Below are 56,143 nucleotides of genomic sequence, written 5' to 3' on the forward strand. Positions count from 1 at the left end.
GGTCGACAAACTCAAGAACGAAGCCGGCGTCCTTTAAGACCCGTCGCAGGAGGATAAAACATGACAACACTTCTTGTGGCCGAACATGCCGGTGGTGAACTGAACGATGCCACGGCGAAGGCCCTGACGGCCGCTGTCGCTCTGGGAGCAGACGTCCACGTCCTGGTCGCCGGCAAAGGCGTTCAGAGCGTTGCCGACGCTGCATCCAAGCTTTCCGGCGTTGCCAAGGTCCTGGTGGCCGAAAGCGACGCGCTGGAGCACCAGCTGGCCGAACCGACAGCGGATCTGATCGTCGGCCTTGCAGGCGACTATGACGCCATCGTTGCTCCGTCGACCGCCAACGGCAAGAACACCTTGCCGCGCGTTGCGGCGCTTTTGGATGTGATGCAGATCTCCGACGTGACCGCCGTCATCGATGCCGAAACCTTCGAGCGTCCGATCTACGCGGGCAATGCGATCCAGACCGTTAAGTCCGGCGATCCCAAGAAGGTGATCACCGTGCGGACGTCCACGTTCGCGGCAGCGGAAGCAGGCGGTTCCGCCCCTGTCGAGACCGTTGCAGGCGCCGATGGGTCGGGTCTGTCGGAATTCGTGGGCGAGGAACTGTCCAAGTCCGACCGTCCGGAACTGACATCTGCGAAGATCATCATTTCCGGTGGCCGTGCACTCGGGTCTTCCGAGAAGTTCCAGGAAGTCATCATGCCGGTGGCAGATGCGCTTGGTGCAGCGGTTGGTGCATCGCGCGCCGCCGTCGACGCGGGTTATGCCCCGAACGACTGGCAGGTTGGCCAGACCGGCAAGGTGGTTGCACCGGATCTTTACATTGCCTGCGGCATCTCTGGCGCTATCCAGCACCTCGCCGGCATGAAGGATTCCAAGGTGATCGTCGCGATCAACAAGGATGAGGAAGCCCCGATCTTCCAGGTCGCGGATTATGGCCTCGTCGCCGATCTGTTCGATGTCCTGCCGGAATTGAAGGCTGCCGTCGAGTAATACCTGCGGCAAATTGATCACGGACCCCGGAGTGAATGACAGTTTTCGCTCCGGGGTTCTTGCTGTTCGGCGCAAGACTTGCCAAAAATAGCCGCAACCCGTCCAAACGGGATGTTTTATAAAGATCGGATTTTCAGGATGGCAGTCGAAATCAAGAAAGTCGGCGTAATCGGCGCTGGTCAGATGGGCAGCGGAATAGCCCATGTTTGTGCACTAGCGGGCTTCGACGTGGGATTGAGCGATCTCTCCATGGAGCGCATCGAATCCGGCCTGGCTTCGATCAATGGCAATCTGGCACGCCAGGTATCCAAGTCGTTGATCACCGAGGAAGAGCGCGATGCAGCGCTGGAGCGTATCAAACCGGCTGAAGATCTCGATCTTTTGCGCGATGTCGATCTGGTGATCGAATCCGCCGTCGAGAACGAGCAGGTCAAACGCAAGATCTTTTCGCAGCTCTGCCCGATCCTGAAGCCGGAAGCGATCCTGGCGACCAACACCTCGTCGATCTCGATCACGCGCCTTGCCGCTTCGACCGACCGTCCGGAGCGTTTCATCGGCATTCATTTCATGAACCCGGTTCCGATCATGGAGTTGGTCGAACTGGTGCGTGGCATTGCCACGGAAGACGAGACCTTCGAAGCGTCGAAAGCCTTCTGCGTGCGTCTCGGCAAGCAGATTGCCGTGGCTGAGGATTTCCCGGCCTTCATGGTCAACCGTATTCTGCTGCCGATGATCAACGAAGCGATCTATACGCTTTATGAAGGCGTTGGTTCGGTTGATTCCATCGACAAGGCCATGCGTCTTGGCGCCAACCATCCGATGGGCCCGCTGCAGCTTGCGGATTTCATCGGCCTCGACACCTGCCTGTCGATCATGCAGGTGCTTTACGAAGGCCTGGCCGACACCAAGTACCGTCCGTGCCCGCTGCTTGTGAAATATGTTGAAGCAGGGTGGCTTGGCCGCAAGGCTCAGCGCGGCTTCTATGACTACCGCGGCGAACATCCGGTCCCGACCCGGTAAACGGTTGCCCGGACACCGCAGAAGCACCAGAGCCAGATGAACCTAGCCCGCTATTGCCTGACCAGCGCCGCCCCGGATCCGGGCAAGACGGCGCTGGAACTGGTTGGGCCGGGTGGCACTCTTCTGGAAACATGGAGTTATCGCACGCTGACGCGCACCGTTCTTTCGGTGGCCACGGGTCTGCGTGCGACGAATCTTGTGCCCGGCGACCGCATTCTCCTCAGGATCGGCCATTCCAGCGATTTTCCTCTGGCCTTCTTCGGGGCGATTGCGGGTGGTTTCGTGCCGATCCCGACGTCTTCCCAGCTGACCGCGTCTGAAGCAGAGGCGATCCTTGCCGACAGTGGTGCCCGGATGGTGCTTCACGACGGGCATACCGTGTTGCCAGCGGCTGGCAGTGCCACGTTTATGGGGCCTGAGGCGTTAGCCGGACTGAAACAGGCAAAGCCTGGAGATTTCGCGGAAACCCGGGCAGACGACCCGGCGTTTCTTGTCTATACCTCCGGCACAAGCGGCACGCCGAAGGGCGTGCTGCATGCGCAGCGCGCTGCGAGTGCGCGCAGGCCCATGTATGCCGGCTGGTATGGCATCGGCGCGTCCGATCGGCTGCTGCACGCCGGCGCGTTCAACTGGACCTATACGCTCGGCGCCGGATTGATGGACCCCTGGGCAAACGGTGCCACCAGCGTGGTTTATGACGGACCTCGGGAGCCTGATCTCTGGCCGGACCGGATCGCCGAGACACACGCAACGCTTTTTGCTGCCGTGCCCAGCCTCTATCGGCGCATTCTGAAGTATGGCGCGGTTTCCCCGGCTTCCTTTCCCGAACTGCGCCACGGACTGACAGCCGGTGAAGCCCTTCCGGCAAGCCTCTACCACGCGTGGAGGGAGCGCACCGGGCGGGAACTCTATGAAGCGCTCGGCATGAGCGAGATCTCGACCTATCTCTCCAGCAGTCCAAGCGTTCCGGTCAAACCCGGCTCACCGGGAAAGCCCCAGGCGGGGCGGAAGGTTGCCATTCTCAGCGAGGTGGAAGACACCCCGGAGCCGATGTCCGGGCCCGAGACGGGGCTACTGGCGGTTCACAGGGACGAACCGGGCCTGATGCTGGGGTATTGGAACCGTGCCGCCGAAACAGCGGCCGCGTTCAGAGGAGACTGGTTCCTGACCGGCGACCGGGCGCGGAGGGACGAAGACGGCTATTTCTGGTATGAAGGCCGCGCCGACGATCTGATGAACGCCTTCGGCTACAGGGTCGCACCGGAAGAAGTGGAGCGGGTGCTTGCCGCCGATCCGCAGGTGCAGGAAGTGGCCGTGACGGCGGTGCCTGCGCGCGAGGGCGTCAGTTTGATAACCGCCTTTGTGGTGCCAGCCCTGCCCGGTCAACTGGATATCGACCGCCTGGCCGCATTCGCGGCGGAAAACCTGGCGGAATACAAGCGTCCCAAGGTTTACAAGGTGCTGGAGCAATTGCCCCGCACACCGTCCGGCAAGGTTCGGCGCAGTGTTCTGCGCAAGGGAGACTGAGGCATTGTTAATACCTGCTTAAGGGTAGGGGGTTAGGTTGGCCACAACCTCAGGAGTTAATGATGGACAGTGTTGGAATAGCCACCACTTTCGTGGCCCAGCAACAGGCACAGACAGCCCAGGCGCTTCAATCGAAGATGATGAAGATGGCCGCGCAGCAGGATGCCAATCTGGTGGCGCTGCTGCAGCAGGGTGCCGACAATCTTCAGGCTCAGCAGGCCGCACCCCCTCCCGGTCTTGGCGGCCAGGTGGACGTCAGCGCCTGATCTTTTCCTTTCCGATTTTCTTAACGGCCCGTGCGGAATTGCTCCACGCGGGCCGTTTTCGTTTGTCTGCGGAGACTCTTTTTTCGAACAGAGCCGGAAAATCGTCTTTCCAAAGTTGCTACGGAAAGTCTCGATCCTTCATATAGTTATTTTGAATTGCGTAAAGTTTTAAGTAAATTGTTCTGATTAAATCAGCAAAAGAGTTAGCAACTGTGCGAGTTCTTTTGGAAATTTACCTTTGAATTCAGCTATTTCATGCATGGTAGACTTTGAAATCGTATCCAAGGATTGGAGCGACCATGCCAGATGCAATAGGATATGGATCATCTCCGGCGTTTCAGCCGAACACGTCCAATGCGCGTGCGAACCAGGTTGCAGAGCAAGCCGAAGCGTTCAAGACGAAGCGCTCCGAAGCGGCTGCCGAGATTGCACAGCGCCAGGCGAGCTTCAGCACCAGCCGGGCAGAGTTCTTGAGCCAGCAGGCTGAACAACTCGAAGATCGCGCCGAAACGCGCCAGCTGGAAAACGGCGTCGGCGTAAAGGTCAACATCCTGGCCTGACGCGACGCGTGACCTGAATGGGTCATCTGGAAGCACAAGACGAACGAACAAAAAGCTGAAGCACCCGAATGTCAGGATGACGGGCGAACTTCGGCTACGGACAAGCCCCATCACCACGGCGAAGGAGTAACCCATCATGCCGAGTGCTATCGACAGTTCCTCTTCCTCGGCCGCCTACAGCGCTGCAAATGTGCGCAGCGAACTTGCTGCCAATGCAGTAAAAGACCAGAACCAGCAGGAGCGGCAGGTTGCCGAACGGTTGGAGCAGGCTCAGGCGACGCAGGAAGAAGACCGGCGCGAGTCTCGCCGTATTCCGGGTCTGGGCAACGCGGTCGATATCAGCGTCTGATCGCGTCTAGCGGTTCCCCGACTTTCCCCAACCCCCCTCAATTGTGGCGGCAGCCGGACGTCAGGCGTCCGGGGCCGCCCTCGCGTTATTGATAAGCGCCTTGGCCTCACCTGAGGCCCATTCGGCCGGGCCGTACATCGTGCCGATCTCGCAGCCCTTCGGACTTACCAGAATGGTTGTTGGCAATCCGGTTGCCCGGGCAACCTTGCGCAGATCCTTCAGAAGATCGTTCGAGCTGTCCTGATAGAAGTTCAGATTTTTGACGCCCACCTCTTCGAGAAATGCCTTCGGCTTTTCCGGTCCGCCCCGGTCGAGATTGACCGCAACCACCTCGAACGTTTCGTCACCCATTTCCGCCTGAAGCGCGTCCAGCGCCGGCATTTCCTTCCGGCACGGCGCGCACCAGGTTGCCCAGAGGTTGAGGAGAACGGTCTTGTCGCCAAAATCCGAAAGCGCCATCTGCTGGCCCTCCGGGCCCTTGAAGGTGAGGTGTTGAAGGTCCAGCGGCTGGCTTGCCGGCAGGAAGGCGGCGACCTCACCCGTGGCAAAAGGCTTGGCCGCGGCTGCCAAATCGAGTGCCGCCGAACAGCTTTGCGCACCGGCGATGTTGCCATTCGGTCCAGCGATCACGTATAGAGCCGCTACGGCGGCCACTGCGCCCGCAAGCCCGGCGGCAACAATGCCGCGTCTGTTGGTTTTTGCTGGTTCGGTTGGCTTTGTCATTCGTTCACACCCCGCAAGGGGGCGCCTTCTAAGGGACAGGACATGAGCAATCGCATGTGGGGAGGCCGGTTCGCTGAGGGACCGGACGCCATCATGGAGGAGATCAACGCCTCCATCGACTTCGACCGTAAGCTATATAAGCAGGACATCGACGGCTCGAAAGCCCATGTGCGCATGCTGGCGGAAAAAGACATCGTGACGCGGGACGATGCCGACAAGATCGTTCAAGGTCTAGACACAATCCTGTCAGAGATCGAAAGCGGCGAGTTCAAGTTTTCCCGCGCGCTTGAAGACATTCACATGAACATCGAAGCGCGCCTTGCCGAGCTCATTGGTCCGGCGGCCGGGCGCCTGCACACCGCACGCTCGCGCAACGACCAGGTGGCGACGGATTTTCGTCTGTGGGTGCGCGACACGCTCGACACGCTGGATGATCAGCTCGGTGAGCTGATGCAGGCGCTTGCGGAAAAGGCGGAAACCCATGCCGCCGACGTCATGCCCGGTTTCACGCACTTGCAGTCCGCCCAGCCGGTGACCTTTGGCCACCACATGCTGGCCTATGTCGAAATGTTCGGCCGTGATCGCAGCCGCGTGCGCGACGCCCGCAAGCGTATGAACGAATGCCCGCTTGGGGCAGCCGCGCTGGCCGGCACGTCCTTCCCGATCGACCGGCACATGACTGCCAAGGCGCTGGGTTTCGACCGGCCTGCGGCAAACTCGCTCGATGCCGTGTCCGACCGCGATTTCGTCATCGAGGCGCTGGCAACAGCCTCGCTTACGGCCATGCATCTGTCGCGCCTTGCCGAAGAAATCGTCATCTGGTGCTCGGCACAGTTCGGCTTCGTCAAACTGTCCGACAAGTTCTCGACGGGCTCCTCGATCATGCCGCAGAAGAAAAACCCGGATGCGGCAGAGCTGGTGCGTGCCAAGTCGGGCCGTATCTACGGTTCGCTGCAGGCGCTTCTGGTGATGATGAAGGGTCTGCCGCTGGCCTATTCCAAGGACATGCAGGAAGACAAGGAACAGGCTTTCGATGGTCTGGCCAGCGTTTCCCTGGCTCTTGCAGCCATGACCGGCATGATCGGCGATCTGGAACCCGTCACCAAGGCCCTGAAAAAAGCCGCAGGCTCGGGCTATTCGACCGCGACGGATCTGGCCGACTGGCTGGTGCGCGTTCTCGGCCTGCCGTTCCGCGATGCCCATCACGTAACCGGCCGCATCGTGGCAATTGCCGTGGAGAAGGGCGTCGAGCTGCACAAGGTCTCTCTGGAAGAGATGCAGGCGGTGGAGCCGAAGATCACCAACGAGATCTTCCAGGTGCTGTCTGTCGATAAATCCGTGCGCAGCCGCACCAGCTATGGCGGCACATCGCCGGTGAACGTGCGCAAGCAGGCGCGCCGCTGGCTGAAGGACCTGGCCAAGGCCTGATGGCCGGCTGAAGGCCCCTCTCCCGACAGAGCACGGCGCGAACTGGTCTTGCCGAATGCGCCGTGTCATGCGAGGAGAAAGATCAGCGTGTGACTTTGTAAAAACTCCCGTGTCCGCCAGGGCGCGGGGGAGTCGATCCAAAAAGGCATAATGGTGATGACAATGCGGTTCAAAACCCTGGCTCTGGTCGGTCTTTGCCTGAGCGTGACCCTGGCAGGGTGCGGCCGCAAGGGCGGGCTGAGCGATCCGCGGACCCCTGTTCAGCAGGCGGATACCGTTGCTGATCCAGCCGTTGCAGCTCCGGTTCAGCCCGAGGCACCGGAAAGCGACAAGTCCTTTTTCCTGGATTTTCTGATCCAATAAACCACAGGCGCAGCGGGACAACCGGCTGCGCTCTGGAGCCAAGCCGGATGTGCCGAGCACCCGGGGGCTCCGTTGTTTCAATGCCGATCAGCTATCGCACGGTCAGGTTACGCCACCGGCCATCGAACCTGATCCAGCCGCATGAGGGCCCTCCCTTGCATCACTTCGATTACAAGAATGGCGAATTGTTTGCCGAAGACGTGGCGATCGAAACGATCGCGCGTGAAGTCGGTACACCGTTCTATTGCTATTCCACGGCGACGCTGACCCGTCACTACCAGGTGTTTGCCTCCGCTTTCAGCGATATCTCGTCGCTGGTCTGCTATGCGATGAAGGCAAATTCCAACCAGGCTGTCCTGAAGACGCTTGCGCAGCTGGGGGCCGGTATGGACGTGGTCTCGGAAGGCGAATTGCGCCGTGCGCGGGCCGCTGGCGTGCCGGCGTCGAAGATCGTCTTTTCCGGTGTCGGCAAGACTGAGGCCGAACAAGCCTATGCGCTGCAGGAAGACATCCTGTGCTTCAACGTCGAGTCCGAACCCGAATTGCGCCAGCTTTCCAGGGTGGCCAGCGAAATGGGCAAGACCGCGCGGGTGTCCATGCGCATCAACCCGGATGTCGATGCCAAGACCCACGCCAAGATTGCGACCGGCAAGGCAGAGAACAAGTTCGGCATTCCCTGGCAGCGCGCCCGGGAGGTTTATGCGGAGGCCGCGGCTCTGCCCGGCATCAAGGTGACCGGTATCGACATGCACATCGGCTCGCAGATCACGGAGCTGGAGCCTTTCGACAATGCGTTCGCGCGCCTGGGTGAGCTGATCACGGATCTGCGCTCGCAGGGCCATACGATTGATCATGTCGATCTCGGCGGTGGTCTGGGCATTCCCTATATCACCGACAACAATCCGCCGCCGCATCCCGATGCCTACGCCGAGGTGGTGAAGAAGCATGTACGCGAGCTGGATTGCACGGTCATGTTCGAGCCGGGCCGCATGATCGCAGGCAATGCCGGTATCCTGGTCACAGAAGTCATTTACGTAAAGGATGGTGCCGACAAGAAATTCGTTATTGTCGATGCTGCCATGAACGATCTGATCCGGCCGACGCTCTACGAAGCCTATCACGAGGTGCGCCCGGTGCGTGAACCGACGGAAGAAACAGACCGAATCAAGGCCGATATTGTCGGTCCGGTGTGTGAAACCGGTGATTTTCTGGCCCAGAACCGGGATATGCCCAGTGTAGAGGCTGGGGAAATGCTGGCGGTCTATTCGGCTGGCGCTTATGGCGCGGTTCAGTCCTGCACCTACAACACGCGCCTGCTGGTGCCCGAAGTGCTCGTAAATGCAGACCAATTCGCCGTTATCCGGCCGCGGACAAGCTATGAAGACCTGCTCGGCCTGGACCGGATTCCGGACTGGCTCAAGGGTTCGTGAACAGATCGGCTGACAATTAGTTGAACCGACAGGTTGCCGGACAGCCCGCTATGCCTCACCTTACTATAAGGCGTGCAGGTCCAGCGGGCTGCGTTTCCGGCGAAACGGGCAGTTCGGGGGGCAAAACCGGAGGTGCCATTGAGCGCGAGCGACAGCGACCCCGATCAAGACCGTCAGATTTCTCCCGAAGCCAATCGCTGGCGGGCTATGACGCAGGCCCGGCTGGACAAGCTGGTGGGCCAGAGCCGCCGTGCCCTGTTCATCGAACGCCTTTGGCGTGCCCTGCTTCCGGTGCTCGTGGTGCTCGGCCTGTTCGTCGGGGTATCGTGGCTTGGCCTGTGGCTGGTGTTGCCCGCCTGGGCAGGACCGCTTGGACTTCTCGTCTTTGCTGCCGGAGTCATCTGGGCCGCGCGTGACCTCTTTCACCTGACCTGGCCGACCCGCGAGGACGCGCTTGCCCGCGTCGAGAAATCCTCCGGCCGTACCCACCGTCCGCTAACCTCGCTGGAAGACGAGTTGTCGGTCGGCGCGCGCGACCGTGAAAGCCAGGCCATTTGGGCGCTGCACCAGCGGCGCACGGCAGAAGCCGTTGCCGCCATCCGCTCCAAGGCGCCGAACCCGCAAGCCTTCCGCCGCGATCCATGGGCGCTTCGCGTTCTGGCCGCCAGCGTGCTTGTAATCGGGTTTTCGACAGCCAGTGGCGATCATTTCGGCCGGCTGGTCTCGGCTTTTCAGAACCCGTTCAAGACCGTGGAACCGCCCAGCCGTCTCGATGCCTGGGTCACACCGCCGCTCTACACCAGCGAACCACCGATTTATCTGACGGGCGAAAGTGCCCAGTTGCGTGACCCCGGCGCGCCGATCTCGGTGCCGGAAGGCTCCGTACTCGTGGTCCGTACCCAGGGCGCGCGCGATCTCAAGATGACCTATGCCCGGGCGGAAGACGCCGAGCCGCAGGTGATCGAACCAGAGCTTGGCGCAGAGACGGAAGACCCGGACCTGAAGGCGCTTCTGCCGGTTGAACGCCGGCTTGAACTGGAAACCACGGGTATCGTCGAGTTGCACACCGGGGAAGAGCGTCTCCTGAGCTACGTCTTTGCGGTGAAGCCGGATGATGCGCCGAGTATCCGGTTGACGGACGATCCTGAAGAACAGCTCAGCGGCGCGCTCAAGTTTTCCTATCTGGTCAATGACGACTATGGCGTCGTGTCCGCCGAGGCGCGCATCGCACCGCTGCCCGATCCGGATCACAACAACCGGGTGCCCCGGCCGCTTGTGGATGCTCCCCAGTTCCCATTGTCGCTGCCGGCACGCGCCGGAACGGCCAAGACGGCTGAAACCATCCGGGATCTGACGTCACACCCCTGGGCAGGGTCAGAGGTCAACCTGACGCTGCTTGCGCGTGATCAGGCCGGCCAGGAAGGACTGTCGCCGGCCTATCGCATCACTCTGCCCCAGCGCCGCTTTGGCAAGCCCCTGGCGCGTGCTGTCGTTGAACAGCGCCGGAACCTGGCGCTTGACGCCGAAAGCCAGAGCCAGGTCATCATCGCGTTCGACTCCCTGATGCTGGCGCCGGAGATGTTCGACTTCAAGCCGCGCAACTACCTGGGCATGCGCTTTGCCTATGGGGCGCTTGTGAATGCCCGGACCGATGAAGATCTGAAGGCCCTGTTACCCCTTCTGTGGGATTTGGCCCTGTCGATTGAAGATGGTGACCTGTCTGCGGCTGAACGCAAGCTGCGCGACGCCCAGGAAGCCCTGCGCAAGGCGCTGGAGGAAGGGGCGAGCGATGAGGAAATCGCCAAGCTGACTCAACAGCTGCGCGAAGCGTTGAACGAATTTATGCAGGCGCTTGCCGAGCAGATGCGCCAGAACCCGCAGGCCATGCAGCCCTTCGACGGCAACCAGCAGACCTTGAGCGAGCAGGATCTGACCGACATGCTGGACCGCATCGAGGAACTGGCGCGCACCGGTTCACGCGATGCGGCCCGTGAGCTGCTGTCTCAAATGCAGCAGATGCTGGAAAACCTGCAGGCCGGACGTCCACAGATGATGCCCAACAGCATGTCCAGCGAAATGATGGAAATGCTCAACGAGCTGGGTGAGATGATCCAGCGGCAACAGCAGTTGATGGACGAGACCCACAAGTTCAATCAGGACCAGCAGCAACAGCGCCGGGGCCAGCAACAGCAGCGCGGAGAGCAGCAGCAAGGCCAGGGCCAGCAGATGACCCAGGAACAGCTTGAGCAGATGCTGCAGCAGTTGCAGGAGGGCCAGGGTGAGCTGGCACAGCAGCTTCAGGAGCTCATGGACCAGCTGAGCCAGAATGGCGTGGGCCAGAACCAGGCGCTCGGCGAGGCTGGCGAGTCCATGGGTGAGGCGCAGGAGTCTCTGGGCGAAGGTCAGGGCCAGCAGGCGCTTGGCGAGCAAGGAGATGCTCTTGATGCCCTGCGGCGTGGCGCACAGGGCCTGACCGAGCAGATGATGGGCCAGGGTGAAGGTGCCGGGTCGCCCAACGGCCCCTCGCCGATGGACGAAGACCCGCTTGGCCGTCCGCGGCGTACCGAAGGTCCGGATTTCAACAACCGGGTGCGCATCCCCGACGAGATCGACGTGCAGCGGGCCCGCCGGATCCTCGAAGAGCTCCGCCGCCGCTTCTCCGACCCGTCCCGGCCACAGCTCGAGCTGGATTATCTGGAACGACTGCTGAAGCGGTACTAGATCCTCCCAGACAAAGCTTCATGACCCCGCTTCGGCGGGGTCAGTTGTTTTGATGATGGCGTTTGAACATCTGGCCCATCCTTCGAGACGCGCACACGTGCGCTCCTCAGGATGAGATTGTCTTTGTGGTGAAGGCGATTGTTCATCAGACCGAGTGCCCAGCCACATTCAACTCTCACAGTATCCAAGGATTACCCTCATCCTGAGGAAGCGCGGAGCGTTGTCTCGAAGGATGGGCCTCTTGCTCGGTCTTCCTGCGGCCTTGGCAAAAAAGTGGGGTTACCTGCGCGGCGCAGGGCAAACAAAAACCCCGCCGAAGCGGGGTCTTGGTTTTCGGGACTTGCAGCCAGGAGCCTTACGCGTAGCGGCGGGTCTCGCTGGGCAGATTGCCGGAAATGGCGTTGCGCACGGCCTTGCGGATGTCGGCCAGCGAAAACGGCTTGGTGACGACGTCATGGACCAGGGCTTCAAGGCCGTTGGCCCGTTCGCGCTGGTCGGCAAAGCCGGTCATAAGGAGGATCGGCAGCCGCGGGTAGTCGCGGGCCGTCTGCAAGGCAAGAGCGATGCCGTCCATGACCGGCATCTTGATGTCGGACAGCAGCAGATCGAAGCTGCCCTTTTCGCGGCTCAGAACTTCGACGGCTTCGCCGCCATCCTCTGCCGCTTCAACGGAATGACCGTCAAGCTCCAGAGCACGCTTTACGAAGCTGCGTACCGCTTCATCGTCTTCAGTAAGAAGAATGCGAGCCATGCTCACTCTCCCGTGTTGCCGTCTGACGCTCCGTCCTCCGGGGCGACAACGTATCCAATATAGGGCAACTGCCGCCAAGCGTGGCCCATATCCATACCATATCCGACGACAAACTTATCAGGACAGGCAAAGCCAACGTAATCGGCAGATATGGCAGCTTTGCGGCGCTCGGGTTTATCCAGCAAAGCTGCGATCTTTACCGAGCGTGCGCCTCTGTTCAGCAGCCGCTCCCGCGCGAAGGCGAGTGTGCGGCCAGATTCCAGGATATCATCCACTAAAATTATATCGCGCTCGTTAACGTCACTTTCAACATCGCGCAAAATACGGATGTTTTCCGAGCCTTCGGTACCGGCCCCGTAGGAGGACAGATGCATGAACTCCATTTCCGGCTGAAGCGCGGCCCGATGCATCGCCCGCACGAGATCGGCCGCAAAAATGAAGCTGCCTTTCAGCACGGCGACGACCAGCAGATTCTGCGGTTTGCCTTCGGCGATTTCCTCTGCGAGTGCGCCAACACGCTGGGCGATGGCGTCTTCATCAAACAGAGTAAGAATATGTGATGTCATGGTCACTCTAGAACTACCTGGCGTTGGCCCCGTTCAACAAACCGCACCTGGATATCCGACGCGGCTTTGGGAGGGTCGGCTAATATCGTCCTGAACCGGGTTTCGTCCAGTGCATTTAGCGTTTTTGTTCTGGGTTCCACTGTCCAGGCATAAACTTCCTGCATGTCGGCGCCGCGGATCGACAGGCGCACGGCGGGAACGGAGTTCAGCTCATCGAGCAGGTTGCGGATCGAACCCTCGACCACGAGGACCTTCTTGCCATCCTCGACTTCGGTGAAGATGCGCAGGTTGCGGAATTCCAGTCCGCGCAGGTTGACCTCAAAGCCGACCATCCGGAACAGGCTGGCCAGGTCGGGTGACTGCTTCACCAGCGTGTCGCGCATGAGAACGAACATGACACAGACCGCTATGGCGACGCCGAACAGCGCTATGCCGCCGATGCGCCGGTAGTTGCGCCGGACCAGCCAGTTCAGGATCACCCCGATCTGGTCTCTGCGGAACTTGTTCGGGTTGACGATGATTTTCGGCCGCTTGGCCTGGGATTCAATGTCGGCGTTGTTCTCCGATCCGCCGGCCCGCGCATCCTCATCAAGGTCTGCGGCAAATTTCGCCTCGTCGCTGGCAGTGCGGACAGGGTCCGGTTCGGGAACGGCGGTTGCGGGTTCGTCGTCCTCTTCGTCAGGCTCTGCGTCGAAGGTTTCTTCTTCGGCGTCCGCAGCCCACTCGGCTTCATCCTGTTCGGGATCTTCCGCGACCGAGGGAGTTTCAGTATCGCTGTCGGTCTTGGCGTCGAACGCGACGTCGCCTTCTTCGTCATCGTCAGGCGAAACGAACCAGCGGTTGCCACACTTGGCGCATTTGACACTGCGCCCTTCCGGGCCAAGGGCCTCTACCTTAATCTCGTAGGAGGTACTGCAGTCCGGACATTTGATCTTCATGCGCGAAGACCTTTCGCCATGGCACGCTCTATCGGTTCACTTTTGAACCCGGGGGTCGAAATCCGGCACGAAATGTTGGACAAGGGCCAAGCAAATCTGTTGACGGACTTTCAGGTCCTTAATGGACCTTTATATGATTAATGCACCGTTAACGGCCAGGCTATAGCGTTCGGGCCATCAACAGGAGTAATTTTGTGATCCGCTTCGAAAATGTCGGATTGAGATACGGAATGGGACCGGAAATCCTGCGCGATCTGACATTTCAGATCGAGCCGCAGTCGTTTCAGTTTCTGACCGGGCCTTCCGGGGCGGGCAAGACCAGCCTGATCCGGCTCTTGTTCATGTCCCTGCGTCCGACCCGTGGCCTGATCAAGGTGTTCAACCGCGACCTGAGTGTGATCGACAAGCAGGAATTGCCCAAACTCCGGCGCAAGATCGGTGTGGTGTTTCAGGATTTCCGGCTGCTGGACCATCTGACGACATATGAAAATGTGGCCCTGCCGCTGCGCGTGGTGGGCAAAGATGAATCCGAATACCGTTCCGACGTGATCGATCTGTTGCGATGGGTCGGGCTTGGCGACCGCATGCATGTTCTACCGCCGGTGCTTTCGGGTGGTGAAAAACAGCGTGCCGCGATTGCGCGCGCGCTGATCACGCGGCCGGAGATGCTGCTTGCCGACGAGCCGACCGGTAACGTGGACCCACCGCTTGCACGTCGTCTGTTGCGCCTTTTCATTGAATTGAACAAACTCGGCACTTCTGTCGTCATCGCGACCCACGATATCGCGCTGCTGGAACAGGTGGACGCCCGGCGCATGGTGCTTGCGGACGGGCGCCTCTCAATTTTCGATTAGGCGGCATAATGGTTCAGTCCGACGACACCAGCAAAAAACAGGCGAGCGATTCCAGCGTCCGCACGCCCAAGCGGATGTTACGGCCGAAGCGTGGCCGCAAACCGGCCCGCAAGGCTGCGCCCAAGCCGAAGAACGAGGCCCCCCAGGGTGACCATGCCAAATTGCGTCCTGCCGCGGCGATCGTGCCGCCGCAGGCCGTTGCGGGGCGGGCACTTACGCTTGTGGTTGCCATCATGAGCTTTCTGGCCTGTCTGACGGTTGGTGCGGTTTCGGTGGTGTGGGACGCTGCCGATGCCTGGCAGAACGATCTGGTGCGCGAGATCACCATCCAGATCCGCCCGGCCGAAGGCGTCGACATGCTGCGGGAAATCGACAAGGCGGTTGCGCTCGCGCAGGAGTTTCCGGGCATCGATTCCGTTCGGGCCCTGTCCGATGCCGAAACCAAGGCCTTGCTGGAACCCTGGCTCGGCGAAGGCCTCCAGCTTGACGGTCTGCCGGTGCCGCGTCTCATCCAGATTACCGTCGGAGATCCGGAACTCCTGAACCTGTCGCAATTGCGCGAAATGGTCTCCCGGAGCGTGACCGGTGCGAGTGTCGACGATCACTCGGTCTGGACGTCAAGGCTGTCAGCCATGGCCGGGGCCGTGGTGCTTGGAGGCTTTGCCATCATGGTGCTCGTGCTCAGCTCGATGGTCTTGAGCGTCGTGTTCGCGACCCAGGCGGCGATGGCCGGAAACAAGGATGTCGTCTCCGTTCTGCATTTCGTCGGTGCCGAGGATGGCTTCATCGCGCGGGAATTCCAGCGGCACTTCCTGATGCTGGGGCTGAAGGGCGGTGTTTCCGGCGGCGTTGCGGCGATCTTGAGTTTTCTCATCGTCGACATGCTCACCCGGCAGGGCTCCGGCCAGGCGGGCTCCGATCAGATGTCGGCGCTCTTCGGCGGTGTCTCCGTCAGCCTGCCCGGCTACCTCGGGGTGTTCGGCGTCGTGTTCCTCGTGGCGATCCTGACAGCCCTCACTTCGGGCCTCGCGGTCAAGGCCCATCTGGCGAAAGTGGATTGATTTTCTCGCACAATGCCGTGAAATTGGCCGAATCACTTATCATAGTCGCGATATGACTCATGCTGACACAGTGTTAGACCCTGTTTTGGACGACAGAAGCTCCGTCGCTGACGAACGACGTGTGTCCGTATCGCAGGACCGGCGCACAGCACGCGGGAGCGCCGCAAAGGGCGACAAGCGCAAGAAGCGCTTTGGCCTCAGGGTTCTGTTCGTCGCGGTCGTCACGGCTCTTGTGGCCGGAACCGCCGGGCAGTTTGCCATGTTCGCCCAGAAGGTCGCCAACGCCAGGGTGCCGGTCGCTGCCAATGCGGATGCCATCGTGGTGCTGACGGGGGGGCATGCCCGCGTCAACGAGGCGGTGCGCCTTCTGGAAGAAGGACGCGCCAACCGATTGCTGATTTCCGGCGTTCATCCCGGCACCACGCGCGAACAGCTTGCTGCTGTTACCGCGTCCAATATGCCGCTGGAAAAGAACAGCGTTGATCTTGACCGCGTCGCGCTGAATACAGCGGGCAATGCGGTGGAAACCGCCAATTGGGTCAGGAAAAACGGGTTCTCCTCCTTGCTGGTCGTCACCAGTGCCTACCATCTTCCACGGGCCAAGGTGGAGCTGGCCGGAGCCCTGCCGGACGTGGCCCTGATAGAGTACCCGGTCTTCTCCAAGGACCTGAAGCTGGATCACTGGTACAGGGAGCCTGCAACGATGCGGCTTCTCATGCGCGAATATGTGAAGTATATCCTCGCCCGACTCCGGATTACCGTGCAGGGTGTGCGCTGACAGCTGTCGGATCACGGCCGAGCGGTGGCTTCACCCACGACCAGTCTCTATGGTGCCATGGTTTTTCTGCGCTCTACCCTTTTCCAGATCCTGTTTTATTCCGTCACCCTGGTGCTGATGATCCTGTTCGCACCGGTCATGCTGCTGCCGCGCCGCTGGGGCTGGTGGGTGGTGCCGACCTGGTCGCGGGTGCTGCAGTTGCTGATGCGCGTGTTTGCGGGCATCAAGGTGGAAGTCCGGGGACGGGAAAACCTGCCCGAGGGCGGTTTCATCGCCGCCATGAAGCATCAGTCTGCGTGGGAAACTGTGGCGATGATACCGCTTTTCAGAAGTCCCACCTTCATTCTGAAGCGCGAGCTGCGCTGGATACCGATTTTTGGCTGGTACACGGCCAAGTTCAAGCAGATCCCGATCAACCGTGGCAAACGGTCCGAAGCTCTGGTTGCGATGATGCAGGCGGCCAAGCAAGCGATTGCCGAAAAGCGCCAGATCCTGATCTTTCCGGAAGGCACACGCCGGGCCGCCGGGGCCGAGCCGAAGTACAAGTTCGGGATCGCTCATCTCTACCGTGACCTGAAGTGCCCGGTGGTGCCGATTGCCCACAATGCCGGCCTCTACTGGCCCCGTGCCTCCTGGAAGGTCTATCCGGGCACGGTAATCGTCGAGATCCTGCCGCCGATTGAACCCGGCCTGACACCGAATGCCTTTTACGAAAGAATGGTCACCGATATCGAAGCGGCCAGTGACCGGTTGATCGAGGAAGCCCGCGGGGCCCGCAAGCCCTCGCCGGTGCTTGAAGACGTCAACGCGCGCCGCAAGGCACAACCGGCCTGACAAAAAAAGGCCGCCCCGGCGAACCGGGACGGCCTTTCTGTTTGAAGCTGGTTCAATCGCGAAGATCGCCTGAAGCTGCTCAGGCTGCCTTGCCGGCTTCTGCCGATTGCAGGCGCATCAGGACCAGATGCAGCACACCACCCAGAACGGCACCGATGATCCAGCCGTAGCCGGACAGTTCTGACAGGGCCGGAACCCACACAGTTGCCACCGAGAACAGTGCGGCGATTGCGAAGGCGAAGATCGCCTTCATGTTCCAGCCGTTGTTGTAGTGGTAGCGGGCGTTCGGATCGGAGGAAAACAGCGCCTCGACATCGATGTTCTGCTTGCGCACGAGATAGTAGTCGGCGACCAGAATGCCGTACAGCGGCGCCAGGAACGCGCCAAGCGTGTCGACAAACGCGGCAATGCCGATGTTCGAGATGACCGACACCCAGAGCGCACCGATGAAGAAGGCGATGACGGCGGTGATGATGCCGCCGGTCCTGGCCGAGATCTTCTCCGGGTTGAGGTTGGCAATGTCGTAGGCCGGCGGAATGAAGTTTGCCACCAGGTTGATACCCACCGTTGCCGCGAAGAAGGTAACGGCGGCGACCAGCGTCAGGACAACGTTGTCGACACGATCAACGATGTCGGCCGGGTTCACCAGTTTCTCTCCGAACAGCACGACGGTGCCGGCGGTTACGAACAGGGCGATGAACGAGAAGAAGGCCATGGAGACCGGCAGTCCCCAGAAGTTGCCGCGCTTCATGGCGCGCTCATCCGACACGAAGCGGGAAAAGTCACCGAAGTTGATCACGACAGCGGCAAAATAGGCGATCATCGTGCCGATAACCGCGACAAAGGCCGCGACTGGCCCGCGCGGATCGGTCGCTTCGCTGCCTTCGAAGATGGTGCCAAGCGCCGAGAAGATGCCGTTGCCGGCTTTCCACCAGATCACAAGGCACAGCGCGATCATGACGATGTAAACGAAGGGGCCGGCCCAGTTCAGGAACTTGCCGACCCAGTCGATGCCCTTCATGAACAGGGCAACCTGGAAGACGCAGACAATGAGATAGGAAATCCAGCCGACAGTTGTCATGCCGAGGAATTCCGCTCCGCCTTCACTGCCGATCAGCGTGTTGAACAGCAAGGCAACCGCGGTGGATGCGAAATAGGTCTGCACGCCGTACCAGAAGATGGCGACGATGCCGCGCACCAGCGCCGGGAAACGGGCACCGTAAACACCCATCGAGGCACGAGCCATCACCGGATAGGGCACGCCATGTTTGACCGAAGGACGGCCGGTGAGATTGACCAGCACCATGACGAAGAAACCGGCCAGCACGATGGCCGCGAAGACCATCCAGCCGTTGAGGCCGTAGGTGATGAACAGCGATGCGGCCAGGGTGTAGCCGAACAGGCTCTGGATATCGTTGTTCCAGACGTTGAAGATTTCGAAGGCGCCCCACTTGCGCTCCGAAGCCGGGATCGGCGCGAGGTCTTCGTTGTAGAGACCTCCGTCTCGCGGACCCGATTTGCCAGTTGAATTCGCCATAGTCTCCTCCTTGCGGCCACATCCCCGGCGGCCTTGATCTATTTCCGGACGTTCGCGTGACTTCTTGCGTTCTCCCGGACGCAGGAAGCGCTTGGCTGTGCATTGCAAAAAGTTTGTGCTTGCATCTAACATTTTACAAAGCATGTTAGGTAACAGACTATGCGGAATTTCAAGCAGGTCCTTTCGGTTTTGCTTGGAAATGCCTGTGGCGACAACCTGCGATCATCCAGACCGGATCGACGGAGCTGCTATGAAGGACGCGAACAAGGGCGAATTGCTGAACGACAAGGCTTTTCAGGCACTTGTCGAATCCTTGCGCAGCGGTTCGTTGCGCAACGGACAGTTTCTGTCCATGTCCCAGCTTGTCGACCTTTTGCAATATCCGATCGCGCCTGTACGCGAAGCCGTCAAATACGCCAGTTCGCAAGGGTTCCTGACGACGGTGCCCAAGCGCGGTCTTCAGGTGATGGAAGCCAGCCCCGACAACATCCGGGAATGTCTGGACGAACGGCTGGTACTGGATCAGGAAGGCGCGCGGCGGCGCATTTCACAGGGTAATCTCGACGGACTGGAAGCCTTGCGGCGCCGGCACGAGATCATGCGGGACGCGGCAAAGACGGGCCCTGCCGCCGGTCTGCCGCCCCAAGCCATCGAGGTCGATCTGTCCCTGCACGCCTACCTTGGCGAAGGTCTTGGAAACTCGCTTTTGTCGGCAGCTTATGCGGCAAACCGCGTCCGGATCGCCGTGATCCAGCATGCACGGCCGTTTCTTGCCGACCGGATTGCCTCGGCGATGGACGAGCATCTGAAGGTGATCGATGCGCTGGAAGCGCGCAATGAGGCCGATGCGGTGCAGGCGCTGAAGTATCACTGCGAGCAGACGCTGCGCTGGTGGGGCGTTCCCTGAAGCGGCCGGGCAAACGCCTCTGAACGTCTGATCAGGGTTTCAGCCGTTCGGCCAGCCAGGCCAGACCCGTGTCCGGAATGCCCATTTCCTGCAGATGAGCTGCCGTGTTGATAACATAGTCCGGATTGGCGCCGGATTTGCCGACAGCCCCTCTGACGATCTCAAGCTGCTCTTCCAGCGGCAAGGCCCCTGCATATTGAGCGTGGCCGTGATCGACCATGTAGACAAGCGCCTCAACCGTGTCGCCGCTGTCCAGTTCGACGTGATGATGGTGTTCCTTGTAGACCATCGTCGTTTGTTCGCGGGCGCGCAGGTATTCCAGCACTTGCGGCCAGATGTCCCCGGAAACCTGATAGGCGATCCCCCGGCAGGCGCCGCCGTTGTCGAGACCGAAGACCAGTCCGGGTCGTTGCTGGGTGCCCCGGTGAACCCAGGAATAGACGCAAAGCGAGCGATGTGCGCCGCGCAGCAGTGCCGGTTCGGCGCGCTGGTGATCAAATCCGGGGTTCCACATCAAAGAACCATAGCCAAAGACCCAAAAATCGCTCATATCGACCTGTCTTGTGTTACCGCAGCTGCGGAGATAGCAAGCTGCACCGGCCGTTTCAATGGCACTCCGGCCGCCGCCTGTCCTGCGGGTGGCTTTTGTTGGCAGTGTGTGCGGCCCGGAAACCTACCGAACCAGAAGAGAGTGTCTCCCAGTGTCCGATACCAAGACCAAGCCGCCGAAACCTTCCAGACGCGGATATATCCTGCTGGCCGGAGCTATCGTTCTTGTTGTCTTCGGCTGGACGGTTGCCTGGTTTTACGGACAATCCGTCCTGCGGGAGCAACTCGACCGGCAGATCGTCCGCATGGCGGATCAGGGTCTCGATGTGAGTTGTGCGGACCTTGCCATTGCCGGCTATCCGTTCCGGTATGAGGTGTCCTGCGCGAACATGCGTTCGGCCGACAGCTGGGGAACAGCGGCGTCGCTTGGCGGGCTTAATGCGGTCGCTCTGATCTACAATCCGTGGCACGTCATTTTCGAGGCAACGTCTCCCGCCGCCATGTCGGTGCCGGTGAACGGCCTGGAGGGCGGCCTGACGTGGCAGACGGCCCGCGCCAGCGTGAAGTTCGGCGAGAACGCAATCAGTTCGCTTGATGCGGTGATCGACAAGCCGGAAGCCGCATTCGATACCGCCCTCGCCCAGGGCCTGTTTGCGGCCGAAAAAACCGAGGTGCATCTGCGCAAGCAGCCCGAAAGCACTGCGACGCTGGAAACCTTTGTCACTGTTCAGGATCTCAGCCTCAAGTCCTTGCCGGAGCTGCAGCAGACGATTTCCCTGCGTGCCCACACCCGTATCGAAGGCGGGACTGCGCTGCTCGCGGGGGTCGATCTCGTTTCGCTTGTGCAGGTGCAAGGTGGTGAATTGCCGGTGGAACTCGTGCTCGCTGAAGTCACGCTCGGGACCGGAAAGGCGTCGGCTGCTGGCGATCTGGTGATCGCAGGCGACGGCACGCTGAGCGGGTCTCTGGAGCTGAGCCTCGGCAACCCGGAGGCACTTCTGGACAGCGTGAAGCCTTTGTTCCCGCCCGATGACCAGACCTTCTCACTGCTGCAGAATGTGGTGAAGAGTCTTGAGCCCGCGGCAAAGGAAATCGACGGTGTGCGGACCATCGCCCTGCCGATCTCCATTGACCGTGGCGACGTACGCATCGGATTCCTGCCGCTCGGCAAAATCCCGCCGTTGTTTCCCGCAGGATCCTGAACAATCGAAGGCCTCAGCCCGCGCTTCATCAAGGATGTGCGGGCTGAGGCCTGTCTGAAAGGGGGTGACCGGTCAGTCGCCTGCGACGCGGTCGATCGGGATCAGGTAGCTCTTGCGATGGTCGGGTTCGGCGATCTTTTCATAGAGTGCAACCGCCGGGGTGTTCTTGCCCGGCACGATCCAGCGCAGATGCAGCCATCCGCGGCTCTGGCCCTCGGTGACCAGCGTTTCGATCATCTTGCGGCCGGTGCCCTTGTTGCGGTGGTCGGGATGGACGTAAATGTCGTCCAGCTGGCCGATCCTGAGGCCGGTGATGAGTTCCGGCAGGTCGAAGAAAACCGCGAAGCCGACCAGCTTTTCGCCTTCGAAAGCACCCAGAACCTCGGCGGTTTTGTCATTTAGAATGCGTTCGGCGTAATAGGCGTCCGGACGGCGTGGTGCTCCGCGCTTCAAGGCCTGCGCGTTTTCCGCAATAAGCGGCGCAAGCTGATGGGCATCATCCAGCCGAAGGGCTCTGATTTGCGTTGTCGTCATGTTTTCCCCGGAAAGCAAGTCGATTGAGTGTGTGTCTTTGCTCCACCATGTCCTGAAACAGGCACCATGATCAAGGATTTCGATGAATTAATGGCTGCGGCATCTGTTCAGGCAGACAACCCGGGTCATGTCCGCAATGTGCAGACTTTCGCCAGCCGCGTTTTCATGCCATGAGCGATGGAAGGAAAAAGGCGGGAAGTGGAGATGACAGACAGGCAGAAGTTGAAGGCGACGCTGATCGGGCTTACCGCCGTGCTGATGTGGGCGACCCTCGGCCTGTTCGGTGCCGGTTCCGGCAATGTGCCGCCTTTTCTGCTCAATACGCTGTGTTTCGGCTTTTCCGGCCTCGCGGCGCTGGTCTGGCTGGTCGTGACCGGCAAGACCCGGCTGCTTCGGCAACCGCTCGGCGTCTGGGCTTTTGGTACCTTCGGCCTGTTCGGATTTCATTTTTTCTATTTTACCGCCATCCGCAACGCACCACCCGTCGAAGCCAATCTCATCAATTACACCTGGCCTTTGCTCATCGTCCTGTTTTCCGCCCTTTTGCCGGGCGAACAGTTGCGGCTGCACCATGTTATCGGCACCGTTCTTGGTCTGGCCGGAGCGGTGCTTCTGATCACCGGTGGTGAAGGTGTCGGGTTTTCCTCCGGTTCGATGCTCGGCTACGGGGCGGCGGTGGCCTCTTGCCTGTTCTGGTCCAGCTATTCGGTTCTGTCGCGCAGACTGGGCGCGGTCCCGACCGAAGCCGTCGCGGGTTTCTGCCTCATGACGGCGGTCCTGTCAGGGATTTGCCATCTGGCGCTGGAGGAAACGATCCTGCCTGCAACGTCGCTGGAATGGGCATCTGTGCTGGCGCTGGGGGCTTTTCCGGTGGGGCTTGCGTTCTTCACCTGGGACATTGGCGTCAAGCGTGGCGACATTCAGGTGCTGGGGGCGGCGGCCTATTCGGCACCGCTTTTGTCCACCCTCTTGCTGATCGCCTTTGGCTTCGGGGCGTTGACTCCTTCGGTCGGCATTGCCTGTCTGGCGATTACGCTGGGGGCGGTGATTGCCGCAAAGGACATGCTCTTCAAACGTCGGCAAAAAGCACCCGCGCGCGCGCCAGCGGACGAACTGTCGTGACCGCCGGGGGGGGCTGCGTTAATCGCCAGTCCGGTGCTGAAACACTGCCTTTCCCCCTTCGGCGAATTCCCCTCCTTGATGCGATCCACTAAGTTAACCGGAAATCCGTTTTCTCAGTTCGCAGGATCGACCCATGACAGCACAGCCAAGACCCCGCCGTTCCGCTCTCTATATGCCCGGCTCCAACGCCCGCGCACTGGAAAAGGCGGCGACGCTGGATGTGGACTGCCTGCTGCTGGACCTTGAAGACGCAGTCGCCCCTGATGCCAAGGAGATGGCACGAACGCAGATCGTCGAGGCCGTTTCCGCCCGGCCCTATGGCAAGCGCGAGGTGGTGATCCGCATCAACGGGCTGGAGACGCCCTGGGGAGAGGACGATCTGGCGGCAGCGGTCAAGGCCAATCCGGATGCCGTTCTGGTGCCCAAGGTCAACAGCCCGGCCGATCTGCAATTGGCCGCGCACAAGCTGTCGCTTTTGGGCGCTTCGGCGGACCTGAAGCTCTGGGCGATGATGGAAACGCCGCTGGCCATGCTGAATGCCGGTGCCATCGGCGCCTGCGGTCAGGATCCGGCCGTGAGACTGTCCTGTTTCGTCATGGGCACCAACGATCTGGCCAAGGAAACGCGGGCACGCCTGACGCCCGGCCGGGCCGCCATGACGCCCTGGCTGATGACCTGTGTTGCCGCAGCGCGCGCTGGCGGCATCGACATTCTGGACGGCGTCTACAACGCGTTTCAGGACGAGGAAGGCTTTGCGGCCGAATGTGCGCAGGGTGTCGACATGGGCATGGACGGCAAGACGCTGATCCATCCGAAGCAGATCGCCCCCTGCCATGCGGCTTTCAGCCCGTCGGAGGAGGAAGTCGCCTGGGCGCGCAAGATCAACGCCTTGTTCGACGAGCCGGAAAATGCGGGCAAGGGCGCAATCCAGGTGGACGGCAAGATGGTTGAAAGGCTACATGCGGACATGGGCAAGCGGGTGATCGCCATCGCCGACGCCATCGCGGCCCGGACCTGACACACAAGAGAGCTTTCATGAAACTCTACCGCTTCATCACCGGCATCGACGACAGCGAATTCTGCCACCGGGTTACCCAGGCTCTCAACAAGGGCTGGCAGCTTTCCGGCTCTCCGTCGCTTACCTACGATGCCACGCGCGGCGCGACCATTTGCGGCCAGGCCGTAACCAAGGAGGTCGACGGCGTCGAATACTCGCGTGAAATAAAGCTCGGCGATTATTGATCGTCGCCGGGCCTGTTTGAAGCGTCGGCAGGTGAGGCTCGTCAAAGAGCGTTTCTGCCGGCTTCACGCCTGCGGTGCGGTTTCTGGCTTTGCCGAAAGTCCGTCGTGCAGCAGATCTTCAACGAACCACGCCGCGAACTGGTGACGTCCCGAAACGCCAGCTTTGGCGTAAATTCTGGTCAATTGGGCCCGCACGGTTCCCTGTGCGGCACCGCGTAGCTGCGCGATCTCCGACAGGTCCAGGCCTTTCAGGGCCAGGAGGCCGACATCGCTTTCAGCGGGGGTGAGGCCCCATTCTGTAAATTGAGCATCGATAATTTGCGCAAGATCGCCCCGGGCCGCACCGAGGGCGCGCTCCTGGTGCCGCAGCCTTTCCAGGGTGAGCCGCAATTGCCATCCGGCCAGAAAAATGCCCACGATCAAAACAAAGGCGACGAAGAACTCGAATACGGAATGCGGGCTGTCGACGTCGATCACCAGGTCCGTAAAGGCATCGCCGACAAAGAAGATCGCGGCAACGGATTGCAACAGCATGAAGGCGGCAAGGGCGGTTGGCTCCCGCCGTCCCTGCCGCAAGTTGATCCCTGAAAATGTCATTTTTTCCTGTTCCAGCCAACCAGCATGGGCCGGACCAGATTACGCTTCATCGCACGGCTTTCAACTGCGACACCTGCGACATGGATCAGGGCGAGTATCAGCATCAGGTTGGCGGCGACTTCGTGAACTTCCTCTGCTGCTTCCCCCAGTGCCGAATCGTGCTCCTCTTCCCCATCATCGTCCTTGACGAGCACCGACCAGTCACCGGCGGCAACCGCCGCCTTTTCCTCGGCGATCGTGATGGGGCTCTTGGCGCCGGTCATGTAAAGGCCCGTTCCGGTCACCACGACAAGGCAGGCCCAGAGCGCGTAGACCATCATCGCTCCGGCGGGATTATGGGAGCGATAGTGACGTGGCTTGCCGCGAACAAGGTCGATGAGGTGAGATACTGCTGCGCGCGGGTCGGGCGGAAAGGCGGAGAACCTGGCTTCGGCCGGCCCGAGAAAACCCCACACGAAGCGGAGTATCAGCAATCCGAGAACGCCCCAGCCTATCCAGACATGGATTGTGCCGCCGCCCTTGTTGATGAGGCCATTGGCGATGACTGCGGCGGCGATCAGCCAATGGCTGATGCGCACCAGCGGGTCCCACAGATCGGGGGGGCTTTGCGCCCCCTCGGCCGATTGCGGGTTGTTCTGGACACCCATGATCAGTCTTCGTTTTTCACGTTGGTGATCTTGCCGGTCTTGGGATCGATATAGACTTCCCAAAGCTGGTTGTCGGCATCGGTGCATTTCGCTTCGATCTTGCCGTCCTCGGCTTCAAAATCCTTGACGGTGCAACCCGCCTTGGCCAGCGCTGCAGTTGCTTCTTCCGGATTGGTGCCGACCATGTCGCCGACGGCGGGCATGGCCTGAGCGGCGACCGGAGCTAGGCAGAGGCACAGAACAGCGAGAGATTTCTTCAGCATGGATTAGTCCTTCTTCAGGTGGTTGTGACCGTTGGCGGTCTTGGTCCTGAATGGCGGCGAACCCGGCTCCGGTCGATTGACGGATTGCTGATTTCGGGGGCCGTAAGCACCTGCTTATGCGTCGGATTCCTGTCTCCGGAGGGCTTCACGACGGCGGGGCCAAGTAATTTGGGCTGCCCGGGCTTGAATTCGATGATCTGACTTGCGAAGTCATCCGAACGAAATTTCCCCTGCGACACACCTGCGCTGATACCGGCCCCATTGCTTCAAGGAAACCGACCGTTGCGTATCTTTTCCCTTCTGGCGCATCCCAGAACCAACAGCTTCTGTCACGCTCTTTCCCAACGGGCGCGAGCTGCCTTGGAAGCCGAAGGGCATCAGATCGAACATCATGATCTTTACGCCGAAGGGTTTGACCCCTGCCTGACGGCCGAGGAAGCCTACTCGATCGGAGATACGCTGGAAGACGTGCTCTCCCGTTCGCAGGATCCTGTCGTTTCCCGGCACAGGGCAGGTATTTCAGAGGCTGAAGGGCTGCTGGTCGTCCATCCGAACTGGTGGGGCAAACCGCCGGCGATCCTGGCGGGCTGGATGGACCGTGTGCTGGTACCGGGTGTGGCCTATCGGCTGCAGACCGCCGAAGGTCTGCCGGAAGGGCTACTGTCGATCCGAAAGGCGGTCGTGGTCAACACGTCCGATACCGAGGCCGAGCGTGAACGCCTAGATCTCGGAGACCCGCTGGAGCTGATCTGGGGGCGCTGCGTGCTGCCGTATTGTGGCGCTCTCGACTACGAGCGCCACGTTTTCAGGCCTGTCGTCGGCAGCTCCTATCCCCAGCGGCAAGACTGGCTGGAAAAAACCGCCCATATTTTCCGTCACGCCTTTGACGGCTGACGAGGGCTCCACACCCTAACCTGTTGCCAGTTCCCTGAGGACGTCGGCCGCGAGCTGGAAGGATTTCACGCGGGCAGCGTGATCGTGGATCATGCCGGTGATCATCAGCTCGTCCGGCTGATAGCGGTCGATGATTGCCGCCAGTTGCTCCCGGATGGTGTCCGGAGACCCCGTTGCCGAGCAGGACAGGGCATGTTCGACCTGGTTAAGAACGGGTGCCGGGATTTCGACGCTGACATCTTCCACCGGCAAGGGCAATTTGCCCGGGCTGCCCATGCGCAAGCGGGCGAAAGCGAGAAGCTGGGACGAACGAAGGTAATCGGCTTCCTTGTCGGTGTCGGCGGCAAACACGCCGGCTGCCACCATCACATGCGGCCTGGCAAGCTGCGGTGACGGCTGGAAGGTTGAGCGATAGATCTGAAGTGCTTCTTCCAGCATGTCCGGTGCGAAATGAGAGGCAAAGGCATAGGGCAGCCCAAAGGCAGCCGCGAGCTGCGCACCGTAAAGGCTCGAACCAAGGATCCAGATGGGAACCTGCGTGCCTTCACCCGGTATCGCCCGAACCCTGCTGGTGTCGGACGCGGGCCTGAAATAGCTCATCAGTTCCTGCACATCCTGGGGAAAGCTGTCCTCTCCCGCCATGTGGCGGCGAAGCGCCCTGGCCGTCGCCATGTCCGTTCCCGGAGCGCGGCCCAGCCCGAGGTCTATCCGGCCGGGAAACAGCGTTGCCAGCGTGCCGAACTGTTCCGCGATGACCAGCGGCGCGTGGTTGGGCAGCATGATGCCGCCCGCGCCGACACGCATGGTGGAGGTTGCCGCCGCCACTTGCCCGATGACGAGCGATGTCGCGGCGCTGGCAATGCCCGGCATGTTGTGGTGTTCGGCCAGCCAATAGCGGTGGTAGCCTGCCTGCTCCGCGGCCCGCGCCAGATCGACGGTATTCGCCAGAGCTTCGGCGGCTGTCTGGCCTTCCGGGACAGGGGAAAGATCGAGAAGGGAAAAATGTTGCATGGATATCTCCGTTGGAGCTCCATGTAGGATCTGAAAACTCTCCCGCCAAGGTCAAGTTTTGTCGGCTCCCCTCTTCAGGGCAGTCATTCCAGGCGTTTAAACGCTTTGCGGCCGGACAGAGAGGATCTAGCCGGCGAACATAGCCTCGAACACACGGTCGTAGATCTGATGGACGGCGGCGCTCTCTTCCGAGCCTTGCCGGGCAAGGTTGCCAAGGCCGGGTGCGGCGTTGACCTCCAGAACGATGGCGTCCGCCTCGGCGCCGGCAGCGTCCGGCAGGATCAGGTCGACGGCGGCATAACGCAGGGCAAGCGCCTGCGCGGCTTTACGGGCAAGGGCTGCAAGATCCGGAGCCAGGGAGCCGGTCACAATTCTGGCTGTACCACCCGCGGACAGATTGACGACCGGCAGGAGCGTGACTGTCTGCCCTGGCGCGGGGATCGCTTCCAGCGTCAGATCCCGCTGCGAGAGTTCGATGTGGAGACGGGGATCGGCCGCCTCAAGACGCGCATCGGCGCCGATCAACGTGGCAATGCTGCGAAGGCCATCGCCGGTGATCTGTGGCGGGCGCCGTTCAATGGCGCACAGCACTTCGCCGTCCAGCACGACAATTCTCAGTTCCTGTCCGCGAATTTCCGGCTGCACCAGTAGTTGGTCGTTGTTTTTGGCAAGGGTGAGCAAGGTATCTTGAAGCGCGTGAAGGGTATCAACCCGCACGACGTCTCGCCCTTCCCGGCCACAATTGGGTTTGACGTAAAGCGGTAACCCGTGCTGCTCGGCGAAATCCAGGAGGTCTTGCGGAGGTTGCCTGTGCTCGCGGAGGTCCCGTGCAAACACCAGGCGGCCTTCCGGCACTGCCAGGCCAGCCGCTTTCAGAAAGGTGGCGGCATAGGCTTTGTCGGTGGCGATTTCCGTTGCGCCGAGCGTGTTGAGGTCGAACCGGGTGCCCTTGAAGAACCAGCGTCTGCCCGACGGGCTTTCGACCAGGCCGGCGTGGCCGTGATCATCGCCCGCTGTCAGGCGGTAGCCTTTGCGGGCGCAGTAGGTTTCAAGCAGATCGAAGACGAGTGCACGCCGGCCGGCCTCTCCAGTCATGTTCCGGCCAGCCGGGCGGTCAGTTCTTGTTCTGGCGGGCGTTGGCCAGATAGTCGATCTTGAACAGGTCCGGATTGGTCGGGCCGTTGGAGACGACATTGTAGACTGCAACGGAGGTGTCGTAACCCTGCTGGTCGGTCACCGTCCATTGCTTCAGGGCGTAGTCCTTGGCATCGAAGATCAGCGTCAGCGTGCCGGAATTGAACTTGGTCTTGTCGAAGATCGTGACGGTGATCAGGTCTTCTTCCACCAGAACGTTGGTGACGTTGGTGTCCTTCTGCAGGTCGATGTCGTCGGACAGCAGAAAGCGCAGGGGCGTCTGGCCGAGCGGCCAGATGTCCTGGGTGTTCAGCTTGCGGTCGCGAACCGACACCGACTTGCCGTCGGCCACGATGTCGAGCACCGAGGGCTTGTTGTAGTAGAAGCGCACCTTGCCCGGACGGGCCATGTAGAACTTGCCGTCGGACTGGCTGCCGTCAGGACCGAACTGGATGAAGTCGCCATGCATGGTCTTCACCGAGTTGAAATAGGTGTTCAGGTCCGTAAGGGTCTTTTGTTCCTGCTCGGTCAGCGCTGCGGCAGGCAGCAGTGCCGACAGGGACAGTGCCGCGGCCAGGCCCACTGCCAGCAGAGGTTTGATCAGGCGGGAAGCGAAGCGTTTCAGCATGTTGCAATGTCCTAAATCGGTCTCTCTGTGACACGTTTTCCCTTAGCTAGGGAGTGTGTGTGGCAAAGCTTTGGCAGTCTACCATCAAAAATCTTCTTCCACGCCGTTCTGCACGAGAATCTCGCGCTTTCCGGCGTGGTTCGCGGCACTGATCAGGCCTTCGTTTTCCATGCGCTCGATCAGCGAGGCGGCGCGGTTGTAGCCGATGGAAAGCCGCCGCTGGACGTAGGAGGTCGAGGCCTTCTTGTCGCGCAGCACGATGGCAACCGCCTTGTCGTAAAGGTCGTTCCCTTCGTCACCACCGGCAAGACCGCCACCGTCATAGGGGCTTTCGCCCTCGTCTTCTTCCTCGGTCACGGCTTCCAGATATTGCGGCGTGCCCTGAACCTTCAGGTGCTTGACGATATCCTCGACCTCGTCATCGGAAACGAACGGCCCGTGCACACGCTGAATGCGGCCGCCACCGGCCATGTAAAGCATGTCGCCCATGCCCAGCAGCTGCTCGGCCCCCATTTCGCCCAGGATGGTGCGGCTGTCGATCTTCGACGTCACCTGGAAGGAAATACGGGTCGGGAAGTTGGCCTTGATCGTACCGGTGATGACGTCCACCGACGGGCGCTGCGTTGCCATGATCAGGTGGATGCCGGCGGCACGGGCCATCTGTGCCAGACGCTGGATGGCGCCTTCGATGTCCTTGCCGGCCACCATCATCAGGTCGGCCATTTCGTCGACGACAACGACGATATACGGCATCGCTTCGAGCGGCAGTTCCTCGTCCTCGTAGATCGGCTGGCCGGTGTCGCGGTCGAAACCGGTCTGGACGGTGCGGGTGAACGTCTCGTTCTTTTCCAGCGCCTGCTTGATGCGGGTGTTGTAGCCGTCGATGTTGCGGACGCCCATCTTGGACATCTTCTTGTAGCGGTCCTCCATCTCGCGGACGGTCCACTTCAAGGCGACGACGGCTTTTTTCGGATCGGTCACGACCGGCGTCAGCAGATGCGGAATACCGTCGTAGATGGACAGTTCCAGCATCTTCGGGTCGATCATGATCATCTTGCACTCTTCCGGCGTCAGCCGGTAGAGCAGCGACAGGATCATGGTGTTGATCGAGACCGACTTGCCCGAACCGGTAGTCCCGGCGACCAGCAAGTGCGGCATGCGGGCCAGATCCGCAACGACGCTTTCGCCGTTGATGGTCTTGCCGAGGGCCAGCGCAAGCTTGGCCTTGGACTTTTCGAAGTCCTGGGCGGCCAGCAGCTCGCGCAGGTACACGGTCTCGCGGCGGGCGTTCGGCAGTTCGATCCCGATGGCGTTCTTGCCCGGGATCACGGCCACGCGGGCGGAAATCGCGCTCATGGAGCGGGCAATGTCGTCGGCAAGGCCGATGACGCGCGAGGATTTGATGCCAGGCGCGGGTTCCAGTTCATAAAGGGTGACGACCGGTCCCGGGCGCACCTCGATGATTTCGCCGCGCACGCCAAAGTCCTCAAGCACACCTTCCAGAATGCGGGCATTCTGTTCCAGCGCATCGGCGGACAGGCCCGGCACCTTGCCGGCGACCTTCGGCTCGGCCAGAAGCCGCAGCGGCGGCAGTTCGTATTCTTCCGGTGCGCCGAGGAAGGAGGGCTGCGCCTCTGAAATTGCCCGCTTGCTCTGTTTCGGACGCGGAGCCGGGGGGATGACGCGGCCGTTCGATGCCGGCTGAGCCGGTGCCTGCGGCGCGGAGTCCGGCGCGGCTATGCCGACCGGGACGGCGGAGCGTCCGGTCACGGGCCCCTTGTCGATCATCAGATCATCCGGCGCGAAGGTGTCGCCTTCCTCGTCGTAATAGTCTTCCGCATAGGGTTCTTCGGAGTCGTCTCCGTGGCGGCCACGCTGGTAAAAATCGTCCAGGCCGTCGTCGTCTTCCGGTATCAGACGACCAGCCAGTGCCCTGCGGAAAGCCTTCAGGCGGCTGCCCTGACGGGTGTCTTCCGGTTCGTGGTCGACGTCGTCGTCCTCGCCCTCGTCCCAGTATTCTTCCTCTTCCTGGGGCTGGCTGCGTTTCAGGCCGGTCAACCGGCGCAGCTGTGCGGCGGCCAGAAAGCCGTAATGCTCCACCTGGCCGACAAAGGCGCTGAAAAAGATCCCGATACGCGATTCGCCATCGTCGTCATCGAAGTCGAGTTCCTGTTCGGCTGCCTTGCCATGACCGACCGGACCCGCGACGGGTTTGATCCTTTCGGAGGGCGCACCGACCTTGCCCAGCCATCCGGCAGCCGCCAGCAGGCAAAGGACGGCAGGAACGCCAAGTCCAAGCGCGCCGACAATCGTCGCGGCACCGCTTGTCATGTTGTCCGTGATGAGTGCCGGGAGGTGGTGAACGGTGTCGCCGAAGAAACCACCGAGACCGGTGGGCAGCGGCCAGCTTTCGGGAACCGGCAGGGAGGCCAGGGCTCCGGCGGCAAGGCTCGTGCCGAGCAACCAGAAAACAAGGCGTTTGCGGCCAATGCCAAGCACGTGTCCGGTCAGAAGCCGCCAGCCCCAAAGAACCATCGGGACCAGGAACACGGCGGTTGCCAGACCGATGGTCTGCATCAGAATGTCGGCGAGGATCGCACCGGGCGTTCCGAGCGCATTGCGCACCTGGCCGCCGGTGGCGTGGTTGAGGCTCGGATCGCTGACGGACCAGGTTGCAAGGCTCGCTGCAAGCATGGCTGTCAGCGCAATGATGCCAAGACCGGCGGCCCCGACGAGGTTGCGCCGCATGAACCGCTTCAGCGGGCTTTCGGTGTCCAGAAGATCAACCGAAGATCTGCGGCCGTTGCCGCGAATTGCGCTGGCCCGCCTCATGCCTTGTCTCCCATCCATTTCGCCAGTCGCTCCAGAGCGATCTCGGTCTGTTCCAGCGGCGCCGTCAGGCTGATGCGAATGTAGTTCCGCCCGGGGTTGCTGCCATCTTCCTGGTCTGTGGCCAGATAGCTGCCCGGCAGAACCTTGAGCCCGATTTCCGTCCACAAGGCCTTGGTAACTGAAACGGCGTCGCCCCAGCGGCTGATATCCAGCCACAGGAAGAACCCGGCATCAGGTGTTACCGGCCCGAGGATCGGGCCAAGGTGTTTTTCGGCAACTTCGAATTTTTCGTTGTAGAGCCTGCGGTTTTCGGCGACATGGGTTTCGTCCTGATAGGCCCTCACGGCAACGGCCTGAGCCGGCAGCGGGACTTGCGGTGCGGCAAGGCCCCGGAACTTCACCCATTTTTTCAGGAACTCGGGATCGCCCGCGGCAAAACCGCAGCGCAGGCCTGCCAGGTTGGAGCGCTTGGACAGGGAGTTGAGGACGATGATGTTGGAAAAGCCTCCGTCCTGCTCCTCGTTCAGATCCCTTGCCGCTTCCAGAATGCCGACGGGCGGCGTCTCGCGGTAGATTTCCGAATAGCATTCGTCGGCGAAAATGTAGAAGCGGTGCTTGCGGGCCAGTCCGATCAGGCGCTGCCAATAGGCGGTATCGGCGACAAAGCCTTCCGGATTGGTGGGCGAGGCGACATAAAAGGCGACGGTGTTTTCCAGAAGGTCCGCATCCAGATTGTCGAGATCTGGCAAAAAGTTGTTGCCGGCAACCGCATCCAGCAACACGGCTTCCGCGTCGGCCACATGCGCTGCGGCAGCGTAGGTCTGGTAGAACGGGTTGGGCAGAATCACCACGGGGTGGTCCAGCCCCTTGTTCAGTTGGTCACGGGCGGCAATGGCGCCGAAGGACAGGCCTTCACGCGATCCGTTCAGCGGCAACACGCCATGCTCGGCGTCGATCAAACCCCCAAGGTTGTAGCGGCGGTCCAGCCAGGATGCGACGGTGGTCCTGAATTCCGGCGAGCCGTCAATCGGCGGATAACGGCGGAAACCGGCCATATTCTCCGCCAGAACTTCGGCCGTGAAGTCTGGAATCGCATGTTGCGGTTCGCCAATCGTCATGACAATCGGTTCGAGCCCGGGCGTCTCGCCGCTCAAAAGGTCGGCAAGGCGTTGAAACGGATTGGAGCTCGGCAGGGACGCACCGCGCTGATAGGCTTTTTTGCTGGCAAGCATGAATGATCCGGCATTCGTTACGCATAACTTCGCTCAGACCCTATAGCCGGTGTGGTAAATCCCTTATTAACCAAGCAGGGCAGGGGACAACAATTGCAGCGGTTGCCTGACGGCTTTTGCCCGGAAGTCCTTGATCATCAACGAAGACCCTGTAGAAAATGAAAGTTGCGGAACTTTCGGCAGAAACGAAGTCCGCCGGCTTTTTCAACAGGGCGTACACCTGAGCAGGGTCCATGATGTCGGAAACAAGAAAAGATCCCGTCACCGTTGTTTGTTTCGGCGATTCCCTCACCTGGGGCTTCAACCCGGTCGACAAGTCCCGCTATGGCCACGATGTCCGCTGGACCCGGCTTTTGCAGAAGGAACTTGGCGACGGGTTTTATGTGGCGGAAGAAGGCGTCAACGGTCGAACGACGGTCTTTGAGGATCCGGTCAAGGGCGACAAGAACGGCCTTGCGCATCTGGCGACCGTCCGCAAGACGCATATGCCCATCGACATTCTGATCATCATGCTCGGTACCAACGACCTTCAGGCCCGCTTCGGCATGAACGCGGAAACAATCGCGATTGCCATGGGACGCCTTCTGGATTTTGCCCGCAGGCCGACGGACGATGTCGAAGGACGGGCGCCGAAAGTGCTGTTGATGGCGCCGCCGCCGCTGGCGCCTCTGGCAGGAACGCCTTACGCGGCACAGTTCAGTGACCTGAGTGTCGCCGAATCTCATCGCCTGGCAGACTGTTACCGTGAGAAGGCGGCGGAATATGGCGCGGCGTTTTTCGATACGGGCACGGTCATTTCGGCCAGTCCGATCGATGCCGTACATTTCGAGGCAGAACCGCAGGCAGACCTCGCAAAGGCTGTCGCGGCGGAGGTGCGGAAACTCGTCTAGAAACGAAGCCAAGAATTATCTTTGACATGCAATCTATGGTCCTGACAGTCCCGAGGTCAGCGAAGAAATCAGGCTGCCTGTCACGGTAAAATCAGTCGGTTTCAGCCAGTTTGATTTCCTCGTATCCGCTAAATGGGCCTTGCAAGCTGCCATCGGGGGCCAGGACGGCGCGCAGCTCCATTAGCAAGGACCCCAACATATTCTTACCGGAGCCATCGCCGCCGTCCGCCCAGAAGTGGTCATGCGGTGTGTGTTCAACGAGATCCTGCCCCTTTGTTTCCAACAGGATTGTGCGCAGGTCGTTGTGCTGCGTGAACTTTGCCAAAAGCGCCGTTCTCATGACGTCGAGTTTGATGTCTTCCCAGTCGGGCCTGAGGGGGTGCTTTCGGCTCCGGCCGATTTGTGCCGCACGCATGGGTGACGGGTCACGGCAAATCTTGTCATGCAACGCAAGGTCACTGAATTTTTGCGCCTGGAAATAGTGTTCTGACGTCGGCCAGACCCGCCCGATCTGAATCGGATGCGGTGAAAAATTAGAAAAGCAGCCATAGGCATCGTTGATGCTGTAAAACCTGATCGTCATCTGCCAGTCCTTAAGAAAATCAATTGATATCAACTGCAATTTTCAAGTGGGGGCGGCAACTTACCCTTCAAGAGGCAGAATTGCCACCGTCACGGTGAAGACCGGATTGGTCTTTATCAGCCGAGTGGCACCGCGTTGCATATCCCGAGTGTCACAGGAAGTGATCAGCCTTCGCAGGAAGTCATGCTTTCCTTCGTTCTGGCGGAAGAGCGTTTCCAGAAACGCGGTGTCTTTGCCGTCCCATGCGTCAAGTTCTTTAACAAGCAAACAGGCCAGGACCGGCTTCTCAGAAGTCCGACGTCAATCCCTTGATCTCCCAATCGTCGTAGCGGGTGGGTTCCAGCCCGCCGCGTCCGTTGATCTCTTCGGGCAGGTTCTGCTGTCTGGCGTCGATTTCCTTGCGCCGTTCCTCGGCTTCCAGCAAAGCGCGCTGGGCGGCCGGCGGCAGGTCTTCGAATGTCCGCTTCGGAGCTTCCTCGACCGAGGTCTTCAGGGAAGGAGCGTCGCTCTGGCTGTAGCGGCTCGTCGGGCTGTCCGGTGTTTCTGTCATGGCTCTTCGTGGTCCGGTTCTGCGGTCTCGTCTGGCGTATATAGGGTAATCTTGCCAAGGATGGCAGCACTCCCCATCTGTTGAAAGGATAGAAAGGCCAAAACGTGCCCTTCTGCAAGCAGTCGTAATTGGAACAGAAACGGAAACACGCGGCGATGAACTATATTCGCACAGCAATGCTTCTGGCGGCGATGACCGCCTTGTTCATGGGGATCGGTTTCATGATCGGCGGTCAGTCGGGCATGCTGATCGCGCTGCTCATTGCGGCCGCCATGAACCTGTTCAGTTACTGGAACGCGGACAAGATGGTTCTGCGCATGCATCATGCGCGGGAGGTGAACGAGCGCGAAGCTCCCGAATTCTACCGCATGATACAGCGGTTGGCACAGAATGCCGAACTGCCCATGCCCAAGGTCTATATCATCAACAATCCGCAGCCGAACGCCTTTGCGACCGGCCGGAACCCGCAAAATGCCGCCGTGGCCGCGACAACCGGGCTGCTCGACATGCTGACGCCCGATGAAATTGCCGGCGTGATGGCGCATGAGCTGGCGCATGTGAAGCACCACGACACGCTGATCATGACGATCACGGCGACGATTGCCGGTGCGATTTCCATGCTGGCCAATTTTGCCTTCTTCTTCGGCGGCAACCGCAACAATCCGCTCGGCATCGTCGGGGTCATCCTGATGATGGTCGTCGCGCCGCTGGCGGCGATGGTGGTGCAGATGGCGATTTCCCGGACCCGCGAATATGCGGCCGACCGGAGGGGGGCAGAGATCTGCGGTGAACCCATGTCGCTCGCATCCGCGCTGGCGAAAATTTCGCGGGGTGTCGAACACATCCACAATCCGGATGCGGAAGCCAATCCGGCGACGGCGCACATGTTCATCATGAACCCGCTGTCCGGTGAGCGCATGGACAACCTTTTCTCGACCCACCCGAACACCCAGAACCGCATTAACGAATTGCGCAAGCTGGCTGACGCGGGTCTGGGCACCGGCGGCAGGAGCGGTCCGACGTCGTTTACCCGCCAGGCTCCGCGGCAGTCCGGTCCCTGGGGTAGCGCCGGTTCAACCGGTCCATCCAGCGAACCGCGCCGCCCGAAAGGACCGTGGGGATAGGTTTCTGTCCCCCGGAAGGTCCGGCTCCACGGCAAAAACAGCTTTGCCGGAACACTGCCCGGCTCTAATATAACCAGATGCGCCGCGACCGGCAGACCGGTCTGCGGCGCTTGATTTTGATACCGGCCGCAACAGCACGGCCGGCTGCGTGAATGGATTGACCCTTGACCAAACGGCCCAATAACAAACAGAAGCCAGCCGGCAAACCGGCAACGGAACAGGCCGAAAAGCCGGGGTTCGCCGCGCGCAAGGTGGCTACCGATATCCTTGGCAACGTCGTTCACAAGAAACGGCCTCTCGACGGCGAGTTGGACATCGCATCCGGTCATTCCGGGTTTCGTGCGCTCGCTGCCAACGACCGCTCGCTGGTGCGCGCGATCATCGGTGCAGCCTTGCGCCATCGGGGGGAGATTGCCGAAATTCTGGACCGCTTGCTCGACCGGCCGATCCCGGAAAAGACGGGGCGGGTTCTGGATATTCTGCATGTGGCCATTGCCCAGATGCTTTTTCTCGACATTCCGGATCGCGCAGCGGTCTCTCTTGCTGTCGACCATGCCGGCTTCGACCGCCGTGCCCGGCCCTACAAGGGTCTGGTCAACGGTGTGCTGCGGCGGCTGGGGCGCGAGCGGGACGACGTAACGGCCGATCTCGACGCTGCCGTCCTGAACACGCCTGACTGGATGATGGAAAGCTGGCAGGCGGCCTATGGAGCGGAGACGGCGCGCGAGATTGCGCAGGCTCACGAAAATGAAGCCGCGCTCGATCTGTCTGTAAAGGCGGATCCGGAAGGATGGGCCCAAAAGCTGGACGGCCAGATCGTGGGGGCAGGCAGCATCCGCGTTGTGCGCAAGGGGGCTGTCGACGCTCTGGAAGGGTACGGCGACGGGCAATGGTGGGTGCAGGACGCCGCTGCGGCGCTTCCCGCTCGTCTGCTGGGCGACGTGAAGGGTCTGCGTGTTGCCGATCTTTGTGCCGCACCGGGCGGCAAGACCGCGCAATTAGCCGCCGCCGGCGCTTCCGTCACTGCGGTTGATATTTCGAAAGCGCGCTTGAAGCGCCTTGAAGAGAACATGAGCCGGCTTGGCCTGAGTGTTGAAACGGTTGCGGCGGATCTTCGGGCCTTCGAGCCGGAGGAGCCCTTTGACGCGATCCTGCTCGATGCGCCCTGCAGCGCAACGGGAACGATCCGCAGGCACCCCGATGTGCCCTGGATCAAGAAGCCCTATGACATTGAAAAACTGACGGAAATCCAGAGTGAGCTGTTGGACAGGGTGATCAGTTGGGTGAAGCCGGGCGGCCTGATCGTCTATTGCACGTGTTCGCTGGAAGCGGCCGAGGGTGAAGCCCAGGTGTCCGCTTTTCTGGACAGGCAGAGCGGGAAAATCGAGCTGGTTCCGGTCGACGCCGGCGAGGTGGGCGGTCTTGCCGATTGTGTCACGCAAGAAGGCTATCTTCGCTGTCTGCCCTGCCATAGCGCCGCCGTGGACCCTGTGAGCAAGGGCATGGACGGCTTTTTTGCCGCAAGAGTCCGCCGGTTTTAACGCGGAATAAACTGTTCACTTGCAATGATTCTTTAAATGAAATGCTAACCTTAATGGTTCGTTTCCAGAAATAGATACCGGAGACACCCCATAAACGCGCAAAAACCATCAGTTTTGGAGATGGTTTGGTGAATACTGCAAGCCTCAGTGAAAGAAGCCGCGTCTGGCGGCTCTTGGCCCTGCATATTTGGCAACGCTCCTTGAAATGGATGCATGGCGGGCCGCTGTTCCGCATGCGTCCGTTTTCGGCTGTGCCTGCGCGCCTGCTCCTCGCGCCGCAGGATCTGCGTACTGCTGACGCGACAAATGCCGCCGATATCTACGGCGGTCGCTTTCTGTTTTCCGGCCATCTGGTGGAAACGCAAGGCAGATCTCCGTTCGAACTGAAGGCCGTTCATGAAGACTGGCAGCGCGAGTTGCACAGTTTCGGCTGGATGCGGGATCTTCGGGCCGCCGACAGCCAGATCTCCCGGCAAAATGCCCGGGCTCTGGTGGAAGACTGGATCAGGTTCTGCGGCCGTTGGCACGACATCGGCTGGGAAGCGTCGGTCGTCACGCGCCGCATCCTGTCCTGGCTGGCCCATTCGCCCTTCATTCTTCAAGACGGCGACCACGAGTTCTACCGCAGTTTCGTACGGTCGCTGGCCCGTCAGGTGCGCTATCTGCGCCAGACCATCAATGAAACGGAAGACGGCGTAGAGCGCCTGCATGCGGCGCTGGCCATGGCCTCTGCCTGCATCTCCATGGCCGGGCAAGGCCGTTTCGCGCGCCAGAGCATCCGGCGACTGGATCAGGAGCTGACGCGCCAGATCCTGCCGGATGGCGGCCACATATCGCGCAATCCGAAAGCGCTGATCGACATTCTGGCGGATCTGCTGCCGGTTCGTCAGGCCTTCGTGGCCCAGGGGCTGGAAGTGCCGCCGGCCATGGTGCAGTCGGTGGACCGGATGATGCCGCTCTTGCGCTTCTTCCGTCATGGCGACGGGGCGCTTGCGCATTTCAACGGTATGGGCTCCACGCCCAGCGATCTTGTCGCGACCATTCTGGCGTATGACGATGCACGCGGCGCGCCGCCGCTCAACGCGCCGCATTCGGGCTATCAGCGTCTCATTGGCGGGACATCCGTCGTCGTGATCGACACCGGCCCTGCCCCTGCGGTGGGTGTTTCCCGCGACGCCCATGCAGGCTGCCTGTCCTTCGAGTTTTCCTCCGGCAGCAACCGCATCGTCGTCAATTGCGGCGTTTCACCCAAGTCCAATCCGGCCTGGCGCCGGGTCAGCCGCTCGACGCCCGCTCATTCAACGGCGGTGATCGAGGATACGTCTTCCTGCCGGTTCCTGTCCGACCGGCCTTTCGGGCATATTCTGGGCGCTCCCATCCTGTCCGGACCGGTCAAGGTGCCGGTGGAGCGGGAAGACGATGCTGCCGGAAGCCGGATCACCGCCTCCCATGACGGCTATGCGAGCGAGTTCCACGTTCTGCATGAAAGGGACATTCGCCTTGCAGGCGATGGCACGGTGCTGGATGGCATCGATACGTTCTCGGCAATCGCACAGGTCGACCGGGAAAACCACTATGCGATCCGTTTTCACCTGCACCCGGGCCTGCGCAGCTCGCTCATCCGGGGCGGATCGGCGGTGCTGCTGGTCTGCCGCGATGGCGAAGCGTGGGAATTCGAGGCGCCGGGTACGGAAGTCATGCTGGAAGAAAGCATCTATCTGTCCGATGTCTACGGTCATCGCAAGAGCGAGCAGATCGTGATCACCGGTGCCGTGCTCGAAGCCCCTTCGGTCGGGTGGCAGTTCCGCAAGACGGCGACGGCGAAGCTCAGCCGGCGCGGCACCAGCGATTTCGATGAGCCGGACGAGCTGCCGCTGGAAGAATAGAGACCTTCCGCTTTTGCTGAAGACGTGATAGGGCGACGGCAATTCCCGGATCGTCCCCTATTGCGAGGCAAATTCATGGCCATTGTGTCCAAAGCCGTACCTGTTCCCGAGCTGGTTTCCGTCAAGCGTGCGCTTCTGTCCGTCTTCGACAAGACCGGCCTTGTCGACTTTGCAAAAGCGCTGTCCGAGCGCGGTGTCGAGCTGGTTTCCACCGGCGGTTCCTACAAGGCGCTGAAGGAAGCCGGGCTTGCGGTTCTGGATATTTCCGAAGTCACCGACTTTCCGGAAATCATGGATGGCCGCGTGAAGACGCTGCATCCGAAGGTGCATGGCGGTCTGTTGTCGGTCCGTGACGATGCGGACCACCAGAAGGCGATGAGCGAGCATGACATCGTCGGCATCGACCTCTTCTGCGGCAATCTCTATCCGTTCGAGGACGTTGTCGCCTCCGGCGCCGACTATGCCACCGGTATCGAAAACATTGACATTGGCGGTCCGGCGATGACCCGTGCGGCTGCCAAGAACCATGCTTATGTCACCGTCGTCACCGACCCGGCCGACTACGATGCGGTGATTTCCGAGCTTGATGCCAACGACGGCAAGGCACCGCTGGCGCTGCGCAAGAAGCTGGCACAGAAGGCATTTGCCCGGACGGCTGCCTATGATGCCGCTGTTTCCAACTGGATGGCGGATCAACTGGACGAGGCAACGCCCGCCCACCGCGCGGTTGGCGGCAGCCTTGCCGAAGTCATGCGCTATGGCGAAAACCCGCATCAGACGGCCGGTTTCTACACCACCGGAGAGCAGCGTCCGGGTGTGGCCACGGCCAGGCAGTTGCAGGGCAAGACCCTTTCCTACAACAACATCAACGACACGGACGCCGCGTTCGAGCTGGTGAGCGAGTTCGATCCGGCCCGCACGAGCGCCGTCGCCATCATCAAGCATGCCAACCCTTGCGGCGTTGCCGAAGGCACCAGCCTGAAGGAAGCTTACGAGCTGGCCCTGCGCTGCGACCCGGTTTCCGCCTTTGGCGGCATTGTTGCCCTGAACCAGACGCTGGACGCTGCTGCGGCGGAAGAGATCGTCAAGATGTTCACCGAAGTCATCATCGCGCCGGATGCCGATGATGCGGCACGGGAAATCATCGCGGGGAAAAAGAACCTGCGCCTTCTGGTCACCGGCGGCCTTGCCGATGCGCGCGCCAAGGGCCTGTTCGTCAAATCCGTCGCTGGCGGTCTTCTGGTCCAGTCACGCGATAATGGCGTGGTCGACGACCTTGACCTCAAGGTTGTCACCAAGCGCGCTCCGAGCGAGCAGGAACTGGCTGATCTGAAATTTGCCTTCCGGGTCGCCAAGCATGTGAAGTCCAACGCCATTGTCTATGCCAAGGACGGCGCGACGGTTGGTGTTGGCGCCGGCCAGATGAGCCGTGTGGATTCCGCGCGCATCGCCGCTCGCAAGGCGCTGGACGCGACCGAAGCTGCAGGCCTTTCCGAGCCGCTCACAAAGGGTTGTGTGGTCGCCTCCGATGCCTTCTTCCCGTTTGCCGATGGTCTTCTGTCCGCAGCCGAAGCCGGTGCGACAGCCGTGATCCAGCCGGGCGGGTCCATGCGCGATGAGGATGTGATTGCGGCAGCCGACGAGGCAGGCCTTGCAATGGTGATGACCGGCATGCGTCATTTCAGGCATTAATTTCTGACATTCGTCGATTTGAAGGGTCGGTTTCCGCGAGGACCGGCCCTTCTTTTTTGGGTATACCTTTCTGCTTTACGTATTAGCTAGATATTAATCTGAAATTTCATCTAAAAAATACCGCAACAACACGGAAAATTGGGTTCGCTGAAGACCTTGTTAACGCACGGTAGGGTAGTGTGACGTAAGTTTCGGCAGGTATTGGCCTGCCTTTTTCTTGCGATTCACGGAGATTGCCGGTGTTTGGACGCGCGAAGGTCACAACAAAGCTAATAGGAGCCAGTGCGGCTACCCTTACTGTCGCCCTGGTGGTCGGCATTAGTTTTATCGCATGGGAAGCTTCCCGGATTACAGGAGACCTGGCGCGCTCGGAAGCCGAGGCCGTGGCGCGTGAGCAGGCCGAGTTTGTGCAGAACGGTCTGGAAAACGGTCTCAAGTCCGCACAGGCATTGGCGAGTTCCCTCAGCGGCATGAAAAAAGCCGGTGTGATTGATCGAGAAGCCTGGAACTCTGTTGTTGAAAACGCAACGCTGACCAACATGGATCTTGCTGGCACCTGGGGCGTGATCGCCGGTGACAAGCTTGACGGCAGGGACGCGGAGTTGAAGGGCAACGAGAGATGGGCTGTCGGTGGACAGTGGCAGCCCTACTATTTCCGCAAGCCGGACGGCACCCTGACCTACCGGCCGATCGAGGAAATCACCGTCGGAGACTTGAGTGACGCCGGCGACCTCTGGTTCAACGGTGCCTATGTGTCCGGCAAGGACTACATGACGGAACCCTATAACTGGGATGCCGACGGCAAGGTCGTGACCGGCGTGTCGTTCTCATCCCCAATCCGCGACGGCGGCACGGTCATCGGTGTTGCTGGTGGCGATATTCTTCTGACCCCGCTGTCTGAAGTGCTGGGCAAACAGCGCCCGCTGGATACGGGGTCGGTCCACCTCCTGTCTCAGAACGGCGTCTGGATCGCTCATCCGGATCCGGCAGTTCTCGGCAAGCCGTGGACGGAAGGCCGATCTGAAGCCGATCTCGCCGTGCAGGACAAGCTTCTGGCGGCGGTCAAGAACGGCGAACCCTTTGCCTATGACGGATACTCCAACACGCTCGGCACCGATGTGCACCGTATCGTCATGCCGGTCAGCGTGACCGGTACCGATGCCAAGCTGGCCGTTGTGGTCAACGTGCCGCTTTCAACCCTCAATGCGGCATCATCCTCGATCACCACCATGATTATCATCGTGGGTGTCGTGCTGCTCATCGTGGTGGCATTGTCCATCTACTTCGTCGGTAACACCATTGTTCGCCGCCCGCTGGAACGCGCCGTTGGCAGCATTCAGGCACTTATCGACCGCCGCTATGACGAGCCGATCCAGGACACGGACCGCCACGACGAAATCGGCGAGATCAGCAATGCTCTCGAAGTGTTCCGCGAAAAGGCGCAGCAGGCCGAAGCCCTGGCCGCCGAGCAGGAAGAAGCACAGCGCCAGCAACTGGCCCGCGCAAGCCGGATCAGCGAGCTGTCGCAGAATTTCGACCGCCAGATCTCCGAGCTGACCCAGACCGTGATGCATCAGGTGCAGGACCTCAACGCGGCGTCGGTGACGCTGACGGCGGGTGCCGACGACACCAGCGAAAAGAGTACGGCAGTGGCCGCCGCCTCCGAAGAAGCCTCGTCGAACGTGGAAACGGTCGCATCCGCTGCAGAGGAGCTGATGGCTTCCGTCGGCGAAATCTCCCGCCAGATGACACAGTCCTCGGAGATTGCGTCGCATGCCGTGGAGCAGGCCAAGTCGACAAACAGCAAGATCGAAGGGCTCGCGGAAGCTGCCAACCGGATCAGCGAAGTGGTCAAGTTGATCACCGACATCGCCGAGCAGACAAACCTTCTGGCGCTGAACGCGACCATCGAAGCGGCGCGTGCCGGGGAAGCCGGCAAGGGCTTTGCCGTTGTGGCCGCCGAGGTGAAGGAACTGGCCAACCAGACAGCCAAGGCGACCGAGGAAATCTCGCTGCAGATCCAGTCGGTGCAGACGGAAACCGCCGGTTCTGTCGATGCCATCAAGGGCATCTCCGAAACAATCGAAAAGATGAACGAGATTTCTTCGTCCATCCAGTCTTCGGTTGAACAGCAGGGTCTTGCCACCGACGAGATCGCCCGCAACATCCAGGAAGCCTCCAACGGCACCCAGGAAGTTGCGCAGAACATCGTCAAGGTGGCTGCCTCGGCAGACGACACCGGCAGCGCGGCCCGTCAGGTTTCGGCCTCCGCCAACGTGCTGCAAACGGAAGCGGACCGCCTCAAGCAGGAAGTCGAAGGCTTCCTTGCCAACGTCCGTCAGGTTGCCTGACGCAAGACCTCACCAGAGCAAACATCAAACGCGCCGGATTTTTCCGGCGCGTTTTTGTTTGGGCAACACCCACCCCGGTGCGCGTTTTATCGCTCCCGCACTTTCAGCAGCAACATCAGGCCGATGCCGAAAAACACCAGGATGACAGACATGCCTGCCGGTTGGCTGGCTGTGAGCGCGGTTACCACGCCAACGGTGAGCGGAGCGAGGAAGCTGGTGACTTTTCCTGACAGGGCCAGAAGGCCGAAATACTGGGTTGCGTGCTGAGGCGGGGTAATGCGGACCAGAAGACTGCGGCATGAAGCCTGCATGGGGCCGGACACCGCGCCAATGACACCGCCAAGGGCAATGAAGACCTGTTCCGGCAGAGACGCGAAAAGCGCGCCTTCAGGGGCCGCGGCGGTCTTGATGACAAAAAACACCGTTGTCTTGTCGATGGAGATGATGCCGAGGCCGCAGACCATCAGAACGACAAGCGAGAAAACGATCACCGGCTTGGCTCCAAAGCGGTCGTCCAGCGGCCCGCCGAACAACAGGCCAAGGGTCCCGGTGACGGTCAGGATGATGCCGAAGGTGCCGATTTCGATGGAGCCCCAGCCGAGCTGGCCAGCGGCATAGATACCGCCGAAGGCGAAGAGGGCGACGAGACCGTCCTTGAAGATCATGTTGGCGAGAAGGAACAGGAAAATGTTCTTGTTGGTTCGTGCCTGAGCCAGGCTCGTGAGCAGGGTTGCCACTCCAGTGCGAACGGCAGGGCCGATTTTCGACTGATGCGGTACATCCGGCACGAACAGGAACATCGGCAGGACGAAAACAAGATACCAGAGCGCTGAGAACGGACCAGCGGCCCGGTCGCCTTCCCGTGTCGCTGCATCGAGCCCCAGGACCGGCTGGAAACCGAGCAGGGTCTTGCCCGTTTCGGGGCTGGCAGCGAAAAATCCAAGCGCTATCACAAGGGTGATCAGGCCGCTGGCATAGCCAAGCGCCCAGCCGAAGCTGGACAGGCGCCCGATGCGTTCCGGCGGCACCAGCGAAGGCATCATGGCATTGTTGAAGACGGTAGCGATTTCGATGGACAGCGTGCCGATGGCAAAGGCGACGAGGGCTATGGCGATGCTGTTCGGGCTTCCCGGTGCAGCGTACCAGAAGGCCCAGCAGCAGATGACGAAGGGCAGCGAGAAGACAAGGATCCAGCGTTTTCGCCGTCCGGTCGCATCCGCAACGGACCCCAGAACGGGAGCGGCAACGGCAATGCACAGCCCGGCAGCCGCGGTGGCGTATCCCCACAGCGACTGGCCTTCGGCGGGCGTCGCAGCCAGAGTCGAGGCAAAATAGGGCGCAAAGACGAAGGTGGTAATCAGCGTGAAGAACGGCTGCGCCGCCCAGTCGAACAGCGCCCAGGAAAGAACGGTGCGCCTGTTGGATGCCTGAAAGGGAATGTCTGAAACGGGGGTCATGGAACGGGCAACTCGCTACCTGGAGGATCAAGACCGGGACGAGCCCAATTCATTCCTGTCTATCGCTTCCAGGACCTGAAGCCTACAGCCGTTTGCGAAAATCCGGTGTCTGTTGCAGGAGTGAGTTTCGGTTGGCGTATGCGGCCCATCCTTCGAGACGCCGCTTGCGCGGCTCCTCAGGATGAGGGTGTGGGAAGGTAGGCCTCTCACCAGCCTGGCAACACATATCACCTCATCCTGAGGAAGCGCGTAGCGCTGTCTCGAAGGATGGGCCACTTGCTCTGGGTGCTTAAAGGAAATCGAAAAAGGCCGGCAGCGGAACTGCCGGCCCTTTTGTCTGGTGTGCTGGCGTTTACGCGGTGCCGCAGATTTCTGCGAGCAGGCTGGCCGCCACGGAGAATTTCGACACGCTGAGGCCGCCGTCGAGGATTTCAGAGACCGAGCGCTTGCGCCGGCCCACTTCCGCCTCGTGTTCTTCCAGCCAGCTTGAGAAACCGCCTGCCCGGACTGCGGCGATGGCCAGCGCCCGCTGAGCGGAGACCAGCGTTGCCTGTGCACGGTCGAGTGCAAGGCCATCGTAATAGTCCCGGACGTCGAGATCGTTGGCCAATTCGATGATCGCACCGAGCTGGAAGTGGTGGGCGACCTCGAAATAGGCTTTTGCCGCCGTATCGAGATCGGCCTCCGTTTCTTCCGAAACGATGACGATGTCGGGAATGGCCCGTTCCGCCGGTAGCCAGGCGATCCGCCGTGCCAGGCCTTCGGGAACGCCCTGGTTCACATAGGCCGCGGTGCGGTCCGCCAGGACTGCAGCGGGCTCTTCCGGCAAGACCGTCTCCAGACGGCCGCGCAGCACGGCAATGCCGGAGCGGAACCGTTCGACGACTGCGGACAGTCCCTTGTCGAAGGAGACGTTGCGCTTGAACCAGACCACCCGTTCCAGAAGCAGCGACTGGATTTCCGAGTAGAGTTCCAGCTGCAAGGCGCCGTCGATCTTTGTGTCGAGCTGGTCGATTTCCGTGTTGAGGTCGGTCAGGTCATAGCTGTTGCGCACGGCGACGAAGCCCTGCGCGATTTCGGTCGCCGTGGCGTCGGTCTGATCGCGCAGACGGGTGATGAAGGTGGGTCCACCCCGGTTGATCATCGAGTTGGCCAGCATCGTGGCGATGATTTCGCGCCGCAGCCTGTGACCGCTGATCTCGTCCTTGTAGGTATCGGCCATCTGGTCCGGGAAATAGCGGAACAGTTCGCGGGCGAGATAATCATCATCGGGAACCGAGCTTTCCAGAAGCGCGTCAAAGAGCGTGATCTTTGCATAGGCCAGCAGCACGCCCAGTTCGGCGCGGGTGAGAAGCAACCCGGCCTTGCGCATTTCGTCGAGCGTTGCCTCGTCCGGCAACTGTTCGACAACCCGGTCCAGAAGGCCGGCCTGTTCCAGTTGCCGCATCATGCGCACCTGGTAGCCGAAGTCCTCCATGCCGCGCAGTTCGGTCATGGAGATAGCCAGGGTCTGCAGGTAATTGTTCCGCAGCACGAGCTCGGCGACCTCGTCGGTCATTTCGGCCAGGAGTTCGTTGCGTTGCTCGATGGTCAGCTTGCCGGATTTGACGGCGGCCCCGAGGGCGATCTTGATGTTGACCTCCATATCCGAGGAGTTCACCCCGGCGGAATTGTCGATCGCATCGGAGTTGGAGCGGCCGCCCTTCTTGTTGAACGCGATACGGGCAAGCTGGGTCAGGCCGAGGTTCGCGCCTTCGCCGATCACCTTTGCGCCGACTTCCGACGCGGTGATGCGGATTGGGTCGTTGGCGCGGTCGCCCACATCGGCGTCCGTTTCGGATTTGGCGCGGATGTAGGTGCCGATGCCGCCGAACCACAGGAGATCGACTTCCATCCGCAAGATGGCCGTCATCACTTCCTGCGGTGTTGCGCTGGCCTTGCCCAGCTTGAGCAGGGCCTGCATTTCCGGCGAGAGCGGGATGGACTTCAGCTGGCGTGAGAAGATGCCACCGCCCTTGGAAATCAGGTCGGTGTTGTAATCCTTCCAGGACGAACGCCCGAGGTCGAACATCCGCTTGCGTTCTTCCCAGGTTTTTGCCGGGTCCGGATCCGGATCAATGAAGATATCCCGGTGGTCGAAAGCGGCGATCAGACGGGTTGCCTTCGACAGCAACATGCCGTTGCCGAAGACGTCGCCGGACATGTCGCCGACACCGGCCGCCGTGAAGGGCTCGCTCTGGATGTCGCGGTTCATCTCGCGGAAGTGCCGCTTGACCGCTTCCCAGGCGCCGCGTGCGGTGATGCCCATCTTCTTGTGATCGTAGCCGGCGGATCCGCCGGAGGCGAAGGCGTCGCCAAGCCAGAAGTGCCGGCCTTCCGAAATGCTGTTGGCCGTATCGGAGAACGTGGCCGTGCCCTTGTCGGCGGCCACCACCAGATAGGGGTCGTCCCCGTCGTAGCGCTGCACCCGCTGCGGCGGCAGGACGGTGTCTTCGTCCAGGTTGTCGGTCACGTCCAGAAGGGCGTTGATGAAGATCTTGTAGCTTTCCGTGCCTTCCTTGAACCACGCGTCACGATCGCTCATTGGCGGCAGGTTCTTGGGCACGAAACCACCCTTGGCGCCGACCGGAACGATCACCGCGTTCTTCACCTGCTGTGCCTTGACGAGGCCCAGCACCTCGGTGCGGAAATCCTGCGGCCGGTCGGACCAGCGCAGGCCGCCACGTGCAACCATGCCAAAGCGCAGATGCACCCCTTCCACGCGCGGGCTGTAGACGAAGATTTCCCGGAACGGGCGCGGTTGCGGCAGGTCGTCGATCCGGCGGCTGTCGATCTTGAAGGCGAACGTCGGCTGGGGCTGACCGTCGTCGTCGAGCTGGTAGAAGTTGGTGCGCAGGATCGATTCGATCGCATTCTGGAACCGGCGCAGGATGCGGTCGTCGTCAAGGCTGGCGACCTCTTCCAGATCGGCGGTCAGTTCGCCTTCCAGCCGTTCTGTTCCGAGGTCCCGGTCTTTCGCGGTGACATCCGGGTTGAAGCGCAGGTGGAACAGTTCCACCAGCTTGGCCGTGACCTTCGGATAGTTGTTGAGCGTCGACCACATGTAGTCTTCGGAAAAGCGGATGCCGGCCTGGCGCAGATACCGCGACAGGGCGCGGATCACCGCCACGTCGCGCCAGGCGAGATCCGCCGTCAGCACCAGGCGGTTATAACCGTCGTCCTCCGCCAGCGCGGTCCACACCGCCATGAACATGCTTTCCAGCCGGGATTGCAGCTGGTCGGAGAAGACAAAATCTTCGCCGCTGCGTGATTCCAGCGTCATCTCATGGAGATAGGAAAGGGGGGCGTCGGCGGGTGTAACGCGGTAGGTCCGCTCGTTGATCACCCGGAAGCCCATGTTTTCCAGCAGCGGCACGCGTGCGGACAACGGGATCGGCGAACCGCGGTGATAGACCTTCAGCGACAGGCGGTTTTCACTGGTGCCCGACTGGCGATAGAAGGTAATCGTTGTTTCGTTGGTGTCGGACAGGGTTTCCAGCTTGACGATGTCGAACAGCGCGGACTGGGCGTTGTAGACTTCCTTGTAGCCGCCATGAAACGACAGCGCGTAGCGGTCGGCCAGCTTGCGGGCCTGCGCCGGTGAGAATTCGTCCTTCAGTGCGTCGCGTACGCTGTCGGACCAGGTGCGCACCATGTCGGCAACGGCCGCTTCCAGCTCTTCCTGCAGCGGCTTCGGTGTTTCCCCGCGATCACGCCCGATGATGTAGTGAACCCGCGCAAGCGGGCCTTCCGGATAGGTGACATACCAGGCCGAGACACGCCCTTCGTAGACCGAGGCCAGATAGGTGCCGACATTCAGGCGCACCTCGGTGGAATAGCGGTCACGCGGAACGAACACCAGAATGGAGACATAGCGGTCGAACTTGTCTGGGCGGGACAGGACACGGATACGCGGACGCTCGTCGAGCTGCAAAATGGCGATGGAAAAGTCGAACAGGCGGTCGCGGTCGATCTGGAACAACTCGTCGCGCGGGAAGGCTTCCAGAACGTTTCGCAGCGCCCGGCCGGAATGGCTTTCAGAGCCGTAGCCGGCGCGGGCCAGCACGCTGGCAACCTTGCGGCGCAGGAACGGGATGGTGCTGGTCGGTTCCGTGTAGGCGGTGGAGGCGAACAGGCCGACGATACGCAGTTCACCGTTCATCTTGCCGTCGTCGTCATAGAGCTTGGCGCCGACGTAATCCATGTGCACGCGCCGGTGCACGGTGCTTTTCACATTGGCCTTGGCGATGATCAGCGGTTCGGGTTTCTTCAGGAACTCGCGGATTTCCGGCGTGATCTGGACGAACTCGGTGCCACGGCGCAGCACGCGCACGTCCGGATCGGACAAGAGGCCAAGGCCGGTGCCTTCGTGGGGCGACAGCTCGCCCTCCTCGACACCGCCCTCGAACATGTATTCGCGCATACCGAGGAAAATGAAGTTGTCGTTCTCCATCCATTCCAGGAAATGGATCGCTTCCCACAATTCGTCGCTGCTGCCGGGAATCTGGGTGGTCTTGTAGGTGTCGATGGCTTCCGCGAGGCGTTCCTGCATCGGCTTGAAGTCGGACACGACGGCGCGGACATCGGACAGCACCTTGTCGAGCCGCGCCTTGAGGGTCGCACGGGCTTCGGGCGAATCGATCCGCGTCACGTGAATATGAATGAGGCTTTCCTGCCGGTCGGTCCGCTTCGGCGGCTTCTTGCGGGCCGTGGCCGATGTCAGCTTGCCGTTTTCATCCCGTTCCACGATGAAGATCGGATGCAGGACCAGATGCACCTCGATCTTGCTGTCCTGCAGCTCGTCCATCACGGAATCGACCAGGAACGGCATGTTGTCGTTTACGACCTCGATGACCGAGACGCCCTTGACCTTGCTGCCCTGTGCCTTGAACGCCGGGTCGGCGATGCTGACGCGATGTGTGCCGAGCTCGTGATTCTGGAAATCCTGCCAGGCTTCACGGGCAAAGCCGATCAGTTCCTCCGCGGTGTAGGCCACAAGGTCTTCCGCGGCGCCCCGGTCATAAAAGGCGCTTGAAAACTCGGCGAGAGCCGGATCTTCCTGATTCAAGGTTGCTTGGACCGCGTCGATGATCTTCAATTTCTCGACGTCGTGTTTGTCCGGCATTTTCCATCCCCTTAGGCGATCTTACGGTTTGGCTCTGTCGCTGGCTCGTTTTAAGACTTAAGTTCGTATTTCAACGACATAAACGGTTTCATGATGGGAGGAGCAAATTGTCAAGTAAAGTCACGGCCTTGCAAATCGATTCAAGTGTAACATTGAGTGAAAAGACACAGGCTTATTTCGATCTGTGCCAAGAGAAACTGGGGCTCGTGCCCAACGTTCTCAAGGCCTATGCGTTCGACGAAACGAAGCTGCGCGCCTTCACTGACATGTACAACGACCTCATGCTGGGCGAGTGTGCGCTCTCCAAGCTTGAAAGGGAGATGATTGCCGTTGCGGTTTCCGCGGTCAACCGATGTTTTTATTGCCTGACTGCCCACGGGGCAGCGGTGCGCGAACTTTCCGGGGATCCCGTGCTGGGTGAACTGATGGTGATGAACTACCGGGTCGCAGATCTTTCGCCGCGGCAGCGGGCGATGCTCGACTTTGCCGTCAAGCTGACGGAAAAGCCGGCAGAGATCGTGGAAAGCGACCGGCAGGCCCTGAGGGATGCCGGGTTTACGGATCGCGATATCTGGGACATCGGTTCGGTGGCAGCCTTCTTCAACATGACCAACCGGGTGGCCGCCGCCTCCGACATGCGTCCGAATGATGAGTATCACTCAATGGCCCGTTGAGATAACGCAGTGGCGCGCGGCGGTGACAAGCCGCGCGATTGGGTGTATGACGCTTGCGATTTTACACTGATCGGCGTGGAAACTTTCGTGTCTTGCGGCTCGAACGTCACGGCGATCCCGAGAAGGAGAGGAGCGGGCTATGGTTGCGCGCGTGTTTATTGATGGTGAAGCCGGTACGACGGGTCTGCAGATCCGCGAGCGCCTTGCCATGCGCCGCGACCTTGAGCTGATCTCCATCCCGGAAGACAGCCGGAAGGATCCGGCTGCCCGGGCCGATTATCTCAACAAGGCCGATGTTGCCATTCTTTGCCTGCCGGATGCGGCGGCCAAGGAAAGCGTGGCCCTGATCGAAAACGACACCACTCGCGTGATCGACGCCTCCAGCGCCCACCGCGTTGCCGAGGGCTGGGCCTACGGCTTTGCCGAAATGGATCTCGATCAGGCCGACATCGTCGCCGCCGCCATGCGTGTCACCAATCCGGGCTGCTGGCCGCAGGGGCTTATCGCAGCGGTGCGTCCGCTGGTCGCCGCAAAGCTGCTGCCCTCGGACTTCAACCTGACCTATTTCGGCGTCTCCGGTTATTCCGGTGGCGGCAAAAGCATGATTGCCGATTACGAAGCTGCAGGCACGGGCGTCAACGCGGTTGCGCCTTACGCGCTTGGCTTCAACCACAAGCACCTGCCGGAAATGACCGAATACGGTCTGCTGGATGCAGCGCCGCTGTTCACGCCGACCGTTGGCAACTTCTACAATGGCATGCTGACGGTTGTGCCGCTGAACCTGGCCGGTCTGGCGACCATTCCGACCGGCGAGCAGCTGCACGCGGCCATCGCGGATCATTTCGCTGCTGCGGCCGATGGTTTCGTCGAAGTGGCACCGCTGGAAGGGCTGGAGAAATCCGACAGCCTCAACCCGCAGGCGCTCAACGGCACCAACAAGCTGCAACTGCACGTCTTTGCAAATGAAGCCAGGGCGCAGGCCGCCATCGTTGCGGTCTATGACAACCTGGGCAAGGGCGCGTCCGGTGCGGCCGTCCAGAACCTCAATCTGATGCTCGGCGTCGACCAGACCACCAGCCTTGCTGCGTGAGCGGGCATCCGTTTTCAGGCCTTTCAGGAGAGAAGAAGAATGGAAAAATTTGAGACCCTGACCGGTGTCGCGGCACCGTTGCCGATCGTCAATATCGACACGGACATGATCATTCCGAAGCAGTTCCTGAAGACGATCAAGCGCACCGGTCTCGGCACTGCGCTGTTCCATGAAATGCGCACCAACGACGACGGTTCGGAAAACGAGAATTTCATTCTCAACAAGGCAGCCTATCGCAATGCCAAGATCCTGATCGCCGGCGACAATTTCGGCTGTGGCTCCTCGCGTGAGCACGCTCCCTGGGCTCTTCTCGATTTCGGCATTCGCTGCGTGATTTCAACGTCGTTCGCGGATATCTTCTACAACAACTGCTTCAAGAACGGCATTCTGCCGATCCAGGTTTCCGAAGACGAACTCGAAACGCTGATGCATGCCGCTGAACGCGGCGCCAATTTCACGCTGACGATCGATCTGGAAAATCAGGAGATCAAGGGCCTGGAAAGCGGCGCCATCGCCTTCAGTATCGACAGCTTCCGCAAGCATTGCCTGACCAACGGCCTCGACGACATCGGCCTGACCATGGCCAAGGCCGGAGATATCGACACCTTCGAAAGCAAGACGGGCAACGACCGCCCCTGGGTCTAAGCCTCGTTGCATAGCCAAATTGAAAGCCGGGTGGTGAGGCCCGGCTTTTTTGTATTTCATGTTTTTGCCCGCTCAAGCCGCACGGCTCTTCGCAATAGCTTGTTTCTCAAGGGGTCGATCCTCAGGACGGTGATAACGGCAATCTCACCAAGCCGCCCCGCCCCGAAGCCTGTGGACCTTGTCATCCCTGCGAAGGCAGGGATCCAGTATTCACTGAGTTCGCAAGGTTTTCCAATCCTGGCCTCACGGCGTACTGGATCCCGGTCTTGCCGCTGACGCGACAAACCGGGATGACAACCAGGCGGGTTTGAGTGGCTCTAACCTTGGTCTGTCTGTCAGGATTGGTGCATGCGGGGCCGCCGAAATCAGGATCGGCAAATTCGCTGCGTTGGGCTTGCTGGTGCGCAGCTTGTCGAAACGGCCATAGTCCCTCTTGTCGGGCGATCCACCGGGGGTTGATCGCGGCAATCGCGCCAAGCCGCCCCGCCCCGAAGCCTATGAACCTTGTCATCCCCGCGAAGGCGGGGATCCAGTATTCATTGAGTTCGTAGGGTTTTCTACGTCTGGCCCCACGGGGTACTGGATCCCGGTCTTGCCGCTGACGCGACAAACCGGGATGACAACCACACGTGTTTGAGTGGTTCCAACTCGGATTTATTGTCTGGGTTGGTGCATGCGGGGCCGTCGAAATCCGAATCGGCAGATCCGCTGCGTGGGGCTTGCTGGTGCGCAGTTCTTCGTCATGTTGGATCTCCCTCACATGGGGGCGACCCACCGGGGTTTGATCACGGCAAACGCATCAGGCCGTCGTTCCCTGAAGCCTCTCACCCTTGTCATCCCTGCGAAGGCAGGGATCCAGTATTCACTGAGTTCGCAAGGTTTTCCAATCCTGGCCTCACGGCGTACTGGATCCCGGTCTTGCCGCTGACGCGACAAACCGGGATGACAACCAGGCGGGTTTGGGTGGTTCCAACTTGGATTTCCTGTTTGCGTTGGATGCATGCGGGTTGGGTCAATAGGAGCTTGCCGAGGAAGCGGGGTGGACAACTGCTTCTCGTCTTCTTCACGCAAGCTTGAAAAGCTTTTCGCTGCTTTTGATCGCTTCGTGCGATACTGCGGAGCGCATGAATATGACGACACTGGCCTCCTACGCTCCCTGGACCGACCGGCGCGGCAACCTGTCCGTTTTGCGATTGGCTGTTTTCATCGCCGCGTTGCTTCCGGCATTGCAGGTCTTTTACAGCCTTGCGTTTGGCCCGGTGTTGCCGGAGCCATTCGAGATGGAGCTTCACGCCAGCGGTGACTGGGCGATCCGGTTCCTGCTTGTGACCCTTGCCATCACGCCGCTCAGGCGGATTTTTTCGTGGAACCGGATTGTCGGCGTGCGCCGCATGCTGGGCATAACAGTGCTTGCCTACGCCCTGTTGCATCTGGGCCTTTATGCGGCGCAGGAAAACTGGAACCTCGCCAAGGTCGTTTCCGAGATTTTCCTGCGCTTTTATCTGACCATAGGCTTTGTCGCGTTATGCGGACTTGCGGTTCTGGGTGCGACGTCCTTCGATGCGGCCATCCGCAAACTCGGTCGGAACTGGCAGCGGCTGCACCTGGTGATCTATCCGATCGGCGGCCTCATGCTGTTCCATTTCTTCCTGCAGTCCAAATCCGACGTCACGGAGGCGACCCTGATGGCGGGCCTCTTCGTGCTGCTGATGGTCTACAGGCTGGCAGTCAAGGTTGGCTTCCGTCTCGCCAACCCGTTGGTTCTGGCGATGTGCGCATGTGTGGCGACGGCTGGTACGGCCGGGATCGAATATGCCTGGTACGCTCTTGCCACGGGCATTCCGGCGGACCGGGTGTTTCAGGCAAATTTCGCCGTTACCGTTGCGATCCGTCCGGCGGTCTGGGTGGGGATCATCGGGCTCGGGGTTGCTGCTGCGGCAATTGTTCGATGGGTTGGCGGATTGCTTGGCCCGAAGCTTCGGTTGAACCGGGCGTAAACCTATCGCCAGACCTGTTGATCAAGTGTAACGAAGCGTTCTTCTGCCTTCGTCCTCCCATGACTTGACCATGGGGTCCACGCCGATCGCCTTGACCTTCTGACGAGCTTGGCAGTGAGGCCTGGTCGCGGCAATGGCGGGGGAAGAATAGGTTTTCGGAGAAACTCGAAGATCCGCCGACAATCAGGCGCTGTCTTGGCTTGTTTGAAGTGCGGGAGGTTTTGCGCTCAGGCTTTCGCCTTACGACTGTTTCTCGTCGTCGCGCACGCGGCGCTCGGCGTTGATCTGTTCCAGCTCGGCCATCTTCTCGCCAATAGGCTTCAGGGCCGTGACAGTTTCGCGGAACTGCTGGGCGCGCTGGTCGAGCATGCGTTGGGCGAGTTCCGGAAATTCCAGGATCATGCGTTTGAACAACGCGCGGCGAATGCGGATGATGCTTACGCCGTCGACGGCTTCCGCCCGGCAGGGGCGCTTGTTTTCAGCAAGAAGAGCGGTCTCGCCCAGAAGCGTACCCTCACCGACACGCTCGATTTCCTCGTAGCCGTCCTTGGTGCGCATCTGCAGACTAACCGTGCCGCTGGTGATTACCAAACCACCATCGGCGCGGTCACCCTGATCGAACAGGCGCTGGCCGCGGTTGTAATCCATGCTTTCGGCGCTGAAGGCGAGCAAACGAAGCTGATCGTCCTGAAAATCCGAAAGCGTCGGGATTTGTTTGAGAATCGCAATGTCTTGGGCAAGGCTCATGCCCAAGAAATACGCCGATTACCGGTTAGGGCACAAGCTTATATCCACCGGCTTCTGTGACAAGAAGCTCCGCATTGGACGGGTCTCGCTCGATTTTCTGCCTGAGGCGGTAAATGTGGGTTTCCAGCGTGTGGGTGGTCACCCCGGAATTGTAGCCCCAGACCTCATGCAGCAGAACATCGCGGGTCACGGGCTTTTCGCCGGCGCGGTAGAGGAACTTGAGGATGGAGGTTTCCTTTTCCGTCAGCCGGACCTTGGA

The 56,143-nt window shown here is 60.7% G+C and carries 52 protein-coding genes (2 of these 52 running past the window's edge); 31 read left to right on the forward strand and 21 right to left on the reverse strand.

Annotated elements, in window-relative coordinates:
* From FMN63_RS07790 to FMN63_RS07820, 7 genes are all read left to right on the forward strand, one after another.
* Positions 1-37, forward strand: the 3' portion of a protein-coding gene (locus FMN63_RS07790; RefSeq protein WP_148583383.1) for an electron transfer flavoprotein subunit beta/FixA family protein. 713 nt of this gene lie to the left of the window's left edge; only the last 37 of its 750 coding nucleotides appear in the window; its start codon lies off the left edge, out of view; its stop codon occupies positions 35-37.
* A gap of 23 nt (positions 38-60) precedes the next feature.
* Entirely contained in the window at positions 61-993 is a 933-nt protein-coding gene (locus FMN63_RS07795) for an electron transfer flavoprotein subunit alpha/FixB family protein (RefSeq protein WP_148583384.1), read from the forward strand.
* Positions 994-1,131: 138 nt separating this feature from the next.
* Positions 1,132-2,013 carry a 3-hydroxybutyryl-CoA dehydrogenase gene (locus tag FMN63_RS07800; RefSeq protein WP_148583385.1) on the forward strand — a complete coding sequence of 294 codons (882 nt, stop codon included), beginning with the start codon at positions 1,132-1,134 and terminating at the stop codon, positions 2,011-2,013.
* A gap of 36 nt (positions 2,014-2,049) precedes the next feature.
* Positions 2,050-3,540, forward strand: a complete 1,491-nt coding sequence (locus FMN63_RS07805) for an acetate--CoA ligase (protein WP_148583386.1) — start codon at positions 2,050-2,052, stop codon at positions 3,538-3,540.
* A 62-nt stretch (positions 3,541-3,602) separates the two neighbouring features.
* Complete coding sequence (locus tag FMN63_RS07810) at positions 3,603-3,806, forward strand: hypothetical protein (RefSeq protein ID WP_209001002.1); 204 nt, start codon at positions 3,603-3,605, stop codon at positions 3,804-3,806.
* Positions 3,807-4,105: 299 nt separating this feature from the next.
* Positions 4,106-4,366 carry a hypothetical protein gene (locus FMN63_RS07815; RefSeq protein ID WP_148583388.1) on the forward strand — a complete coding sequence of 87 codons (261 nt, stop codon included), beginning with the start codon at positions 4,106-4,108 and terminating at the stop codon, positions 4,364-4,366.
* A gap of 136 nt (positions 4,367-4,502) precedes the next feature.
* Positions 4,503-4,715 carry a hypothetical protein gene (locus FMN63_RS07820; RefSeq protein ID WP_148583389.1) on the forward strand — a complete coding sequence of 71 codons (213 nt, stop codon included), beginning with the start codon at positions 4,503-4,505 and terminating at the stop codon, positions 4,713-4,715.
* 60 nt (positions 4,716-4,775) lie between these two features.
* Here FMN63_RS07820 and tlpA read toward each other — a convergent pair whose 3' ends face one another.
* Positions 4,776-5,438 carry a thiol:disulfide interchange protein TlpA gene (tlpA, locus tag FMN63_RS07825; RefSeq protein ID WP_148583390.1) on the reverse strand — a complete coding sequence of 221 codons (663 nt, stop codon included), beginning with the start codon at positions 5,436-5,438 and terminating at the stop codon, positions 4,776-4,778.
* Between the two features lie 42 nt (positions 5,439-5,480).
* Here tlpA and argH point away from each other — a divergent pair, with 42 nt between their 5' ends.
* From argH to FMN63_RS07845, 4 genes are all read left to right on the forward strand, one after another.
* Positions 5,481-6,866, forward strand: coding sequence for an argininosuccinate lyase (gene argH / locus FMN63_RS07830; protein ID WP_148583391.1), 1,386 nt, complete (start codon positions 5,481-5,483; stop codon positions 6,864-6,866).
* 162 nt (positions 6,867-7,028) lie between these two features.
* On the forward strand, positions 7,029-7,229 hold the full coding sequence (locus FMN63_RS07835; RefSeq protein ID WP_205513909.1) for a lipoprotein: 201 nt from the start codon (positions 7,029-7,031) through the stop codon (positions 7,227-7,229).
* Positions 7,230-7,384: 155 nt separating this feature from the next.
* On the forward strand, positions 7,385-8,659 hold the full coding sequence (gene lysA / locus FMN63_RS07840) for a diaminopimelate decarboxylase (protein ID WP_148583464.1): 1,275 nt from the start codon (positions 7,385-7,387) through the stop codon (positions 8,657-8,659).
* Between the two features lie 132 nt (positions 8,660-8,791).
* On the forward strand, positions 8,792-11,380 hold the full coding sequence (locus FMN63_RS07845; RefSeq protein ID WP_502706266.1) for a TIGR02302 family protein: 2,589 nt from the start codon (positions 8,792-8,794) through the stop codon (positions 11,378-11,380).
* Positions 11,381-11,735: 355 nt separating this feature from the next.
* Here the strand turns inward: FMN63_RS07845 and FMN63_RS07850 are convergent, their stop codons facing one another.
* Genes FMN63_RS07850 through FMN63_RS07860 form a run of 3 tightly spaced genes read right to left on the reverse strand, consistent with a single transcriptional unit; the run spans position 11,736 to position 13,635 of the window.
* Positions 11,736-12,131 (reverse strand): response regulator, encoded by a 396-nt coding sequence (locus FMN63_RS07850; protein ID WP_148583393.1) that lies wholly within the window; start codon positions 12,129-12,131, stop codon positions 11,736-11,738.
* 2 nt (positions 12,132-12,133) lie between these two features.
* Positions 12,134-12,697, reverse strand: coding sequence for a hypoxanthine phosphoribosyltransferase (gene hpt, locus FMN63_RS07855; RefSeq protein WP_148583394.1), 564 nt, complete (start codon positions 12,695-12,697; stop codon positions 12,134-12,136).
* 2 nt (positions 12,698-12,699) lie between these two features.
* Positions 12,700-13,635 (reverse strand): zinc-ribbon domain-containing protein, encoded by a 936-nt coding sequence (locus FMN63_RS07860; RefSeq protein ID WP_148583395.1) that lies wholly within the window; start codon positions 13,633-13,635, stop codon positions 12,700-12,702.
* Between the two features lie 194 nt (positions 13,636-13,829).
* Here FMN63_RS07860 and ftsE point away from each other — a divergent pair, with 194 nt between their 5' ends.
* From ftsE to FMN63_RS07880, 4 genes are all read left to right on the forward strand, one after another.
* Positions 13,830-14,489: a cell division ATP-binding protein FtsE gene (ftsE, locus tag FMN63_RS07865; RefSeq protein ID WP_006936783.1), complete on the forward strand. Its 660-nt coding sequence runs from the start codon at positions 13,830-13,832 to the stop codon at positions 14,487-14,489.
* 8 nt (positions 14,490-14,497) lie between these two features.
* The gene (locus tag FMN63_RS07870; RefSeq protein WP_148583396.1) at positions 14,498-15,550 is read left to right on the forward strand and encodes a cell division protein FtsX; all 1,053 of its coding nucleotides are present in this window, start codon (positions 14,498-14,500) and stop codon (positions 15,548-15,550) included.
* A gap of 85 nt (positions 15,551-15,635) precedes the next feature.
* Positions 15,636-16,328 carry a YdcF family protein gene (locus FMN63_RS07875; protein WP_209001004.1) on the forward strand — a complete coding sequence of 231 codons (693 nt, stop codon included), beginning with the start codon at positions 15,636-15,638 and terminating at the stop codon, positions 16,326-16,328.
* A gap of 24 nt (positions 16,329-16,352) precedes the next feature.
* Complete coding sequence (locus FMN63_RS07880) at positions 16,353-17,162, forward strand: lysophospholipid acyltransferase family protein (protein ID WP_286192556.1); 810 nt, start codon at positions 16,353-16,355, stop codon at positions 17,160-17,162.
* 79 nt (positions 17,163-17,241) lie between these two features.
* Here the strand turns inward: FMN63_RS07880 and FMN63_RS07885 are convergent, their stop codons facing one another.
* A complete protein-coding gene (locus tag FMN63_RS07885) occupies positions 17,242-18,699 on the reverse strand; it encodes an NCS1 family nucleobase:cation symporter-1 (protein WP_148583398.1) in 1,458 nt (485 codons plus the stop codon).
* Between the two features lie 199 nt (positions 18,700-18,898).
* On the opposite strand from FMN63_RS07885, the gene FMN63_RS07890 reads away from it, so the two are divergent.
* The gene (locus FMN63_RS07890) at positions 18,899-19,606 is read left to right on the forward strand and encodes a GntR family transcriptional regulator (protein WP_286192557.1); all 708 of its coding nucleotides are present in this window, start codon (positions 18,899-18,901) and stop codon (positions 19,604-19,606) included.
* A gap of 31 nt (positions 19,607-19,637) precedes the next feature.
* Here the strand turns inward: FMN63_RS07890 and FMN63_RS07895 are convergent, their stop codons facing one another.
* A complete protein-coding gene (locus FMN63_RS07895; RefSeq protein WP_148583399.1) occupies positions 19,638-20,156 on the reverse strand; it encodes a gamma-glutamylcyclotransferase in 519 nt (172 codons plus the stop codon).
* 151 nt (positions 20,157-20,307) lie between these two features.
* Here FMN63_RS07895 and FMN63_RS07900 point away from each other — a divergent pair, with 151 nt between their 5' ends.
* The gene (locus tag FMN63_RS07900; protein ID WP_162530000.1) at positions 20,308-21,357 is read left to right on the forward strand and encodes a DUF2125 domain-containing protein; all 1,050 of its coding nucleotides are present in this window, start codon (positions 20,308-20,310) and stop codon (positions 21,355-21,357) included.
* A 72-nt stretch (positions 21,358-21,429) separates the two neighbouring features.
* On the opposite strand, the gene FMN63_RS07905 is transcribed toward FMN63_RS07900, so the two are convergent.
* Positions 21,430-21,891, reverse strand: coding sequence for a GNAT family N-acetyltransferase (locus FMN63_RS07905; protein WP_148583401.1), 462 nt, complete (start codon positions 21,889-21,891; stop codon positions 21,430-21,432).
* 204 nt (positions 21,892-22,095) lie between these two features.
* Here FMN63_RS07905 and yddG point away from each other — a divergent pair, with 204 nt between their 5' ends.
* The 3 genes from yddG (at position 22,096) to FMN63_RS07920 (ending at position 24,255) form a co-directional block, all read left to right on the forward strand.
* Positions 22,096-23,013, forward strand: coding sequence for an aromatic amino acid exporter YddG (yddG, locus tag FMN63_RS07910; RefSeq protein ID WP_148583402.1), 918 nt, complete (start codon positions 22,096-22,098; stop codon positions 23,011-23,013).
* Between the two features lie 133 nt (positions 23,014-23,146).
* On the forward strand, positions 23,147-24,031 hold the full coding sequence (locus tag FMN63_RS07915; RefSeq protein WP_148583403.1) for an HpcH/HpaI aldolase/citrate lyase family protein: 885 nt from the start codon (positions 23,147-23,149) through the stop codon (positions 24,029-24,031).
* Between the two features lie 17 nt (positions 24,032-24,048).
* On the forward strand, positions 24,049-24,255 hold the full coding sequence (locus tag FMN63_RS07920) for a DUF1737 domain-containing protein (protein ID WP_148583404.1): 207 nt from the start codon (positions 24,049-24,051) through the stop codon (positions 24,253-24,255).
* 63 nt (positions 24,256-24,318) lie between these two features.
* Here the strand turns inward: FMN63_RS07920 and FMN63_RS07925 are convergent, their stop codons facing one another.
* The 3 genes from FMN63_RS07925 to FMN63_RS07935 are packed head-to-tail and all read right to left on the reverse strand — an operon-like array spanning position 24,319 to position 25,762.
* Positions 24,319-24,852 carry a helix-turn-helix transcriptional regulator gene (locus tag FMN63_RS07925; protein WP_148583405.1) on the reverse strand — a complete coding sequence of 178 codons (534 nt, stop codon included), beginning with the start codon at positions 24,850-24,852 and terminating at the stop codon, positions 24,319-24,321.
* Positions 24,849-25,499 (reverse strand): cytochrome b/b6 domain-containing protein, encoded by a 651-nt coding sequence (locus tag FMN63_RS07930; protein WP_148583406.1) that lies wholly within the window; start codon positions 25,497-25,499, stop codon positions 24,849-24,851. Before FMN63_RS07930 ends, FMN63_RS07925 begins: the two co-directional genes overlap by 4 nt.
* 2 nt (positions 25,500-25,501) lie before the next feature.
* Positions 25,502-25,762 (reverse strand): PepSY domain-containing protein, encoded by a 261-nt coding sequence (locus FMN63_RS07935; RefSeq protein ID WP_148583407.1) that lies wholly within the window; start codon positions 25,760-25,762, stop codon positions 25,502-25,504.
* 282 nt (positions 25,763-26,044) lie between these two features.
* On the opposite strand from FMN63_RS07935, the gene FMN63_RS07940 reads away from it, so the two are divergent.
* The gene (locus FMN63_RS07940; protein WP_162855003.1) at positions 26,045-26,656 is read left to right on the forward strand and encodes an NAD(P)H-dependent oxidoreductase; all 612 of its coding nucleotides are present in this window, start codon (positions 26,045-26,047) and stop codon (positions 26,654-26,656) included.
* Positions 26,657-26,671: 15 nt separating this feature from the next.
* On the opposite strand, the gene FMN63_RS07945 is transcribed toward FMN63_RS07940, so the two are convergent.
* The 5 genes from FMN63_RS07945 to FMN63_RS07965 all read right to left on the reverse strand — a co-directional run bounded on the left by FMN63_RS07945 (position 26,672) and on the right by FMN63_RS07965 (position 33,493).
* Positions 26,672-27,667 (reverse strand): LLM class flavin-dependent oxidoreductase, encoded by a 996-nt coding sequence (locus FMN63_RS07945; protein WP_148583409.1) that lies wholly within the window; start codon positions 27,665-27,667, stop codon positions 26,672-26,674.
* 126 nt (positions 27,668-27,793) lie between these two features.
* Entirely contained in the window at positions 27,794-28,762 is a 969-nt protein-coding gene (locus tag FMN63_RS07950; RefSeq protein ID WP_162530001.1) for an ATP-dependent carboxylate-amine ligase, read from the reverse strand.
* Positions 28,763-28,781: 19 nt separating this feature from the next.
* A complete protein-coding gene (locus FMN63_RS07955; RefSeq protein ID WP_148583411.1) occupies positions 28,782-29,429 on the reverse strand; it encodes an outer membrane lipoprotein carrier protein LolA in 648 nt (215 codons plus the stop codon).
* 84 nt (positions 29,430-29,513) lie between these two features.
* Positions 29,514-32,261: a DNA translocase FtsK gene (locus FMN63_RS07960; protein ID WP_148583412.1), complete on the reverse strand. Its 2,748-nt coding sequence runs from the start codon at positions 32,259-32,261 to the stop codon at positions 29,514-29,516.
* Entirely contained in the window at positions 32,258-33,493 is a 1,236-nt protein-coding gene (locus FMN63_RS07965; RefSeq protein ID WP_148583413.1) for an aminotransferase class I/II-fold pyridoxal phosphate-dependent enzyme, read from the reverse strand. The genes FMN63_RS07960 and FMN63_RS07965 overlap by 4 nt, the downstream gene beginning before the upstream one ends.
* A 236-nt stretch (positions 33,494-33,729) precedes the next feature.
* Between FMN63_RS07965 and FMN63_RS07970 the strand changes: the two genes are divergently transcribed.
* Entirely contained in the window at positions 33,730-34,383 is a 654-nt protein-coding gene (locus FMN63_RS07970) for an SGNH/GDSL hydrolase family protein (protein ID WP_148583414.1), read from the forward strand.
* Positions 34,384-34,474: 91 nt separating this feature from the next.
* On the opposite strand, the gene ybiA is transcribed toward FMN63_RS07970, so the two are convergent.
* Together ybiA and FMN63_RS07980 are read right to left on the reverse strand one after the other, a co-directional pair.
* Positions 34,475-34,966 carry a riboflavin biosynthesis intermediates N-glycosidase gene (gene ybiA / locus FMN63_RS07975; protein WP_148583415.1) on the reverse strand — a complete coding sequence of 164 codons (492 nt, stop codon included), beginning with the start codon at positions 34,964-34,966 and terminating at the stop codon, positions 34,475-34,477.
* Between the two features lie 286 nt (positions 34,967-35,252).
* Positions 35,253-35,516, reverse strand: a complete 264-nt coding sequence (locus FMN63_RS07980) for a DUF1674 domain-containing protein (protein ID WP_205513911.1) — start codon at positions 35,514-35,516, stop codon at positions 35,253-35,255.
* A gap of 155 nt (positions 35,517-35,671) precedes the next feature.
* Between FMN63_RS07980 and htpX the strand changes: the two genes are divergently transcribed.
* From htpX to FMN63_RS08005, 5 genes are all read left to right on the forward strand, one after another.
* Complete coding sequence (gene htpX / locus FMN63_RS07985; protein ID WP_148583416.1) at positions 35,672-36,640, forward strand: zinc metalloprotease HtpX; 969 nt, start codon at positions 35,672-35,674, stop codon at positions 36,638-36,640.
* A gap of 164 nt (positions 36,641-36,804) precedes the next feature.
* On the forward strand, positions 36,805-38,181 hold the full coding sequence (rsmB, locus tag FMN63_RS07990) for a 16S rRNA (cytosine(967)-C(5))-methyltransferase RsmB (RefSeq protein ID WP_148583417.1): 1,377 nt from the start codon (positions 36,805-36,807) through the stop codon (positions 38,179-38,181).
* A gap of 209 nt (positions 38,182-38,390) precedes the next feature.
* Positions 38,391-40,067 (forward strand): heparinase II/III family protein, encoded by a 1,677-nt coding sequence (locus FMN63_RS07995; RefSeq protein WP_148583469.1) that lies wholly within the window; start codon positions 38,391-38,393, stop codon positions 40,065-40,067.
* Positions 40,068-40,142: 75 nt separating this feature from the next.
* Positions 40,143-41,759 (forward strand): bifunctional phosphoribosylaminoimidazolecarboxamide formyltransferase/IMP cyclohydrolase, encoded by a 1,617-nt coding sequence (gene purH / locus FMN63_RS08000; protein ID WP_148583418.1) that lies wholly within the window; start codon positions 40,143-40,145, stop codon positions 41,757-41,759.
* Positions 41,760-41,998: 239 nt separating this feature from the next.
* A complete protein-coding gene (locus FMN63_RS08005) occupies positions 41,999-44,110 on the forward strand; it encodes a methyl-accepting chemotaxis protein (protein WP_148583419.1) in 2,112 nt (703 codons plus the stop codon).
* A gap of 86 nt (positions 44,111-44,196) precedes the next feature.
* Here FMN63_RS08005 and FMN63_RS08010 read toward each other — a convergent pair whose 3' ends face one another.
* Positions 44,197-45,567 carry an MFS transporter gene (locus FMN63_RS08010; RefSeq protein WP_148583420.1) on the reverse strand — a complete coding sequence of 457 codons (1,371 nt, stop codon included), beginning with the start codon at positions 45,565-45,567 and terminating at the stop codon, positions 44,197-44,199.
* Positions 45,568-45,919: 352 nt separating this feature from the next.
* Positions 45,920-50,731: an NAD-glutamate dehydrogenase gene (locus FMN63_RS08015; RefSeq protein ID WP_148583421.1), complete on the reverse strand. Its 4,812-nt coding sequence runs from the start codon at positions 50,729-50,731 to the stop codon at positions 45,920-45,922.
* Positions 50,732-50,838: 107 nt separating this feature from the next.
* Here FMN63_RS08015 and FMN63_RS08020 point away from each other — a divergent pair, with 107 nt between their 5' ends.
* The 4 genes from FMN63_RS08020 (at position 50,839) to msrQ (ending at position 55,137) form a co-directional block, all read left to right on the forward strand.
* Positions 50,839-51,405 carry a peroxidase-related enzyme gene (locus FMN63_RS08020; RefSeq protein WP_148583422.1) on the forward strand — a complete coding sequence of 189 codons (567 nt, stop codon included), beginning with the start codon at positions 50,839-50,841 and terminating at the stop codon, positions 51,403-51,405.
* Positions 51,406-51,544: 139 nt separating this feature from the next.
* Positions 51,545-52,495 carry an N-acetyl-gamma-glutamyl-phosphate reductase gene (argC, locus tag FMN63_RS08025; protein WP_148583423.1) on the forward strand — a complete coding sequence of 317 codons (951 nt, stop codon included), beginning with the start codon at positions 51,545-51,547 and terminating at the stop codon, positions 52,493-52,495.
* A 39-nt stretch (positions 52,496-52,534) separates the two neighbouring features.
* Positions 52,535-53,140, forward strand: coding sequence for a 3-isopropylmalate dehydratase small subunit (leuD, locus tag FMN63_RS08030; protein WP_148583424.1), 606 nt, complete (start codon positions 52,535-52,537; stop codon positions 53,138-53,140).
* 1,130 nt (positions 53,141-54,270) lie between these two features.
* Positions 54,271-55,137 carry a protein-methionine-sulfoxide reductase heme-binding subunit MsrQ gene (gene msrQ / locus FMN63_RS08035; protein WP_209001007.1) on the forward strand — a complete coding sequence of 289 codons (867 nt, stop codon included), beginning with the start codon at positions 54,271-54,273 and terminating at the stop codon, positions 55,135-55,137.
* A 240-nt stretch (positions 55,138-55,377) separates the two neighbouring features.
* On the opposite strand, the gene FMN63_RS08040 is transcribed toward msrQ, so the two are convergent.
* Together FMN63_RS08040 and FMN63_RS08045 are read right to left on the reverse strand one after the other, a co-directional pair.
* Positions 55,378-55,884, reverse strand: a complete 507-nt coding sequence (locus tag FMN63_RS08040) for a Crp/Fnr family transcriptional regulator (protein WP_148583426.1) — start codon at positions 55,882-55,884, stop codon at positions 55,378-55,380.
* A 25-nt stretch (positions 55,885-55,909) separates the two neighbouring features.
* Positions 55,910-56,143, reverse strand: the 3' end of a protein-coding gene (locus FMN63_RS08045) for a response regulator transcription factor (RefSeq protein WP_148583427.1). The gene runs 450 nt beyond the window's last position; 234 of the gene's 684 nt are visible here — the last part of the coding sequence; the start codon falls outside the window, past its right edge; it ends in the stop codon at positions 55,910-55,912.

The organism is Stappia sp. BW2 (assembly GCF_008107695.1).
Lineage (GTDB): Bacteria > Pseudomonadota > Alphaproteobacteria > Rhizobiales > Stappiaceae > Roseibium.

What these genes read in the sequence shown, in the direction of transcription:
- FMN63_RS07795 (WP_148583384.1), top strand. Translation starts at nt 61, where the DNA reads ATGACAACACTTCTTGTGGCCGAACATGCCGGTGGTGAACTGAACGAT.
- FMN63_RS07800 (WP_148583385.1), top strand. Translation starts at nt 1,132, where the DNA reads ATGGCAGTCGAAATCAAGAAAGTCGGCGTAATCGGCGCTGGTCAGATG.
- FMN63_RS07805 (WP_148583386.1), top strand. Translation starts at nt 2,050, where the DNA reads ATGAACCTAGCCCGCTATTGCCTGACCAGCGCCGCCCCGGATCCGGGC.
- FMN63_RS07810 (WP_209001002.1), top strand. Translation starts at nt 3,603, where the DNA reads ATGGACAGTGTTGGAATAGCCACCACTTTCGTGGCCCAGCAACAGGCA.
- FMN63_RS07815 (WP_148583388.1), top strand. Translation starts at nt 4,106, where the DNA reads ATGCCAGATGCAATAGGATATGGATCATCTCCGGCGTTTCAGCCGAAC.
- FMN63_RS07820 (WP_148583389.1), top strand. Translation starts at nt 4,503, where the DNA reads ATGCCGAGTGCTATCGACAGTTCCTCTTCCTCGGCCGCCTACAGCGCT.
- tlpA (WP_148583390.1), bottom strand. Translation starts at nt 5,438, where the DNA reads ATGACAAAGCCAACCGAACCAGCAAAAACCAACAGACGCGGCATTGTT.
- argH (WP_148583391.1), top strand. Translation starts at nt 5,481, where the DNA reads ATGAGCAATCGCATGTGGGGAGGCCGGTTCGCTGAGGGACCGGACGCC.
- FMN63_RS07835 (WP_205513909.1), top strand. Translation starts at nt 7,029, where the DNA reads ATGCGGTTCAAAACCCTGGCTCTGGTCGGTCTTTGCCTGAGCGTGACC.
- FMN63_RS07850 (WP_148583393.1), bottom strand. Translation starts at nt 12,131, where the DNA reads ATGGCTCGCATTCTTCTTACTGAAGACGATGAAGCGGTACGCAGCTTC.
- hpt (WP_148583394.1), bottom strand. Translation starts at nt 12,697, where the DNA reads ATGACATCACATATTCTTACTCTGTTTGATGAAGACGCCATCGCCCAG.
- FMN63_RS07860 (WP_148583395.1), bottom strand. Translation starts at nt 13,635, where the DNA reads ATGAAGATCAAATGTCCGGACTGCAGTACCTCCTACGAGATTAAGGTA.
- FMN63_RS07870 (WP_148583396.1), top strand. Translation starts at nt 14,498, where the DNA reads ATGGTTCAGTCCGACGACACCAGCAAAAAACAGGCGAGCGATTCCAGC.
- FMN63_RS07885 (WP_148583398.1), bottom strand. Translation starts at nt 18,699, where the DNA reads ATGGCGAATTCAACTGGCAAATCGGGTCCGCGAGACGGAGGTCTCTAC.
- FMN63_RS07890 (WP_286192557.1), top strand. Translation starts at nt 18,899, where the DNA reads ATGCCTGTGGCGACAACCTGCGATCATCCAGACCGGATCGACGGAGCT.
- FMN63_RS07895 (WP_148583399.1), bottom strand. Translation starts at nt 20,156, where the DNA reads ATGAGCGATTTTTGGGTCTTTGGCTATGGTTCTTTGATGTGGAACCCC.
- FMN63_RS07905 (WP_148583401.1), bottom strand. Translation starts at nt 21,891, where the DNA reads ATGACGACAACGCAAATCAGAGCCCTTCGGCTGGATGATGCCCATCAG.
- yddG (WP_148583402.1), top strand. Translation starts at nt 22,096, where the DNA reads ATGACAGACAGGCAGAAGTTGAAGGCGACGCTGATCGGGCTTACCGCC.
- FMN63_RS07915 (WP_148583403.1), top strand. Translation starts at nt 23,147, where the DNA reads ATGACAGCACAGCCAAGACCCCGCCGTTCCGCTCTCTATATGCCCGGC.
- FMN63_RS07920 (WP_148583404.1), top strand. Translation starts at nt 24,049, where the DNA reads ATGAAACTCTACCGCTTCATCACCGGCATCGACGACAGCGAATTCTGC.
- FMN63_RS07925 (WP_148583405.1), bottom strand. Translation starts at nt 24,852, where the DNA reads ATGACATTTTCAGGGATCAACTTGCGGCAGGGACGGCGGGAGCCAACC.
- FMN63_RS07930 (WP_148583406.1), bottom strand. Translation starts at nt 25,499, where the DNA reads ATGGGTGTCCAGAACAACCCGCAATCGGCCGAGGGGGCGCAAAGCCCC.
- FMN63_RS07935 (WP_148583407.1), bottom strand. Translation starts at nt 25,762, where the DNA reads ATGCTGAAGAAATCTCTCGCTGTTCTGTGCCTCTGCCTAGCTCCGGTC.
- FMN63_RS07945 (WP_148583409.1), bottom strand. Translation starts at nt 27,667, where the DNA reads ATGCAACATTTTTCCCTTCTCGATCTTTCCCCTGTCCCGGAAGGCCAG.
- FMN63_RS07950 (WP_162530001.1), bottom strand. Translation starts at nt 28,762, where the DNA reads ATGACTGGAGAGGCCGGCCGGCGTGCACTCGTCTTCGATCTGCTTGAA.
- FMN63_RS07955 (WP_148583411.1), bottom strand. Translation starts at nt 29,429, where the DNA reads ATGCTGAAACGCTTCGCTTCCCGCCTGATCAAACCTCTGCTGGCAGTG.
- FMN63_RS07960 (WP_148583412.1), bottom strand. Translation starts at nt 32,261, where the DNA reads ATGAGGCGGGCCAGCGCAATTCGCGGCAACGGCCGCAGATCTTCGGTT.
- FMN63_RS07965 (WP_148583413.1), bottom strand. Translation starts at nt 33,493, where the DNA reads ATGCTTGCCAGCAAAAAAGCCTATCAGCGCGGTGCGTCCCTGCCGAGC.
- FMN63_RS07970 (WP_148583414.1), top strand. Translation starts at nt 33,730, where the DNA reads ATGTCGGAAACAAGAAAAGATCCCGTCACCGTTGTTTGTTTCGGCGAT.
- ybiA (WP_148583415.1), bottom strand. Translation starts at nt 34,966, where the DNA reads ATGACGATCAGGTTTTACAGCATCAACGATGCCTATGGCTGCTTTTCT.
- FMN63_RS07980 (WP_205513911.1), bottom strand. Translation starts at nt 35,516, where the DNA reads ATGACAGAAACACCGGACAGCCCGACGAGCCGCTACAGCCAGAGCGAC.
- htpX (WP_148583416.1), top strand. Translation starts at nt 35,672, where the DNA reads ATGAACTATATTCGCACAGCAATGCTTCTGGCGGCGATGACCGCCTTG.
- FMN63_RS07995 (WP_148583469.1), top strand. Translation starts at nt 38,391, where the DNA reads ATGCATGGCGGGCCGCTGTTCCGCATGCGTCCGTTTTCGGCTGTGCCT.
- purH (WP_148583418.1), top strand. Translation starts at nt 40,143, where the DNA reads ATGGCCATTGTGTCCAAAGCCGTACCTGTTCCCGAGCTGGTTTCCGTC.
- FMN63_RS08010 (WP_148583420.1), bottom strand. Translation starts at nt 45,567, where the DNA reads ATGACCCCCGTTTCAGACATTCCCTTTCAGGCATCCAACAGGCGCACC.
- FMN63_RS08015 (WP_148583421.1), bottom strand. Translation starts at nt 50,731, where the DNA reads ATGCCGGACAAACACGACGTCGAGAAATTGAAGATCATCGACGCGGTC.
- argC (WP_148583423.1), top strand. Translation starts at nt 51,545, where the DNA reads ATGGTTGCGCGCGTGTTTATTGATGGTGAAGCCGGTACGACGGGTCTG.
- leuD (WP_148583424.1), top strand. Translation starts at nt 52,535, where the DNA reads ATGGAAAAATTTGAGACCCTGACCGGTGTCGCGGCACCGTTGCCGATC.
- msrQ (WP_209001007.1), top strand. Translation starts at nt 54,271, where the DNA reads ATGACGACACTGGCCTCCTACGCTCCCTGGACCGACCGGCGCGGCAAC.
- FMN63_RS08040 (WP_148583426.1), bottom strand. Translation starts at nt 55,884, where the DNA reads ATGAGCCTTGCCCAAGACATTGCGATTCTCAAACAAATCCCGACGCTT.